The sequence below is a fragment of the Spirabiliibacterium falconis genome, assembly GCF_014885015.1.
Classification (GTDB): Bacteria; Pseudomonadota; Gammaproteobacteria; order Enterobacterales; family Pasteurellaceae; genus Spirabiliibacterium; species Spirabiliibacterium falconis.
This window is the reverse complement of sequence record NZ_JABMIJ010000011.1, coordinates 57,672-115,342: the sequence shown is the minus strand read 5'-3', so window position 1 is coordinate 115,342 and position 57,671 is coordinate 57,672. Positions and strand designations below refer to the sequence as shown.

General features: G+C 43.5%; 58 protein-coding genes and 1 other RNA gene (2 of these 59 cut by a window edge). 27 read left to right on the top strand and 32 right to left on the bottom strand.

Annotation, left to right across the window (positions count from 1 at the left end; translation table 11 throughout):
- The 3 genes from gorA to phoR form a co-directional block, all read left to right on the top strand.
- Positions 1–202, top strand: partial view of a glutathione-disulfide reductase gene (gene gorA, locus HPC40_RS07185; RefSeq protein ID WP_208118814.1) — the 3' end only. 1,151 nt of this gene lie to the left of the window's left edge; 202 of the gene's 1,353 nt are visible here — the last part of the coding sequence; its start codon lies beyond the left edge, outside the window; its stop codon occupies positions 200–202.
- A gap of 195 nt (positions 203–397) precedes the next feature.
- A complete protein-coding gene (gene phoB / locus HPC40_RS07180) occupies positions 398–1,045 on the top strand; it encodes a phosphate regulon transcriptional regulator PhoB (RefSeq protein ID WP_235972355.1) in 648 nt (215 codons plus the stop codon).
- A complete protein-coding gene (gene phoR, locus HPC40_RS07175) occupies positions 1,045–2,313 on the top strand; it encodes a phosphate regulon sensor histidine kinase PhoR (RefSeq protein ID WP_208118812.1) in 1,269 nt (422 codons plus the stop codon). Before phoB ends, phoR begins: the two co-directional genes overlap by 1 nt.
- Before the next feature lie 7 nt (positions 2,314–2,320).
- On the opposite strand, the gene hemB is transcribed toward phoR, so the two are convergent.
- From hemB to HPC40_RS07135, 8 genes are all read right to left on the bottom strand, one after another.
- Positions 2,321–3,340 (bottom strand): porphobilinogen synthase, encoded by a 1,020-nt coding sequence (gene hemB, locus HPC40_RS07170; RefSeq protein ID WP_235972349.1) that lies wholly within the window; start codon positions 3,338–3,340, stop codon positions 2,321–2,323.
- A 57-nt stretch (positions 3,341–3,397) separates the two neighbouring features.
- A complete protein-coding gene (tatC, locus tag HPC40_RS07165; protein WP_208118811.1) occupies positions 3,398–4,126 on the bottom strand; it encodes a twin-arginine translocase subunit TatC in 729 nt (242 codons plus the stop codon).
- Between the two features lie 5 nt (positions 4,127–4,131).
- Positions 4,132–4,647 carry a Sec-independent protein translocase protein TatB gene (tatB, locus tag HPC40_RS07160; protein WP_208118810.1) on the bottom strand — a complete coding sequence of 172 codons (516 nt, stop codon included), beginning with the start codon at positions 4,645–4,647 and terminating at the stop codon, positions 4,132–4,134.
- A gap of 3 nt (positions 4,648–4,650) precedes the next feature.
- On the bottom strand, positions 4,651–4,884 hold the full coding sequence (tatA, locus tag HPC40_RS07155; protein ID WP_208118809.1) for a Sec-independent protein translocase subunit TatA: 234 nt from the start codon (positions 4,882–4,884) through the stop codon (positions 4,651–4,653).
- Positions 4,885–4,991: 107 nt separating this feature from the next.
- Positions 4,992–6,626, bottom strand: a complete 1,635-nt coding sequence (gene ubiB, locus HPC40_RS07150) for a ubiquinone biosynthesis regulatory protein kinase UbiB (protein ID WP_208118808.1) — start codon at positions 6,624–6,626, stop codon at positions 4,992–4,994.
- Positions 6,626–7,270: a ubiquinone biosynthesis accessory factor UbiJ gene (locus HPC40_RS07145; protein ID WP_208118807.1), complete on the bottom strand. Its 645-nt coding sequence runs from the start codon at positions 7,268–7,270 to the stop codon at positions 6,626–6,628. The genes ubiB and HPC40_RS07145 overlap by 1 nt, the downstream gene beginning before the upstream one ends.
- Positions 7,271–7,281: 11 nt before the next feature.
- The gene (gene ubiE / locus HPC40_RS07140) at positions 7,282–8,055 is read right to left on the bottom strand and encodes a bifunctional demethylmenaquinone methyltransferase/2-methoxy-6-polyprenyl-1,4-benzoquinol methylase UbiE (protein WP_208118806.1); all 774 of its coding nucleotides are present in this window, start codon (positions 8,053–8,055) and stop codon (positions 7,282–7,284) included.
- 39 nt (positions 8,056–8,094) lie between these two features.
- Positions 8,095–9,546 (bottom strand): aminoacyl-histidine dipeptidase, encoded by a 1,452-nt coding sequence (locus HPC40_RS07135; RefSeq protein ID WP_208118805.1) that lies wholly within the window; start codon positions 9,544–9,546, stop codon positions 8,095–8,097.
- Positions 9,547–9,722: 176 nt separating this feature from the next.
- Between HPC40_RS07135 and gpt the strand changes: the two genes are divergently transcribed.
- Positions 9,723–10,181, top strand: a complete 459-nt coding sequence (gene gpt / locus HPC40_RS07130) for a xanthine phosphoribosyltransferase (protein ID WP_208118804.1) — start codon at positions 9,723–9,725, stop codon at positions 10,179–10,181.
- A gap of 66 nt (positions 10,182–10,247) precedes the next feature.
- On the opposite strand, the gene kdgT is transcribed toward gpt, so the two are convergent.
- From kdgT to HPC40_RS07115, 3 genes are read right to left on the bottom strand one after another with little or no spacing between them, the layout of a single operon-like run.
- Positions 10,248–11,207: a 2-keto-3-deoxygluconate transporter gene (gene kdgT / locus HPC40_RS07125; RefSeq protein WP_208118803.1), complete on the bottom strand. Its 960-nt coding sequence runs from the start codon at positions 11,205–11,207 to the stop codon at positions 10,248–10,250.
- Positions 11,208–11,228: 21 nt separating this feature from the next.
- Positions 11,229–12,071 carry a 5-dehydro-4-deoxy-D-glucuronate isomerase gene (gene kduI, locus HPC40_RS07120; protein WP_208118802.1) on the bottom strand — a complete coding sequence of 281 codons (843 nt, stop codon included), beginning with the start codon at positions 12,069–12,071 and terminating at the stop codon, positions 11,229–11,231.
- 31 nt (positions 12,072–12,102) lie between these two features.
- Entirely contained in the window at positions 12,103–13,098 is a 996-nt protein-coding gene (locus HPC40_RS07115; RefSeq protein WP_208118801.1) for a LacI family DNA-binding transcriptional regulator, read from the bottom strand.
- 184 nt (positions 13,099–13,282) lie between these two features.
- Between HPC40_RS07115 and rarD the strand changes: the two genes are divergently transcribed.
- Complete coding sequence (gene rarD, locus HPC40_RS07110; RefSeq protein WP_208118800.1) at positions 13,283–14,206, top strand: EamA family transporter RarD; 924 nt, start codon at positions 13,283–13,285, stop codon at positions 14,204–14,206.
- A gap of 28 nt (positions 14,207–14,234) precedes the next feature.
- Here rarD and icd read toward each other — a convergent pair whose 3' ends face one another.
- A complete protein-coding gene (icd, locus tag HPC40_RS07105) occupies positions 14,235–15,473 on the bottom strand; it encodes an NADP-dependent isocitrate dehydrogenase (RefSeq protein ID WP_208118799.1) in 1,239 nt (412 codons plus the stop codon).
- Positions 15,474–15,595: 122 nt separating this feature from the next.
- On the opposite strand from icd, the gene HPC40_RS07100 reads away from it, so the two are divergent.
- Positions 15,596–16,264, top strand: a complete 669-nt coding sequence (locus HPC40_RS07100) for a pseudouridine synthase (RefSeq protein ID WP_208118798.1) — start codon at positions 15,596–15,598, stop codon at positions 16,262–16,264.
- A 321-nt stretch (positions 16,265–16,585) separates the two neighbouring features.
- Here HPC40_RS07100 and cysK read toward each other — a convergent pair whose 3' ends face one another.
- On the bottom strand, positions 16,586–17,524 hold the full coding sequence (cysK, locus tag HPC40_RS07095; RefSeq protein WP_208118797.1) for a cysteine synthase A: 939 nt from the start codon (positions 17,522–17,524) through the stop codon (positions 16,586–16,588).
- Positions 17,525–17,722: 198 nt separating this feature from the next.
- Here cysK and hutW point away from each other — a divergent pair, with 198 nt between their 5' ends.
- Together hutW and HPC40_RS07085 are read left to right on the top strand one after the other, a co-directional pair.
- Entirely contained in the window at positions 17,723–19,537 is a 1,815-nt protein-coding gene (hutW, locus tag HPC40_RS07090) for a heme anaerobic degradation radical SAM methyltransferase ChuW/HutW (RefSeq protein WP_208118796.1), read from the top strand.
- A 1-nt stretch (position 19,538) separates the two neighbouring features.
- A complete protein-coding gene (locus HPC40_RS07085) occupies positions 19,539–20,159 on the top strand; it encodes an NAD(P)-dependent oxidoreductase (RefSeq protein ID WP_208118795.1) in 621 nt (206 codons plus the stop codon).
- Positions 20,160–20,173: 14 nt separating this feature from the next.
- Here the strand turns inward: HPC40_RS07085 and cysZ are convergent, their stop codons facing one another.
- A complete protein-coding gene (cysZ, locus tag HPC40_RS07080; RefSeq protein ID WP_208118794.1) occupies positions 20,174–20,974 on the bottom strand; it encodes a sulfate transporter CysZ in 801 nt (266 codons plus the stop codon).
- Between the two features lie 210 nt (positions 20,975–21,184).
- On the opposite strand from cysZ, the gene zipA reads away from it, so the two are divergent.
- Both zipA and ligA read left to right on the top strand, forming a co-directional pair.
- The gene (zipA, locus tag HPC40_RS07075) at positions 21,185–22,171 is read left to right on the top strand and encodes a cell division protein ZipA (RefSeq protein ID WP_208118793.1); all 987 of its coding nucleotides are present in this window, start codon (positions 21,185–21,187) and stop codon (positions 22,169–22,171) included.
- A gap of 45 nt (positions 22,172–22,216) precedes the next feature.
- Complete coding sequence (ligA, locus tag HPC40_RS07070; RefSeq protein ID WP_208118792.1) at positions 22,217–24,226, top strand: NAD-dependent DNA ligase LigA; 2,010 nt, start codon at positions 22,217–22,219, stop codon at positions 24,224–24,226.
- Here the strand turns inward: ligA and HPC40_RS07065 are convergent.
- From HPC40_RS07065 to HPC40_RS07055, 3 genes are all read right to left on the bottom strand, one after another.
- Complete coding sequence (locus tag HPC40_RS07065; protein ID WP_208118791.1) at positions 24,223–24,792, bottom strand: 5-formyltetrahydrofolate cyclo-ligase; 570 nt, start codon at positions 24,790–24,792, stop codon at positions 24,223–24,225. The two genes, ligA and HPC40_RS07065, sit on opposite strands and share 4 nt — an antisense overlap.
- A 15-nt stretch (positions 24,793–24,807) precedes the next feature.
- Positions 24,808–24,989, bottom strand: a non-coding RNA gene (ssrS, locus tag HPC40_RS07060) — 6S RNA.
- A gap of 99 nt (positions 24,990–25,088) precedes the next feature.
- Positions 25,089–25,379 carry a cell division protein ZapA gene (locus HPC40_RS07055; RefSeq protein WP_208118790.1) on the bottom strand — a complete coding sequence of 97 codons (291 nt, stop codon included), beginning with the start codon at positions 25,377–25,379 and terminating at the stop codon, positions 25,089–25,091.
- A gap of 129 nt (positions 25,380–25,508) precedes the next feature.
- On the opposite strand from HPC40_RS07055, the gene HPC40_RS07050 reads away from it, so the two are divergent.
- The 9 genes from HPC40_RS07050 to rplS all read left to right on the top strand — a co-directional run bounded on the left by HPC40_RS07050 (position 25,509) and on the right by rplS (position 33,335).
- On the top strand, positions 25,509–26,057 hold the full coding sequence (locus HPC40_RS07050; protein ID WP_208118789.1) for a UPF0149 family protein: 549 nt from the start codon (positions 25,509–25,511) through the stop codon (positions 26,055–26,057).
- Positions 26,058–26,066: 9 nt separating this feature from the next.
- Positions 26,067–27,407, top strand: a complete 1,341-nt coding sequence (gene pepP / locus HPC40_RS07045; protein ID WP_208118788.1) for a Xaa-Pro aminopeptidase — start codon at positions 26,067–26,069, stop codon at positions 27,405–27,407.
- Positions 27,404–28,606, top strand: a complete 1,203-nt coding sequence (gene ubiH, locus HPC40_RS07040; RefSeq protein ID WP_208118787.1) for a 2-octaprenyl-6-methoxyphenyl hydroxylase — start codon at positions 27,404–27,406, stop codon at positions 28,604–28,606. The genes pepP and ubiH overlap by 4 nt, the downstream gene beginning before the upstream one ends.
- Positions 28,603–29,829 (top strand): FAD-dependent monooxygenase, encoded by a 1,227-nt coding sequence (locus tag HPC40_RS07035; protein WP_208118786.1) that lies wholly within the window; start codon positions 28,603–28,605, stop codon positions 29,827–29,829. The genes ubiH and HPC40_RS07035 overlap by 4 nt, the downstream gene beginning before the upstream one ends.
- Positions 29,830–29,884: 55 nt before the next feature.
- Positions 29,885–31,246 carry a sodium-dependent transporter gene (locus HPC40_RS07030; RefSeq protein ID WP_208118785.1) on the top strand — a complete coding sequence of 454 codons (1,362 nt, stop codon included), beginning with the start codon at positions 29,885–29,887 and terminating at the stop codon, positions 31,244–31,246.
- A 165-nt stretch (positions 31,247–31,411) separates the two neighbouring features.
- Positions 31,412–31,660, top strand: a complete 249-nt coding sequence (gene rpsP, locus HPC40_RS07025; protein WP_208118784.1) for a 30S ribosomal protein S16 — start codon at positions 31,412–31,414, stop codon at positions 31,658–31,660.
- A 17-nt stretch (positions 31,661–31,677) separates the two neighbouring features.
- A complete protein-coding gene (gene rimM, locus HPC40_RS07020) occupies positions 31,678–32,202 on the top strand; it encodes a ribosome maturation factor RimM (RefSeq protein WP_208118783.1) in 525 nt (174 codons plus the stop codon).
- A 16-nt stretch (positions 32,203–32,218) separates the two neighbouring features.
- On the top strand, positions 32,219–32,953 hold the full coding sequence (trmD, locus tag HPC40_RS07015; protein ID WP_208118782.1) for a tRNA (guanosine(37)-N1)-methyltransferase TrmD: 735 nt from the start codon (positions 32,219–32,221) through the stop codon (positions 32,951–32,953).
- Between the two features lie 34 nt (positions 32,954–32,987).
- Positions 32,988–33,335, top strand: a complete 348-nt coding sequence (gene rplS, locus HPC40_RS07010; RefSeq protein WP_208118781.1) for a 50S ribosomal protein L19 — start codon at positions 32,988–32,990, stop codon at positions 33,333–33,335.
- Positions 33,336–33,410: 75 nt separating this feature from the next.
- On the opposite strand, the gene HPC40_RS07005 is transcribed toward rplS, so the two are convergent.
- Together HPC40_RS07005 and HPC40_RS07000 are read right to left on the bottom strand one after the other, a co-directional pair.
- Entirely contained in the window at positions 33,411–33,941 is a 531-nt protein-coding gene (locus HPC40_RS07005) for an HNH endonuclease (RefSeq protein WP_208118780.1), read from the bottom strand.
- A gap of 211 nt (positions 33,942–34,152) precedes the next feature.
- Complete coding sequence (locus HPC40_RS07000; protein WP_208118779.1) at positions 34,153–34,821, bottom strand: TfoX/Sxy family DNA transformation protein; 669 nt, start codon at positions 34,819–34,821, stop codon at positions 34,153–34,155.
- Positions 34,822–35,091: 270 nt separating this feature from the next.
- Between HPC40_RS07000 and HPC40_RS06995 the strand changes: the two genes are divergently transcribed.
- Positions 35,092–35,574, top strand: coding sequence for a SprT family zinc-dependent metalloprotease (locus HPC40_RS06995; RefSeq protein ID WP_235972348.1), 483 nt, complete (start codon positions 35,092–35,094; stop codon positions 35,572–35,574).
- Here the strand turns inward: HPC40_RS06995 and xerC are convergent, their stop codons facing one another.
- From xerC to dapF, 3 genes are read right to left on the bottom strand one after another with little or no spacing between them, the layout of a single operon-like run.
- Positions 35,575–36,471: a tyrosine recombinase XerC gene (gene xerC, locus HPC40_RS06990; protein ID WP_208118777.1), complete on the bottom strand. Its 897-nt coding sequence runs from the start codon at positions 36,469–36,471 to the stop codon at positions 35,575–35,577.
- Positions 36,468–37,160, bottom strand: a complete 693-nt coding sequence (locus HPC40_RS06985; protein WP_208118776.1) for a DUF484 family protein — start codon at positions 37,158–37,160, stop codon at positions 36,468–36,470. Before HPC40_RS06985 ends, xerC begins: the two co-directional genes overlap by 4 nt.
- Before the next feature lie 7 nt (positions 37,161–37,167).
- Entirely contained in the window at positions 37,168–37,992 is an 825-nt protein-coding gene (gene dapF / locus HPC40_RS06980) for a diaminopimelate epimerase (RefSeq protein ID WP_208118775.1), read from the bottom strand.
- A gap of 132 nt (positions 37,993–38,124) precedes the next feature.
- On the opposite strand from dapF, the gene HPC40_RS06975 reads away from it, so the two are divergent.
- Positions 38,125–38,703 carry a thymidine kinase gene (locus tag HPC40_RS06975; RefSeq protein WP_208118774.1) on the top strand — a complete coding sequence of 193 codons (579 nt, stop codon included), beginning with the start codon at positions 38,125–38,127 and terminating at the stop codon, positions 38,701–38,703.
- A 136-nt stretch (positions 38,704–38,839) separates the two neighbouring features.
- Here the strand turns inward: HPC40_RS06975 and pfkA are convergent, their stop codons facing one another.
- The 5 genes from pfkA to ung form a co-directional block, all read right to left on the bottom strand.
- Positions 38,840–39,805 (bottom strand): 6-phosphofructokinase, encoded by a 966-nt coding sequence (gene pfkA / locus HPC40_RS06970; protein WP_208118773.1) that lies wholly within the window; start codon positions 39,803–39,805, stop codon positions 38,840–38,842.
- A gap of 169 nt (positions 39,806–39,974) precedes the next feature.
- The gene (locus HPC40_RS06965; protein ID WP_208118772.1) at positions 39,975–40,865 is read right to left on the bottom strand and encodes a cation diffusion facilitator family transporter; all 891 of its coding nucleotides are present in this window, start codon (positions 40,863–40,865) and stop codon (positions 39,975–39,977) included.
- A 17-nt stretch (positions 40,866–40,882) separates the two neighbouring features.
- The gene (locus tag HPC40_RS06960; protein ID WP_208118771.1) at positions 40,883–41,461 is read right to left on the bottom strand and encodes a hypothetical protein; all 579 of its coding nucleotides are present in this window, start codon (positions 41,459–41,461) and stop codon (positions 40,883–40,885) included.
- Positions 41,462–41,463: 2 nt separating this feature from the next.
- The gene (yaaA, locus tag HPC40_RS06955; RefSeq protein ID WP_208118770.1) at positions 41,464–42,237 is read right to left on the bottom strand and encodes a peroxide stress protein YaaA; all 774 of its coding nucleotides are present in this window, start codon (positions 42,235–42,237) and stop codon (positions 41,464–41,466) included.
- 53 nt (positions 42,238–42,290) lie between these two features.
- Positions 42,291–42,968, bottom strand: coding sequence for a uracil-DNA glycosylase (gene ung, locus HPC40_RS06950; protein WP_208118769.1), 678 nt, complete (start codon positions 42,966–42,968; stop codon positions 42,291–42,293).
- 304 nt (positions 42,969–43,272) lie between these two features.
- Here ung and grcA point away from each other — a divergent pair, with 304 nt between their 5' ends.
- The 5 genes from grcA (at position 43,273) to tadA (ending at position 49,361) form a co-directional block, all read left to right on the top strand.
- A complete protein-coding gene (grcA, locus tag HPC40_RS06945; protein WP_208118768.1) occupies positions 43,273–43,656 on the top strand; it encodes an autonomous glycyl radical cofactor GrcA in 384 nt (127 codons plus the stop codon).
- Between the two features lie 249 nt (positions 43,657–43,905).
- A complete protein-coding gene (gene pnp / locus HPC40_RS06940) occupies positions 43,906–46,044 on the top strand; it encodes a polyribonucleotide nucleotidyltransferase (RefSeq protein ID WP_208118767.1) in 2,139 nt (712 codons plus the stop codon).
- 17 nt (positions 46,045–46,061) lie between these two features.
- Positions 46,062–47,003, top strand: coding sequence for a lipoprotein NlpI (gene nlpI, locus HPC40_RS06935; RefSeq protein WP_235972347.1), 942 nt, complete (start codon positions 46,062–46,064; stop codon positions 47,001–47,003).
- A gap of 76 nt (positions 47,004–47,079) precedes the next feature.
- Positions 47,080–48,864: a DEAD/DEAH box helicase gene (locus tag HPC40_RS06930; RefSeq protein ID WP_208118766.1), complete on the top strand. Its 1,785-nt coding sequence runs from the start codon at positions 47,080–47,082 to the stop codon at positions 48,862–48,864.
- Between the two features lie 8 nt (positions 48,865–48,872).
- Positions 48,873–49,361, top strand: a complete 489-nt coding sequence (tadA, locus tag HPC40_RS06925) for a tRNA adenosine(34) deaminase TadA (RefSeq protein ID WP_328805310.1) — start codon at positions 48,873–48,875, stop codon at positions 49,359–49,361.
- Between the two features lie 11 nt (positions 49,362–49,372).
- Here the strand turns inward: tadA and treC are convergent, their stop codons facing one another.
- The 5 genes from treC to rsuA form a co-directional block, all read right to left on the bottom strand.
- Complete coding sequence (treC, locus tag HPC40_RS06920) at positions 49,373–51,034, bottom strand: alpha,alpha-phosphotrehalase (RefSeq protein ID WP_208118765.1); 1,662 nt, start codon at positions 51,032–51,034, stop codon at positions 49,373–49,375.
- A gap of 19 nt (positions 51,035–51,053) precedes the next feature.
- On the bottom strand, positions 51,054–52,472 hold the full coding sequence (gene treB / locus HPC40_RS06915) for a PTS trehalose transporter subunit IIBC (RefSeq protein WP_208118764.1): 1,419 nt from the start codon (positions 52,470–52,472) through the stop codon (positions 51,054–51,056).
- A 116-nt stretch (positions 52,473–52,588) separates the two neighbouring features.
- On the bottom strand, positions 52,589–53,536 hold the full coding sequence (treR, locus tag HPC40_RS06910) for a trehalose operon repressor TreR (protein ID WP_208118763.1): 948 nt from the start codon (positions 53,534–53,536) through the stop codon (positions 52,589–52,591).
- The gene (locus HPC40_RS06905) at positions 53,533–54,747 is read right to left on the bottom strand and encodes a Bcr/CflA family multidrug efflux MFS transporter (RefSeq protein ID WP_208118762.1); all 1,215 of its coding nucleotides are present in this window, start codon (positions 54,745–54,747) and stop codon (positions 53,533–53,535) included. The genes treR and HPC40_RS06905 overlap by 4 nt, the downstream gene beginning before the upstream one ends.
- Positions 54,748–54,759: 12 nt before the next feature.
- A complete protein-coding gene (rsuA, locus tag HPC40_RS06900; protein ID WP_208118761.1) occupies positions 54,760–55,458 on the bottom strand; it encodes a 16S rRNA pseudouridine(516) synthase RsuA in 699 nt (232 codons plus the stop codon).
- A gap of 186 nt (positions 55,459–55,644) precedes the next feature.
- Here rsuA and HPC40_RS06895 point away from each other — a divergent pair, with 186 nt between their 5' ends.
- Positions 55,645–57,671: the 5' portion of an NADP-dependent malic enzyme gene (locus HPC40_RS06895; RefSeq protein ID WP_208118760.1), read on the top strand. 244 nt of this gene lie beyond the right edge of the window; only the first 2,027 of its 2,271 coding nucleotides appear in the window; the start codon lies at positions 55,645–55,647; its stop codon lies off the right edge, out of view.

Genomic DNA, 57,671 nt, shown 5'->3' with positions numbered 1-57,671 from the left:
ACACCGCCAGCCTTGCCGTATGAAATTAGTGTGCGCAGGTCCTGATGAAAAAATAGTGGGCTTACATGGCATTGGTTTTGGTGTTGATGAAATGATTCAGGGCTTTGCTGTTGCAATCAAAATGGGAGCGACGAAAGCAGACTTTGATAATACCGTCGCTATCCACCCAACAGGCTCTGAAGAGTTTGTCACAATGCGTTAACTTCATCGCTAAAAAAGCAAAGTGCGGTCTGACCGCACTTTTTTATTCTCATTTCCATACCGCTATCACAGATTTGTCATTGTGCTCTTGAGTGTGCTGTACACTTTTTATATAGTAACTGCAAACAAATGCGTGAAAGGAGGCTGTGTGGCAACTCACATACTCATCGTCGAAGACGAGCTTGCCATTCGTGAGATGATAGCATTAGTGCTGTCTCAGCAGGGTTACCATGTGAGCCAAGCGCGTGACTATCAACACGCACAACAACGATTAGTCGATAACCCTGATTTAATTTTGCTCGATTGGATGCTACCAGGACGTTCTGGCTTGCAATTTCTGCAATATCTCAAGCAACATATTGATTATGCTTCGATTCCAGTGATTATGCTAACAGCCAAAATTGATGAAGCAGATTGCATCGCAGGGCTAAATACGGGAGCAGATGATTATATCACGAAGCCCTTTTCCCCAAAAACGTTGCTCGCACGCTTAAATGCCGTGTTGCGCCGTGCTGGTATTACCCAACATCAGCCACAACTTAACATTGATGGACTGACTGTTAACATTGATAGCCATCGCATTCATTACCAACAGCATGAAATTCATTTAAGTACGACAGAATTTAAATTACTTTGCTATTTTATGACGCATCCCGAAAAGGTGCACAGTCGCGAAAAATTGCTCGATCGGGTATGGGGCAACGATATTTATGTGGAAGATCGCACTGTCGATGTCTATGTTCGCCGCTTACGCAAAAATCTTGAACCCTATGGTTTTCACCGTTACATTCAGACGGTGCGTAGTGCAGGTTACCGCTTTTCTAAACCGTGTGAGAATCTGTAATGTTAATTAATTTCAGCATTGAGCTACTACTAACTGCGGTGTTAGCCTTCATTTTTCAATACTTTGCAGGTCACTTTTGGATATGGTTCACGTGCTTCTTGATGCTCGTCTTATTGTTCCACCACTATAACGAAAACAATTTACTCAAATGGCTGCATAAAGCGGACCTTAATAAAAAGCATTATATGGGTATTTGGGATACGCTATCGCAAACCATTGCCTATCAAAAAAGGCGCACTCGCAAAGAACGTATCAAAACGCTACGAATACTCTCTCGTTTAAACAAACACATCAAATTTTTACCTGATGGTGTCATCATTTGCCAACATAACGGCACCATTTTATGGTGCAATATCGCCGCGCAAGAACTGTTTGGCTTTTATTGGCATAAAAAAGTACACAAAAATATTTTTAATGTCATTTTTTACCCTGAATTCAAAGCCTATGTCGAAAATACACAGCATAGTGCACCGTTGATATTAATGCCAAACAATGAGCAGTACATTGAAATATCCAAAGGCGACTATGACGAAGCATTAACCATTTTTATCGCGCGAGACATTACCCAGATGATTAAACTTCTCCATGCTCGCCAACTTTTTCTTGCTAACTTCAATCATGAATTACGTACCCCACTGACCGTGCTACAAGGCTATTTAGAACTACTACAAGATAATAATATTGCGCCAGAGGTACATCAGCGCACGATTGACATTATGCGTCAACAAGTGGCTCGTATGGAAAGTTTGCTCAATCAGCTCACTTTACTAGTTAAAATTGAGACATCGGCGAATCATGAACATCAAAGTGCGGTCAATGTGAGTGAGATTGTACGGCAAGTGCAAAAAGAAGCCCAAGTATTATCTCAAAATACATTAGCTATTAGCACGGTTCTAGATGACGATCTGTGGATAAAAGGCAACCATGTTGAAATAACAAATTTAATCAGCAATTTAATTTTTAATGCAGTAAAACATGCCCACGCTACCCAGCTGAATATCAAATGGCAACGTAGCGAAAAGGGAGCCTATTTTGCCGTGCAAGATAACGGCATTGGTATTGCCAAACATCACATTCCGCACTTAACAGAGCGATTTTATCGCATAGATGAGGGACGCACCGCACAAGGTAGCGGCATTGGACTGGCTATTGCCAAGCATGTATTAATTCATCTCAATAGCCAGTTACATATTGAAAGTGCGGTTGGTGAAGGAAGCCTCTTTTCCTTTACTGTGGATGATGAATTTCTTCTCCCGCCACCACACTAAAGTCAACCTAATCGCGTTCTAAGCGCAACCACTGCGCCACTTTTTTCGCATAGTAGGTTAAAATACCGTCCGCCCCAGCACGTTTGAAGCACAGTAACGACTCCAAAATGCTCTCTTTTTCTGCCAACCAGCCATTATCAATGGCGGCTTGTAACATGGCATACTCCCCTGAGACTTGATAAGCAAAGGTTGGCACCCCAAATTGCTGCTTCACACGATATACTAAATCTAAATATGGCAAGCCTGGTTTCACCATGACCATATCTGCACCCTCTTGCAAGTCTAGCGCCACTTCACGCAGACCTTCGTCGCTGTTGGCAGGATCAAGCTGATATGTCTTTTTATTACCACCTTTAAGATTGCTACTCGAGCCTACCGCATCTCGAAATGGGCCATAAAAACACGACGCATATTTTGCTGAATACGCCATAATTTGCGTATGCACAAAACGATGTTGCTCAAGTGCGATCCGAATTTCGCCAATACGACCATCCATCATATCGCTAGGAGCGACAATATCTGCCCCCGCTTCTGCATGAGAGAGGGCTTGTTTCACCAAAATCTCGGTGGTGATGTCATTAAGCACATAGCCCTCATCATCAATAATGCCATCTTGCCCATGCGTAGTGAAAGGATCGAGTGCAACATCCGTCAACACACCTAAACTCGGACATTGTGCTTTTAATGCACGCACCGCACGTTGCACCAACCCTTGCGGATTATAAGCCTCTTCCGCCAATAAGGATTTTTTATCTTGTTCAATTACAGGGAAAAGTGCAATCACTGGCACACCAAGATCAACAAGCTCTTGTGCTTCCATGACCAGTTGATCAAGTGTTAAACGCTCTACACCTGGCATTGACGGCACCGCCTGACGCTGATTTTCGCCTTCCATAATAAATACGGGATAAATCAAATCATTAACCGAAAGCTGATGTTCAGCCACTAACCGACGACTAAAATCGTGTCGACGCAAACGACGCATTCTCCCCTGTGGAAACGGTGCAAAAGGCATTTGAATATTCATACTGAGTCCTTAAATAATAAAGACGCCCCGTGGCGCCTTGTAAAACAAAAAGTGCGGTCAGTCTTCTCTTGGTTGATAAAACCGTGAGCAATAAACCCCCACTTCAAATAACAAAAACATCGGCAACGCCAATAACGTTTGCGAAAAAATATCAGGCGGTGTCAACAACATACCAATCACAAAGGCGGCAACTAAAATATAGGGGCGTTTTTTCCGCAAATCCTCTGCCGTGGTTATGCCAGTCCAGCACAGTAAAATAATCGCCACAGGCACTTCAAAACAGATCCCAAACGCAAGAAAAATCGTCAATACAAAATCCAGATAACTACTAATATCAGTCGCAATGGTGACACCTTCAGGTGCCGTGTGGGTCATAAAACCAAATACCAGCGGGAACACCACGTAGTACGCAAATGCCACGCCCACATAAAAGAGTAGCGTGCTGGAAAATAAAAGCGGATAGACTAAGCGTTTTTCATGCTGATACAATGCAGGGGCAACAAACGCCCAAATTTGGTAAAGAATAAAAGGAACGGACAGAAAGACAGAGACAATCGCCGTTAATTTGAGTGGCGTAAAAAACGGTGCAGCGACCCCTGTTGCAATCATGCTCGCCCCTTGAGGCATTTGATTGACCAACGGCAATGCAACCAAGCGGTAAATGTCATTTGAGAAAAAGACTAAACAAGCAAAAACAATTAACACGCATACAATGGCACGCAATAAACGATTGCGTAACTCAACCAAATGGCTAATCAATGGCTGTGAATCTTCAACAGATGACATAATCACTACTCTTTAGATGGGGCTGACAACGCATTTTTTTCAGGAACACTGCCTTCTTCAGCCTCTGGGGGAATATCGCTACCGTAATATTGCCATGGTACATCAGGCTCATCAACGATAGTTGTGTGTTCACTTTCTGCTTCAATGGCTTCAGCAAGATCATCGGCGTGCTCATCTTCCACACTTTTAACTCGCTCATTAATCGCATTGTTAATTGAGTTTTGTTCCTGTTGTAACTGCTGTTGCATCGTTTGTGCAGACTGTTTTAAATCCTCAATATTTTTTGCTAAATCAGGAGACAACTCACTTAGGTTAAGCTGCTCTGCTTTTTTGATACTTTCTTGCAATTCGTGCAATTTTAACTCTTGGCTAAGTTCATTTTGCACATTAGCCGCTAAACCTCGAACAGTACGAATCCAACTTACCACGGTGCGAATAGCCACTGGCAAGCGTTGCGGCCCAAGCACAACCAAGCCGACAACAAAAATCAGTAAAAGCTCTGAAAAGCCAATATCAAACACAAATTACGCCTGTTCGTTATCTTTTTGTTTTGCTGTTTCGGCACTGGTTTTCGCTGGATTATTTTCAAGGCTAGAATTAAATTCAGCATCTTTTTTATCGTCATCTTTCATTGCTTTTTTAAAGCCTTTGACTGACTCGCCTAAATCAGATCCTAAATTTTTCAATTTTTTTGTACCAAATAACAACACAATGATCAGAACAATAATGGCGAGTTGCCAAATACTAATACCACCCATAAAAACCTCTTATTTGAGTTAATACTATGCCGTGACATAGTTCATAAAAACTTGCTAGGTTTATAACCTATCACGCCTTGTTAGTCAATTGACAATCAGCTCAAATGCTATTTTTTAAATAATCCATAGCCCCAGATCAAAAATGCCAGCACAATCAAGACCGCACTTAGGCTTTTTGGTAAATACGTATACTGCCACAGTGTGCTGATAAATACCACGCTTCCCACGCCGAGATAAAAAGTGCGGTTTTTCTGTGCTCGACGATTTTTAACAAGGTTAGCGTTTAAGTGTGCGAGCTGTTGACTAATCTCTTTTTGTTGCAACAAGGCATGATATAATGTTTCTGGAAATTCGGCAAAATGTTCACGAAAATACGGCATTTTATCTTGAATATTGCGATAAATGGATTTTATACCCACTTGTTCATCAAGCCAATTTTGCAAAAATGGTTTCGCCGTTTGCCATAAATCAAGTTGTGGATAAATTTGCCGCCCTAATCCTTCAATATACAGTAACGTTTTTTGTAATAACACAAGCTGAGGTTGTACTTCCATATTAAAACGTCGAGCAGTATTAAATAAATTCAATAACACATGCCCAAACGAAATTTCACTGAGCGGTTTGGCAAATATCGGATCACATACCGTACGAATCGCTTGCTCAAACTCTTGCACATTCGTATCAGCTGGCACCCAGCCTGAATCAACGTGCAGTTCAGCCACGCGATGATAATCACGATTAAAAAAGGCTAAAAAGTTCTCAGCTAAATAACGTTTATCTTCCCGATTCAACGAGCCGACAATGCCACAATCAATCCCTATATATTGGGGATTATCCACATGCTCAGGATTCACAAAAATATTGCCAGGGTGCATATCCGCATGGAAAAAGCTGTCACGAAATACTTGCGTAAAAAATACCTGCACGCCACGCTCTGCCAGCAGCTTCATATTGGTGCCACGCGCATGCAATGTATCAATATCTGAGACAGGAATGCCGTAAATACGCTCCATCACGATGACATTTTTATAGCAAAAATCACTATACATCTTCGGGATATAAAGCATTGGGCTGTTTTCAAAATTACGACGCAGCTGCATCGCATTAGCCATTTCACGGCGCAAATCCAACTCATCAAACAGTGTTTTTTCATACTCTTGCACCACTTCCACTGGACGCAAGCGACGCCCTTCACTTGATAAACGTGGAATCCAGCTTGCTAAGCGATACATTAACTTCACATCAGAACGGATAGATTTTTCAATATTCGGACGAATCACTTTTAATACAACATCTTCTCCTGCAAATGGCGTGTTGTCATTAAAACGCGCCGTGTGCACTTGTGCAATCGACGCCGAAGCAAGTGCGGTTTCATCGAAATCACAAAACCACGTTTCAAGTGCGCCCCCTAAGGATCGCTCAATTTCCGCTCGTGCTAATACGCCTGAAAACGGCTCTACTTGATCTTGTAACAATGCCAATTCATTTGCAATATCGGGCGGAAATAGATCGCGACGCGTTGACAGCATCTGCCCTAATTTGATCCACACCGGTCCTAGTTCTTGCAACGCAAGACGCAAACGAACGCCATACGGCAACGCAGGATGCCGATTTTTAATCCAAAAAAGGCTTTTCCGCGCCCAACGAATCGGTCGAGTATAACGATTTTCTGGCAGATGCTGATCCAGCCCATAGCGCAACAACACACTAATAATATGGTAAAAACGAGAGTGCCCCCACATTAGTGTTGCTCCTTGATTTGTTGGTAAAGGGTATCAATTTTTTCTGACAAACGCTGCTCGTCTTTCGACAATTCATGTACATCATGACGAAAACTATTGACTGCATTTGCGGGCATTGCCACTTGCCATTCTTCTGTTAATCTTTCCCCCCAATGGCGTTTTGTAACCGCACTTTGCTCTTTGACGTGCGCCACAACTTGCCTGAATAAATATGTCGCTTTATGCGTTAACACATCGCCAAAATAAGGCGATAATAACTCGGCTGGATCCCGTTCGATGGCATCTAAAAGTGCGGTAAACTCTTGCAAAATTTGTAAATCGCCATGTAGCACAATGCGTTTATCATTAATCAGTTGGCTGATTTGTGCTTTTTTCGGAGGCGGTATAAGCACAGTTGGGCGGGTAATTAGATGACAATCCACCTCACCGCTGTAATGGTGCAATACATCAATAGCCGTATGCGAGAAGATAAAATAATGTTGAAGCTGAGGCGCGTCAAATTCAAGCAGTAGAACTTTTCCTGCAAGACGTTGCAACTGCAATTTCGCATTGGGGCTGCGTTTAATTATTTGATTTAACAATGTTTCAAGCACGGCATTGCCCATTTGTGGTAACATTAACTGTGTTATCAGTGAAACTGCCATTTTCCACCTCACTAAAACTTAAAGCCCCGATGCAATGCTACAATGCCAGCCGTAAGATTAAAATACTCAACCTGTTCAAAACCTGCTTGGGACATCATGAATTTCAATGTATTTTGATCAGGGTGCATCCGAATTGACTCAGCAAGGTAGCGATAACTTTCACCATCATTGACCACCACTTCACCTATTTTCGGCAAAATATTAAATGAGTAAAAATTATACAATTTACTCAGTGGATCAACTATCGGCTTTGAAAACTCTAGCACTAATAGTCGGCCACCAGGCTTCAACACGCGAAACATGGATTCCAATGCTTTCTGCTTATCGGTAACATTGCGTAGTCCAAAACTGATAATGATGCAGTCAAATGTATTATCTGCAAACGGCAAACATTCTGCGTTGGCTTGCACATATTGAACATTTCCGACAACGCCAAGATTACGCAATTTTTCACGTCCAACTTTGAGCATAGAATCATTAATGTCTGCCAGCACAACCTGCCCTTGTGTGCCCACAATACGCGAAAATTTAGCCGTAAAATCCCCTGTGCCACCGGCTAAATCAAGCACATTTTGCCCTTTACGCACACCAGAGCAATCAATGGTAAATCGTTTCCATACACGATGAATGCCAAAAGAAAGCAGATCATTCATCAAATCATATTTATCAGCGACCGAATGAAATACATTCGCTACCAACGCTTGTTTCTCTTCTTTCGCCACCGTTTTAAAGCCAAAATGCGTAGTGTTTTCACTCTCTTGTGGCAAATTATGTTGTTCGTTCATCGTTCTCACCCAGTAAAAGTGCGGTCAACCACACTTTGCCTATTTTGTTGGAATATTCGCCAGAAGTGCCTGCAATAAACGCCAGTAGGTTTGTACCGCTGGGATATGGACTTTTTCGTCTGGCGAGTGGGCATTGCGAATGGTTGGTCCAATCGATACCATATCCATATTAGGATATGGTTTTTTCATCAAGCCACACTCCAGTCCTGCGTGAATCACTTTCACTTTCGGCTCATGCCCTAAAATTTGCGCATAATGTGCGATGGTCACTGGCAAAATCGGGGAGTTTTCATCTGGTTCCCAACCTGGATAATCGTGGCTAAATTCAATCTGCGCGTTTGCGAGCGTTGTTAATGACTCTAACGTTGAACAAACTGCCTGCTTGCCACTTTCATTCAGTGAGCGCACTAAAATCGTGATATGCAATTGTGATTTTTCTACCACCAACACCCCAACACTAAGTGATGTTTCTACAACATCATCAATCACATCGCTATAACGCATCACGCCATTCGGTAAAGCGTTAAGCAAGTTAATGATCGTATCGGTTTGTGCGAGTGTGAACGTGGTAGCTGGACGCTCAATATCTTGCAAAAAGAGAGATAAATTCGGCTCTGCATGGGCAAGTTCCCCTTTCAGTAACGCTTCTAATGCACTGATGTGTTGACTCAAGACACTATCATCCCCATCAAATACCAACACCGCACTGGCTTCACGAGGAATGGCATTACGTACTGAGCCACCTGTAATATCCGCCAGTTGGAAGTCAAAGTGCGGTTGCAATTCAGCCAACGTGCGCGCCAATTGTTTGATCGCATTCGCACGCCCTGTGTGAATATCACCACCTGAGTGCCCGCCACGCAAGCCTTTTAATACCAACAGTTTTGCTTGTTTAAATGGATTTTCCACCGCACTAAGTGCTAGGCGAATATCCGCATCAACGCCACCAGCACAGCCAACGTAAACTTCGCCATCTTCTTCTGTATCAGTATTGATGAGAATATCACTTTCCAACCAATTTGGTTGCAAGCCGTTGGCTCCAACCATACCAGACTCTTCGGTCATCGTTAATAGCACTTCTAAGTCGGGATGTGGAATATCATCACTGGCTAACACCGCCAACGTAGATGCCAATCCGATGCCATTATCCGCCCCTAGCGTTGTGCCTTGCGCCGTTACCCACTCACCATCAATGATCGGTTTGATGCTATCCGTCAAAAAATCATGCTGAGTGCCGTTATTTTTCTGCGGCACCATATCCAAGTGCGCCTGTAGTGCCACTTTTTTGCGGTTTTCCATGCCTGGGGTTGCGGGTTTACGCATCAGGATATTGCCGACCTTATCGCGTTCCACCCAAATATTGTTTGATGTTGCCCAATTCACAATAAACTCGGCTAATTTTTCCTCGTGTAAAGACGGGTGTGGAATGTCACAAACTTGTTGAAACCATTGCCATAAACGCGTTGGTTGAAGGTCGGTTATGTTTTGCATCATATGCTCCTTAATTTCTGTTGAGTGTTTGCAACGCAAAATTTTTACGCAATTTGCGGAAATAATAGATTAATCATAGCACAAATTTTAATTTCAGGTTATCCTAACGCATTTTTAAAATTTAGAATGATTAAACAATCATCGCTGATTTCTTCTTTCAACACAAAAGGTCGATTATGAGTGAAAAATATGTGGTAACTTGGGATATGTTCCAAATGCATGCACGCAAATTGGCAGAACGCCTATTGCCTGCTTCACAATGGAAAGGTATTATTGCCGTTAGTCGTGGCGGCTTATTTCCTGCGGCTGTGCTCGCTCGAGAACTAGGCATTCGCCATGTTGAAACAGCGTGTATCGCAAGCTATGAACACGATCAACAAAGTGAAATTAAAGTATTACACGCAGCGCAAGGTGATGGCGACGGCTTTATTGTTGTCGATGATTTAGTTGATACAGGTAACACCGCACGAGCGTTGCGTGATATGTATCCTAAAGCACGCTTTGTTACAGTTTTCGCAAAACCTGCAGGGGCGGATTTAGTGGATGATTATGTTATTGACATTCCTCAAAACACATGGATTGAACAGCCTTGGGACATGGGCATAACCTTCGTCCCACCGCTTGCGAGGAAATAAACTGGCTAAAAAACCGCACTTTTAAAGTGCGGTTTTTTCAATGCGATCATCTTGTGTAGTTGTCGTTTATGCGTTGGCGTGATTGCCAAAACGTTTACACCAGAATGCCGTGATAATCGGCACAACAATTGAGGTCACTACCACAGAGGTCGCGACAAGTGCGGTTGCTGCTGGAGCGACGGGTGCAAATGCGGGCACCATTCCTGCAATAATCACCGGGTTAGCAACGGCGGCACCTGCGGTACTCGATGCTGCAAGCCCAGCGCCACCATTACCACCGGCAATAAATTTATCAGCTAAAATCAACGGGATACCCGTTACCACGATGACCAATAATCCTAGGAATACCCCCAACAATCCTGTATCTAGCACTACGCCAAGATTGATCGTATTACCTAGTGCATAGCCAAAGAACGGGATCATCAGCATTGTGCCTTGACTGAAGAACGCTTTACATTCTTTATCTAAATTACCAAGGGCAAAGCCAATGAGAAATGGCAAGATTGCACCAACAAATAAGTGCGGTTCAAATTGTGCAACGCCAGTTGTGCCAAGAATCATCATCGTAACAAGAGGCCCTGACTCCACCGACATTAATACAAATGCACCTGCTTCTTCTTTTGAGCCATATTGTGCCATCAATGACGCATAAAGCCCGCCGTTGGTCATATCCATTGCGGTTACAATCGCTAAGGTTGAAAGCCCTGCAAAGAAGCCCGTTTCAATCACGCCTCCAGGAATAAATTTCACACACAGCATACCAACGAGCCATGCAACCGCAACTTTCGTGACCAATAATGTTCCTGATTTTCGAATTACCGTTCCTGTGGCTCGCAAATCAATGCTCGCCCCCATACAGAAAAACCAAACCGATAAAATTGGCACTGTGCCGTGAATCAATCCATTGGTAAATGAACCAAAATACGCCCCCGCATCTGGCGCAAATGTATTGGTTAATGCCCCTAGCAGCAGCGGAATTAACATTAAACCACCTGGGAAGCGTTGCACAGTTTGCATTATTTTCATTGTAATATCCTTAAACTTGTCTTAACGTAATTCAGTAATTTTTAAATTATCCATATCATCGAAAGCTTTATTTTCACCACCCATTGCCCAAATAAAGCTGTAATTAGATGTCCCTGCACCGCAATGAATACTCCAAGACGGGCTAATAACCGCTTCCTCATTTTGCATCACGAGATGGCGAGTTTCTGTTGGTTGCCCCATAATATGAAACACGGCATTATTTTGAGGTACTTCAAAATAGAAATAAATTTCCATCCGACGCTCATGAGTATGGCACGGCATTGAGTTCCATACACTGCCTGGTTTTAACTGCGTTAAGCCCATTGATAATTGACAGGTTTCTAATACATCAGGGTGAATAAATTGATTAATCACACGATCATTAGCTGTTTCCATCGCGCCCATTGGTCGTTTATTGGCATTCGCCATTGGAATAAAGGTGGTTTTACACGGTTTATGCGCAGGCGCAGAGACCATATAAAATTTTGCTGGGTTATCTGCGTGTTTACTTTTGAATGTGACAGTTTTAGTTCCCATCGTAATATACAAACAATCGGTATAAGCCATCTCAAACGTTTGATCATCGGCGGTGATAATTCCCTCACCACCAACGTTAAAAATGCCAATTTCACGACGCTCCAAAAAGTAGTGTGTGCCAAAGGTGTGCCAAATATCTAGCCCTTTTTCTAAAGAAACCGTTTCATTTACTGGCATACATCCCACCGTAACCATGCGATCGACGTGGCTATATACGGTAGTTAATTCATCAGCACGGAACAGATTCTGTACCAAAAACTCGTTACGCACTTCTTCTGTGGTATAACGCTTGAAATCATTGGGGTTAACACTATAACGCGTATCCATAATTTTCTCCTATAACGTGAAAGATGTGGTATTAAATCGAACCACGTTTAATTAATTGACAACTTAAATACTGCTCTACTGGGGCATCTGCTTTCCCTTGAATGCGTTGAATTAGGCATTGAGCACTGGCTTTTCCCATTTCATAGGTGGGTTGCTCTAACACCGTCATCCCTGCACCCGCTAACTCCATCCATGCCCAATTATCAACGCCGCATAATCCAATATCTTCAGGGGCATTAAGATGGTGTTTTTTCATTAACGCACATAACGCCTGTAACACTAATCCATTTGCAGCAAAAAAGGCGATTTTTTGCTGTTGATGTGTCGCCAACATCGCTAAAAATTCCGCTTCTAAATGCTGCGATTGTGTAAATTCTATGATGACCGCACTTTGTTGATAATCAGCTTGCAGCGTGCAAAATGTATCGCATAAAATACGACGCGTTTGGTTCGTGCCAACCGTCATCGTCACGAAAATGATATGTTCATAACCTTGCGCATAAACATAAGCCAACATATCTTGCATGCCTTTAAATGTATCAGATGTTACAATATCGCAATGCACATCAAATAACGGGCGGTCGGCAAGCACAACAGGCAGCAAAGTGCGGTTAACTTGTGCTAAATAATCCACATTTTCACCTGTGGCATTCACAATCAATCCCTCAACCGATTTTGCAATCATCGAATCCATATACATGCGTTCTTTTTCTGGTGAATCACCTGTACTGGCAAGAATGGCGGTGTATCCGTGCCGCTCGCATTCATCGGCAATGCCGCTGTATAAAATAGATGAAAAAGGACTTTTAATATCCGATACCAATACCCCAATCAAACGGCTTTTTTGTAAACGTAAATTTCTCGCCATTTGGTTTGGGCGGTAGCCTAATGCGGCTATCACAGTTGCAATCGTCTGTTTAGTCTGCTCAGACATACTGTCATATTTGCCGTTAAGATAGCGTGAAATTGTCGTTTTAGAACAGCCTGCTTGCTGAGCAATATCGGCTATCGTTACCTTTTTCATCATCTCACCCATTACAACATGAAATCGATTTACGAAATCGATTAACTTGCACAAATCATACCCGTCAAAAATATAAAACACAATTTCTTTATTGATGAAAAATTGATTTAAAACAAAAAATAGTCTTATTGATCACAATTGGATATAATTTTGTCTTTCCTTCAAAAATCATTCGCTAAGAATAACCATGACCAATACACAAAAAGGCACATTAGCGGCATTATTTTCCAATATTCTGTTTGGCGTACTGTACCTTTATGGCTACATTATGGCACCACTCTCTGGTATTGAAACCTTTGCTTGGCGTATGGTGAGTATGGCATTAACGTTATGGCTGGTACTGTTTTTATCTCGACGTTGGTATCAGCTCTTTCGGTTTATCTATGCCACTGGTAAAAACTGGAAAAAGTGGATACTTATTTTGCTGCCAACTCCCATTATTGCCAGTCAATTTGGGCTATTTATGTGGGCACCGATTAATGGGTATGGCGTTGATGTGGCGATGGGCTATTTCCTTTTGCCTATTTCAATTGTATTGTGTGGTCGCCTTTTTCTTAAAGAGAAAGTCACACGTTTGCAATGGCTCGCGGTAACACTTGCTGGCTTGGGCGTAGCACACGAATTATGGCAAACACATACGTTTTCTTGGGTGACTATATGGATTTTTGGCACGTACCCTATTTATTACCTGCTACGGCGTTCCCTTAGCGTACCAACGTTAATTGGTTTATTCATTGATCTCACCCTCATACTGCCTTTTGCTTTACTTTATTTATGGCATCTGCCAACTGGCTTCGATATTCTTGCCACATGGAATCGCTATTGGTTACTGATCCCACTCTTAGGCATTATCAGTGCAGTTGCCATGCAGTTAAATTTATATGCCAGTGTTGCCTTACCCGTCACATTATTTGGTATGTTTAGTTACCTAGAACCCACCTTATTATTCATACTCGCGGTTGTTGTGTTACACGCACCTCTAACCGCACAATCTCTGATTACCTATGGCTTGATCTGGGGTGGATTACTAACCACCATGCTAGACGGCTGGATAAAAGTGCGGTCAAGGAGAAAAAACAACCATACACTACAACGAAAAAAGTGCGGTTAGACCGCACTTTTCTCACTAATCGACAATATCACATATTCTGAATAATATCCTCTGCGAATTCAGAAGTGGAGCGCAAAGTTGCGCCTTCCATCGCATTAGCAAAATCGGCTGTCACGGTTTTATTGGCGATGGTTTTAGAGACCGCTTTCACGATCAAATCCGCCGCGTCCACCCAGCCTAAATGGCGCAACATCATTTCACCACTTAAAATTAATGAGCCTGGATTACCAATATTTTTCCCTGCAATATTAGGCGCAGTGCCGTGTGTTGCCTCAAAAATAGCACACTCACTGCCGATATTAGCTCCTGGCGCAATACCAATCCCTCCAACCTGTGCCGCAAGCGCATCTGAAATATAATCCCCATTAAGATTTAATGTAGCAATAACATCATACTCCGTTGGGTGCAATAAGATTTCTTGCAAGAATGCATCTGCAATAGAATCTTTAATCACAATCTCACGTCCTGTTTTCGGATTTTTCAATGTCATCCAAGGACCATTATCAATGAGCGTAGCCCCCATCTCTTTCGCTACTTGATAGCCCCATTCTTTAAACGCCCCCTCCGTGAATTTCATAATGTTGCCTTTATGCACTAATGTAAGCGACTTGCGATCGTTATCAATAGCGTATTGCAATGCAGCTTTCACTAAGCGTTGCGTACCTTCTTTGGATACAGGCTTCACCCCGATACCGCACTCTTGTGGGAAACGAATTTTTTGCACGCCCATCTGTTGCTGTAAAAAGTCAATCACCTTTTGTGCTTCATCGGAACCCGCAACCCATTCAATCCCTGCATAAATATCTTCTGAGTTTTCACGGAAAATAACCATATCAACCAATTCAGGGTGTTTAACAGGGCTTGGCGTACCTTCATAATAACGAATTGGACGCTGACAATTATACAAATCAAGCCCCTGGCGCATCGCAACATTGAGTGAGCGAATACCACCGCCAACGGGTGTCATTAATGGGCCTTTAATCGCCACATGATATTTGCGAATGGCATCAATGGTTTCATCTGGCAACCAAACATCTCCTCCAAAGCGAGCATTCGCTTTGCCACCAGCGTAAATTTCGAGCCACTGAATTTGGCGTTCTCCGCCATAGGCTTTTTGCACTGCCGCATCAAGCACTTTCTGCATCGCAGGCGTAACATCCACCCCAATGCCGTCCCCTTCAATAAAAGGAATAATCGGATTATTCGGCACTCGCAAACTGCCATCTTGCTGAAGTTCAATGGCTTGACCTTGTACACTGTTTGGCATAAAAACTCCTTCACTTTCTCATCATCGCTAGCTGATGCTAGTCTTCCTTACCTAATCATAGTATAGTTTTTTTTACTCAATTTCTCTTCGCGAGATCACATTTTAACGATTTTTTAACCTTTATGACAAAAAATAACGCAACATATCGCACGAAATCGCACAATAAACGTGCGATGCGGAAAAGACCCACCCCGAATTTTGCCAATACACAGGTTATTTTATTCAATAAACCGTTTAATGTAGTATGTCAATTTAGCCCAGATGCTCGCTATGCCTGCTTAAAAGATTTTATTCCCATTGCGAATATCTATGCTGCAGGGCGATTAGATCGTGACAGTGAAGGACTACTTTTATTGACAAATAACGGCGCATTGCAACACCGTTTAACCACACCTGCATTTAAAATGCCCAAAACCTATTGGGTGCAAGTGGAGGGTGAAATCAACGAAACCGCACTTTATGCTTTACGCCAAGGCGTTATGCTTAACGATGGCAAAACTCTACCTGCTCAAGCTCGCTTAATTGATGAACCCCACATTTGGACACGGACACCGCCAATTCGTGAGCGCAAAAATTGCCCAACCAGTTGGCTTGAACTTACCATTACTGAAGGGCGAAATCGCCAAGTACGCCGTATGACCGCCCATGTCGGCTTCCCAACACTGCGCCTTATCCGCAGCCAAATCGCAGGATTGATGTTAGGTACGCTCGCATCAGGTGAATACCGCTCATTAACCGTACAGGAAAAAACCGCACTTTTTACACGTTTAAAGTTTAACGCTCCTCCCTAAAAAAAGACAAAGTGCGGTTAAAAATAAAATTTTGTTATTTCAATGAGATAACATTTATTGTTAAAAAATTTAAATAAATTTTAAAATTAATGTAATAAAAAACGTGATCTAAATCACATTTTTATGTATAATGTCCTCAACAAAATAAGAGAGGTACATTATGGCTAAGAAAACAAAAACAATTTTCGCACAAATTGCGTCATTAGCAGTCGCTTTTACTCTAACATTAGGCGTGACAGCAATTAGCGTAACACAATACATTAACTAATATTGAGATGTATAAAAAAACCCGCCACAAGCGGGTTTTTCTGTTTCTGAAGATTAAATACCGTCAAAAAGTGCGGTGCTGAGATAACGCTCAGAGGCTGACGGTAACACGGCAACAATCACTTTATCAGCAAATTCAGGTAATTTTGCCAACCGATCGGCGGCGGCAACGGCTGCACCTGATGAGATCCCTACCAAAATTCCTTCTTTTGCCATTAATTTGCGCGCGGTCTCAAGTGCGGTTTCGCTATCGACTTGCTCAACACGATCAATCAATGATAAATCAAGATTTTTTGGAATAAAGCCTGCACCAATGCCTTGAATTTTATGTGGACCAGGTTTTACCTCTTCGCCATTTAACGTTTGTGTTATCACTGGCGATTCCTTTGGTTCAACGGCAACAGAGAGAATGGCTTTACCAAAGTCTTGCTTGATTGCACGACTCACGCCTGTTATTGTGCCCCCTGTGCCAACACCTGCGACCAATACATCAATTTTGCCCTCACTGTCTTCCCAGATTTCAGGTCCCGTTGTTTGCTGATGAATCGCAGGATTGGCTGGATTTTCAAACTGTTTGAGCTGCACAAAGCGAGGATCAGAATTCGCAATATCTTGTGCTTTTTCAATCGCACCTTTCATCCCTTTTGCCGCTTCAGTCAGCACTAAGTTCACCCCCAACCCTTTCAATAAGCGTTTACGTTCTTCGCTCATGCTTTCTGGCATAGTTAAAGTAATAGGATAACCGCGTGCAGCGGCTACATACGCAAGTGCAATGCCCGTATTCCCACTCGTTGCATCCACAATCTCTTTGCCTTGCGTTAAAATGCCGTCTTTTTCCGCTTGCCAAACCATATTTGCACCAATGCGGCATTTCACACTAAAACTGGGATTGCGTGATTCAACTTTCACCAGTAGATTGCCATTGTGTCCAAAGTGCTTTAAACGCACTAATGGGGTATGCCCTATCGTTTGCGAGTTGTCATCATAAATCATAGAAACCTCCTTTATCTTATGTAAGCTCGAGCATACACTGCGGCAAGTCTTTCTACAACTCCGCGTGGTTATATCTTATAACGATTAGTTATGATAAAAAAAACAGTAATGAAAATTATTATTATTTTGATCTGTATCAAGCTATTACATAACTAGATTTGCTATAAAATGTCTCTTCTCTATTAATAACAATAATCTATGATTAATACACTTAACTGGAACAAACAACAAGCTCTCCCACATGCTTTTCCCGAACGCCAAGCATTAATGCCTATTTGGGGCGGCGAGTCAGTGCCACCATCACAGTGGCAAACCTTGTGGCGACAGAATATTGTCGATGCCGTCAATGGCGATGCGTTGGCATACTTGCATATTCCTTTTTGTGCTAGTCATTGCATTTTCTGCGGTTTTTATCGTAATCGCTGGCATGATGATCAAAGTGCGGTTTATACTGATCGTGTCATTGCGCAACTCCAATATGAAGCAGCACTTCGCACAGATACTGGAAAAATACGCGCCGTTTATTTTGGCGGCGGCACCCCCAGTGCATTGTTAACCAAAGACTTAGTCCGCTTAATTCGAGCCTGTTATGACTATCTTCCACTGAGTGAGGATTGTGAGTTTACAATCGAAGGGCGAATTAGCCATTTTGAAGTTGACAAAGCGAAAGCCTGTATTGATGCGGGGGCAAACCGCATTTCTATTGGTGTTCAGACCTTTAATTCCGCGTTACGCAAGCGTTTAGGCAGAAAGCACAGCGGAGAAGACGCACAAGCATATCTGGCTGCCTTAAGTCAATTAAATGCAGTGATCGTTGCCGATCTCATTTTTGGGCTACCTAACCAAACTGATGAGGTGTGGGCTCGCGATATTGCCATTGCAGCGCAATTACCCATTGCTGGCTTGGATATTTACGCATTTAATAATTACCAGCAACTGCCGATTAATCGCTTAATTGAACACGGCACTCTACCCAATCCTGCCAGTTTTGCCCAACAAAGTGTGCAGTATGCGTATGCCGTGGAGACCTTATGTCAGCAACATTGGCTGCAAGTGAGTAACAATCACTTTGCTTATCCTAATCGTGGCGAGAAAAATCGTTATAACACCCTAGTCAAGTCGAATATACCTTGCTTAGCCTTTGGTTCTGGTGCTGGTGGCAATCTGGGGCACTATCGTTACCAAATACACAGCGATTTAAATATGTATTTAACCAGCCCGATTGAAAGCGCACCACTATCATACTTTAGCCGCCACAACCAACATAAAACCCTGTTGGGCAACGTGCAATACAGCCTAGAACTCGGCTTTTTAGATGTGCATCTCTTTGCAGATAACATCAAAGCACAAGCCCTGTTATCAGACTGGCAGCAGCAAGGATTACTAGAATGCAATGACAACACAATTACACTTAATACCAGTGGACGTTACTGGTCGCCAACCTTAATTCGCAAATTAATGCTCACATTACCCAATAGAGATAAGGACAATCCTATGAAACAACCTTTAAATCAAACACAACAAACCGCACTTTGCCAATCACTCAAAGACAACCCAGGGCAAATTCTCGAAATGCTGGCAGGAATGAACCAATGTAGCCTTGAAGCAGTCATTGAATGCCTACCGCCAGAGATGGTGCTAAAAACAGGCGGTGAACGCTTTGTGGATATTATGCAAGCCATTGCAAATTGGAATGAAGAGGTTACATTTATTGTGCATACGCCCGATACCATCGCCGAAGTTACAGGCAAATTGCCAATGGGAAAAGTTGCGCGAGGATTTTATAACTTTGATCAACGTGCTCACGGGGCATTACATGGACATCTACGTTATGAAAACTGTGCAGCAATTTACCTGCTTGACCGCCCTTTTATGGGTAAACGCACCGTCGCATTAACCTTTATTAATCATCAAGGTGAAGCTATGTTTAAAATTTTTGCTGGGCGCGATGAAGCAGGTCAACTGAAAGCGCAGCAAATTGAAGCTATGCGCCAACTGATACAAGGTGCGTAAAATGATCGTTGTATTTGGTGCAAATGGAAAATTAGGACGTGAAATTTGTATTCACTTATCGGATCATGCCCTCACAGCCGCAGTGCGACGCCCCGTTACAGACGATATTTTTACTCGCCATAATATCCCCACTGTTTGTGCCGATGTCTTAGCGTTAGCACAATGTGAGCAATTAATTGCAACACTCCAACCTGAGATTGTTATCTCAACTGTGGGCGGAAAAAATAGCCAAGGCATTCGCAGTGATGATATTGGCAATATTAATATCATTAAAGCTGTCGAAAAATATGCCCCTACTGCCAAAATGGTCTTGGTAACCAGTTTAGGATGTGGCGATCAATGGCTGATGATGAGCCCAATGTTTCAGCGTGCGTTGGGTGAAGCCATTCAAGCAAAAACCACAGCGGAACACTATTTACAAAACAGTGCGTTGGATTGGTTAATTGTACGCCCCAGTGGATTAACAGATGGGGAAGATGAGGCTATCCAACTTCTCACCCATCTACCAGAAAAACACAGTGTTTATGTTAGCCGAAAAAGTGTTGCGCGCGGCATTGGCATGCTTTTAGCACAAGGTAAAACGAAAGGCATTTATTCCATTCTGAGTGCCACAAACGCCTAGAGCGTGCAGCAAGCTCACGGCTGAACAGTCCTGCCCGCGTGTGTTTGTACCGCACTTTGTGTTTTATTATCGTCCAATAACTGTGGGCGATAGTGATCGACCCAAAGTGCGGTCGCACCACATACCGCAACAGGAATAATGATGAAATTTAAAAACGGCACAAATGTGCAAAGTGATACCAAGCCTCCAAATGTAACTGTCAGCGCACGCTTTTCCGCTAATTGATAACGCATTTTCATAAAGCTAATTTTGTGGTTATCAAAAGGATAATCACAATATTGGATAGCCGCCATCCACGCCCCATACAGAAAAAATAACGGCGGCACAACAGTTTGCCCAACACCAGGGACAAAACTGAGCACAAATAACCCCAAAAATTTGGGAAAGGAATAAACAAATTTCTGCCATTCACGTTTTACAATGCGTGGTGTATCTTTCACCAAATCCAACATCCCTGCATCATTGAGCGTTTCCCCCGTGAGCATCAGCTCTACTTTTTCTGCTAAAATGCCGTTAAACGGTGCGGCAATAAAGCCTGCTAGCAGATTAAAAATAAAGAAATAAATCACCAAAAGGGTCACCACCGCCAAGGCATAAATAACATAACTCAGCCAATCTAACCAGGTCGGCACAAAACTTATCGCCCACTGCGCAAAATCCCCAACCTGCCCCATCATTAGCCAAAAAACGGCAACTAGCAACACGATATTAATCACAATAGGCATCACCACAAAACGGCGTAGCCCCTTTTGCGTAATCAATCGCCAACCTTGTAAAAAATACGCTAATCCTTGTTTGTATTCTGATGTAAACATAACAATCTCAATAAATGCAAATGGGCTAACTATAAGGCAGCACTTTGAAGAATGCAAATTTTGCACAATGTGTCCACAATTGTGCCAAGTGCATAGTCCAAGCATAAAAAATATGATAAGCTAACAACTATCTTTGCTTGTAAGATGAGTGCAAAGTGCGGTCGTCTGTGGCGTCAAATCCTTGATTAATGTACATAAAATAGGTGCAAAATGGATTTACATATTATTTTAATCATTTTTATCGTATTGATTGTGGCTGTGTTATTGATTCATGGGATATGGTCCAGCCAGCGAGAAAAATCACAATTGTTTAAATCAGCGAAAACCTTCACCCATGATTCGCGCGTGCAAAATAACGATATTTTAGATCTCAACACGCCATCACAAGCACCTTCCCCTTCGCCACAACGTACCGCCGATGTGCAAAGTGCGGTGGAAGAACAAACAAGCCCATTGACACATACCGCACAAGCGGTGGAAAAAATCCGCATTACGTTGCCAGATCAAGACCAAACACGACATGAACCTGCGGAGAATGTTAAACCAACGCTATCGCGCTCAAGTTTATTAAATAAAAGTATTGCGGAAATCGAACAGCAGGCCGACAGTGAATATGGTATCACTATCACATCGCCTGAAGATCGTGCTGCACTCGCTGAACGTGCTGCACAGTTACCTAAAATTAATGATTTACAAGGGCAATCTAGCCCGCCTTCTATTCAAGAGACTCCCCATATTCCGACAGAAACACGTGTTGAACCAACACCTGAGAAAAAAGAAGAGCCGAAAAAAGCGGCACCAAGCGACACCATTATTTTTTATATTGTGCCGAAACATACTGGCGTATTTAAAGGCGTTGACATTGTTCAATCGTTGGAAAGTTTAGGTTTTAGCTATGGTGAGGGGAATCTATTCCATCGTCATTTCCAGCTGCAAGATACCACTAGTCCCATTATCTTTAGTGCAGCTAATATGTATCAACCAGGCATATTTGATCTTGCCAACATCAACGATTTCACATCGCAAGGTTTAATTGTGTTTATGACATTACCAACCCATGGCAACAATTTAGCCAATTTCCGCTTGTTACTGCACAGTGTCAAAACGCTCTCCGATGATTTACACGGTGATGTGCTTGATGTGCATCGAATGCCGTTTAACGAACAATCTAAAGCGGACTATCTCGCCTTGTTGTAATAACCGAGACCGCACTTTTAAAGTGCGGTTTTTCATGGAAGACTTATGAGCATTGAATCCCAACTTGCCAACCTGCGCGCCACATTGCGCCAATATGAATATGAATACCATGTCTTAGATGCACCCAGCGTGCCTGACAGCGAATACGACAAATTACTGAATCAACTCAAAGCATTAGAAGCACAACATCCTACGCTGATCACGCCTGACTCGCCAACACAACGCGTTGGAGCCAAACCTTTATCGGGTTTTCAGCAAGTGGTGCACGAACTGCCGATGCTCTCTCTTGATAACGCCTTTTCTGATGAAGATGTATTCGCCTTTATCAATCGCGTGCAAGAGCGTCTTGGCGTGAACCGCACTTTAACATTTTGCTGTGAACCCAAGCTTGATGGCTTAGCCGTCAGTATTTTATATGAGCAAGGCAAATTGGTGCAGGCCGCCACCCGTGGCGACGGCACCACAGGAGAAGACATCACCGCCAATATACGTACTATTCGCAGCATTCCATTGCAATTATTAGGCTCAGCGATTCCCCCAAGATTAGAAGTGCGGGGAGAAGTTTTCATGCCACATAAAGGCTTTGAACAATTAAACGAACAGGCTCTGCAACATGGGCAAAAACCATTTGCCAATCCACGCAATGCCGCTGCGGGATCATTGCGTCAGCTTGACCCCAAAATCACTCGCCAACGCCACTTGCATTTTAACGCATATAGCATTGGCATTTCAGATGGTGTGGCGTTGCCAAATACCCATTATGAACGTTTGCAGTGGCTGAAAACATTTGGCATCCCTATTAATCATGAAATTCGTGTATGTACTGGCAGCGATGCAGTATTCGCGTTTTATCGCGATATTGGCGAAAAACGTCAGCATTTAGGCTATGACATCGACGGCACGGTGTTAAAAATTAACGATATTGCCTTGCAAGAACAACTGGGCTTTGTAGCACGTGCGCCTCGCTGGGCGATCGCCTATAAATTCCCCGCACAAGAGCAATTAACGATTCTCAATGATGTTGAATTCCAAGTCGGGCGCACAGGCGCAATCACACCTGTTGCCAAATTAGAACCCGTATTTGTGGCGGGCGTAACCGTGAGTAATGCCACGCTACATAACGGTGATGAAATCGCTCGTCTTGGGCTTGCCATTGGGGATACCGTGATTGTGCGTCGTGCTGGAGATGTTATTCCACAAATCACAGGGATAGTGCCTGAAAAACGCCCTGCAAATGCACGCCCAATTGTTTTTCCAACCCATTGTCCTGTCTGTAACTCGGCGATTGTTCGCATTGAAGGCGAAGCCGTTGCACGTTGCACAGGCGGGCTATTTTGCGATGCACAACGCAAAGAAGCACTCAAACACTTTGTGTCACGCAAAGCGATGGATATTGACGGTGTAGGGGTAAAATTGATAGAACAGTTAATGGCAAAAGAACTTATTCATACGCCAGCCGATCTCTTTCGACTAGAGAAAACAACCTTAATGCGCCTTGAACGTATGGGGGAAAAATCCGCCCAAAATGCACTTGATAGTCTAGAAAGAGCGAAATCCACTACCCTGCCTCGTTTCATTTTTGCCCTTGGTATTCGTGATGTTGGCGAGGCAACCGCACTTAATCTTGCGAATCATTTCAAAACGTTAGAAGCTATTCGCACCGCCAATGAAGAGCAACTCAAAGCTGTACCCGATATTGGCGAGGTGGTTGCAAAACGGATTGTTTTATTCTGGCAGGAAGCGCATAACGTTGCCGTTGTCGATGATCTTCTCGCGCAAGGCATTCATTGGGCAGCCATCACTGAACAAACCGTGGAAGATAATCCCTTTAATGGCAAAAGTGCGGTCTTAACTGGCACACTCAGTCAACTGACACGCGATCAAGCTAAAGCCTTGCTACAACAGCGTGGTGCGAAAGTCAGTGGCAGTATTTCCGCCAAAACCGATTTTCTGATCGCAGGTGAAAAGGCGGGTTCAAAACTGGCTAAAGCTGAAAGTTTAGGGGTAAAAATCTTAAGCGAAGCTGAATTTCTGGCTCTCGTAGAACAGACCTAAATCACAATCATCGACGCCAGTGGAACATCCCATACTTCCACTGGTAAGCGTTCCACGCGTTGGCAACGATGCGCCAGCCCGACGGGTAAAAAGCCTTTTTCCTGCCAATTATGCAAAGTGCGGTCATAAAAACCGCCCCCCATCCCGAGACGGTTGCCTTCATCATCAAATGCCACTAATGGCGTAAACAAAATATCAATCTGCTGCAATGGCACCAGTGCACTAACATCCAACTGAGGCTCTAAAATGCCAAAACGATTAGGCACAAGCTGACTATGACGTTCGAGCTTGAAAAACTGCAAATGCCCTTTGCAAAAAGCATGCAAACGTGGCAAGCATACTGTGTAATGACGTTTAAGCAGCGCATCAATTAAAAGTGCGGTTGCCACTTCCCCGTCAAAATCAAGATAAAGCGCAATCGTGTTCGCGTTATGTTGCTGAATAAATGTAAGAGCTTGTTCACATAGTGCTTGCTCAGCTTGAGATTGCTCAACAGCGGAAAGTGAAAGGCGGCGTTGCCGCATAAGACGACGCAACTGCTGGCGTTGCTGTTTAGTGGTGTTCATTGACATATCATCATAAAAAAACCCGAGATGCCGTTGTGAATGTTCGGTCCTTGAACCCATCGGTTCAAGGGAGTCGGTCGTACCACTTTTAGGCTTCTCAGTAAACTGAGCATGCTCACCAGTGATGAGAGACAGACTCAAAGGTTTGTAAGTATCGGCTCAGGGACTTAATCCACTGACGCACACCTCAGGTGTTGTTTAATATAGTAACGAAGTTAGTCTAAATGTCTAGTATTACGCAATCGTTATGCAACGACTTGCTTATTTTCAACACAAAACTTGTCCAGTTTCTGATCTTAATCAAGTTTTGTCAGTGCCTGATTTAAATTTGCATCAAACTGCTCAAGTTTAGAAAAAATCACCTGTTGCTCGGCATTTTTCTGTTTTTCTTGCTCAAGCTCAAAACTTAAATTAAGAGCCACGATAGACAACACCCGATCAAGTTGTAAAATGCCGCTGCGTTCTTTAAATTCTGTCACACGCGTTTCTAAATGTTGTGCCGCTTCTTTGAGTGCAGCTTGCTTATCTTGCGGGCAGTTTAATCGTAAAACCTGACCAAAAATATGTAACTCAATATTTTCAGACATAGACGCTCCGTCGCTTGCTCAATGTTAAGTGCGTTTATTATGCCATAGACTCACAGATTTTAGGCAAATTTTTTTGGCTGTCTGGGCGTTGAGTGCTAAACTAACCACATCATTTTAGGAGCCTACATTATGTTAACGGATCAAGAATATCTTTACCTTGAACAACAATTTAATAGTAATCAAATTGCCTTAACGCCCTCAGAACTGCACGGATTTATCACAGGTATGATCTGCGGTAGAGTGCCAGAAGACCGTTGGCAAAGTTTACTTAATGATATGTATAACGATGGGCACGCCCTACCCACTCAACTGATGCGAACAATTACTGATATTCGCACACGCATTCAACAACAGTTAAAACAAAACGATGCGATGGATTTCCCGCTCTGGCTCGATCCGCGTGGCATTTTTCCGCATGCGCAATCCGCACTTTATTGGTCATCAACCTTTATGCTTGGTTTTGCACTTGGGCAATCTGAGTTTGAAACACATGGCGATCAAGTACAAGCTGCCATGCAAGATTTAAGCAGAATTGCCGCCACGCAATGTGTGCCCAATGAAGATGACCCACAAGAAGTGCAAACGATTATGGCAGACACCATAAAATATATGCAAGAAATCGTTGCATTTTTATACCATTTTTATCACAGTGACATCCCTTCTCGCACGATACACTAAGGCATTATTATGGATTTACGTTATCAAGCCGCCATTTCGGTAGACGAATTTCAGCATCGCCGCCAGATACTTGGCAAAAAATTGCAGGAAAACAGTGCGTTACTGGTGTTTAGTAATCAAGAGCAACGCCGCAATAGCACCAATATGTATCCTTTCCGCCAAGACAGTTATTTTTGGTATCTCACCGGCTTTAATGAGCCAGATAGTGCGCTGTTAATTCAGCATAAAGCAGGGAATGTTACCTCAACGTTATTTTTACGCCCCTCAGATCCGTTAATGGAAACCTGGAATGGGCGGCGTTTGGGCGTAAACAACGCACCCGACACATTACTGCTTGATGCGGCATTTTCTATTGATGACATAGCAACACAGCTTCCAAAACGTCTTTCAGGTGCAACCGCACTTTATCATGCCCCAGGCTTACAGCTATGGGGGGATGAGATTGAAAAGACCGCACTTTTCACAATGCGTGCACAAGCACGCCAAGGAATTCACGCCCCAAATACCTTAATTGACTGGCGTCCACTGCTGGATGAAATGCGCTTATTCAAGTCGCCAACAGAAATTGCCCTTATGCAACAAGCGGCGCAAATCACCGCACTTGGGCATCTTCGTGCCATGCAAGCCTGCCGCGCCAACCGCTTTGAATACGAGCTTGAACACGAGTTGCTACACGAATTCGCACGCTTTGGTGCACGTTTTCCGTCTTATAACAGCATTGTTGCCAGCGGTGAAAATGCCTGTATTTTGCACTACACCGAAAATGAAAGCCAACTGCGAGATGGCGATTTGGTCATGATTGACGCTGGTGCTGAATTTGCGATGTATGCGGGCGATATTAGCCGCACATTTCCTGTAAATGGTCGCTTTAGCCCTGAGCAACGTGCAATCTACGATATTGTGTTGCGCGCAGAAAAACGTGCTATTGAACTGTATGTGCCCGGCAACAGCATCAAACAAGCCAATTTGGAGGTGTTACGCATTATGCTTTCAGGCTTAATTGAGCTTGGCATTATTACAGGCGAGGTCGAACAATTGATCGCAGAAAAAGCCTATCTGCCGTTTTATATGCACGGGCTTGGGCATTGGCTTGGGCTTGATGTACACGATGTGGGTGATTACGGCACCGAACGAGACCGCACTTTTGAGCCTAATATGGTGCTAACCGTCGAACCTGGGCTATATTTAAGCGAAAAACTGGATATTCCTGAAAAATATAAAGGCATCGGGGTGCGTATTGAAGATAATATTTTGATCACGGAAACGGGCAACAAGATTTTAACCGCCGCCGTGCCAAAAGAGCCTGATGACATTGAACGCATCATGCAATCAAACGGTGAATGCCAATGAATCCAACACGACGATATGATGTTATTATCATCGGCGGGGCAATGAGTGGTGCAACGCTGGCACTCATGTTAGCCCAATGTGGGTTGCATGTTGCAGTAGCGGAAAAACACCTTCACCACGCACACCGCACTTATGGATTTGATGCACGTTGCATTGCGCTTTCTCACGGCTCCATGCAGTTACTCAACACCATTGGTGAACCGCCGCATTCATTATGGCAGGCCCTGCGTACACACACCACGCCAATTCAGCACATTCATATCTCGGATCGCGGACATTCAGGCATTGTCAACTTGCAGGCAAAACAGCTCAATCTCAGCGCACTCGGTGCTGTGGTCGCACTGGAGCAGATCGGCTCGGTATTAATGCAATTTATTCAACAAAATAGCAATATTGATTACATCGCGCCCGCAACCATTAGTGCCATTGACTACATGCCCAAAGGGGTAAATGTCGCGTTAGACGGCGATCTACAATTGCATACTCAACTGCTTGTCGCCGCTGACGGCACGCACTCTTATACGGCTCGCAGTGCAGGTATTGCGCTTGAAACGCTGACTGACTATCACCAAAGTGCGGTTATCGCAAATGTAAAGACAGAACTGCCACACCACAATTATGCCTATGAACGCTTCACTGCCAATGGTCCTGTGGCATTATTGCCTATGGCGGAGAACATTATGTCGCTCGTGTGGTGTGAACGCCCTGAACGTACACAACAGCTTATGGAATGTTGCGAACCCGATTTTTTACGCCAATTACAACACGCATTTGGCTGGCGGCTTGGCAAATTCAAACACGTTAGCCAACGCCATTGTTACCCATTAACATTACAAAAAGCACAACAGGTTAGTGCACAACGCTTAGTATTAGTGGGCAATGCGGCCCAAACCTTACACCCTATTGCGGGGCAAGGCTTTAATCTTGGTTTGCGTGACATTGCGCAATTGGCAAAAACATTGCAACGTGCCAAAACGCAAGGGCGTGATATCGGCGAAAGTGCGGTATTAGCCGAGTATACGCAAGCACGCAGTGCAGATAAAACACGCATAATGACCCTGACTGACGGATTACTTTCTATCTTTGCCAATGACCTTCCGCCATTTGCGATCATGCGAAATTTAGGGCTGGGCTGGCTGGCCTGCAACCGCACTTTGCGCCACACATTCATTAAACCAACATTGGGGTGGACATCATGAATAATGTCGATGTTATTATTGTAGGCGGTGGCATGGTCGGGCTGGCTTTAGCCGCAGCATTGAAACAAAGTGCGGTTAACATCGCCATTATTGAGCCGAATCCGCCCCAACATAATCATGATGAAATCAGCTTCCGCGTGAGTGCCTTAAACCTTGCGAGCCAAAAAATGTTACATCATTTTGGCGTATGGCAGGCGATTCGGCAACATCGTAGTTGCGCTTACACGCATATGGCCGTATGGGAAAAAGACAGCTTTGCGAAAATTCAGTTTGATTGTGCTGATCATGGGCTTGATCAACTCGGGCACATTGTTGAAAACGACATTATTCGCCATCACCTATGGCAAACCGTGCATTCACAAGCGAACGTCAACCTATTCACCCAGCCGATAAAACGGCTTCATTTGAGCGAGCAAGGCGCAGTTGCTACCCTTGAGAATGACGATATTTTACTGGCCAAATTGGTAGTCGGTGCTGATGGCGCAAACTCATGGGTGCGTCGCCAATGCGATATTCCGCTCACCTTTTCGGATTATCACCACAGTGCGTTGGTGTGCAATATTAAAACTGAACTGCCACACGAGCAGTGCGCACGCCAGCTCTTTAGTCACGACAGTATTTTAGCACTACTGCCTTTGCATGAACCGCACTTGTGCTCTATCGTATGGTCGCAACCACCAGAGCTTGCCGAACAACGTCTGGCACTTAGTGACAGTGAATTCAATAAAGCATTGACGGCGGCCAGTGATACCTGTTTGGGCTTGTGTAATGTTATCAGCGATCGCCGAACTATCCCACTTACCGCCCGCTTTGCGCGCAGTTTTGCCCAACAACGGGTGGCCCTGATTGGCGATGCCGCCCACACAATTCACCCGTTAGCAGGGCTTGGTGTCAACCTTGGCTTTATGGACGCACTCGCTTTGGCTGAGGAAATTGAGGCAAATATGCACGCACAGCGTGATATCGGTCAGCACGAAAATTTACGGCATTTCGAACGTTGGCGCAAGGCGGAAGCCACCCAATTATTATTAGCAATGCAGGGCTTTAAATCGTTATTTAATGGCAATCATCCTATCAAGCAACTGTTGCGAGGCGTGGGAATGAATATCACAGATCGCGTGCCTGTCGTGAAGCAACAGTTAATGCAGCACGCACTCGGGCTCGCGGGTGATTTGCCTAAAACTGTCCGTGAGATGCCTGTGGATGCCCTGATTTTTGAATAAACCGCACATTGGTTTTTCATTTACCGTAAAGTAATTTTTAGTTTGAGATAACACAATGACTGAACAACAACGACAAACATGGTCAAGTAAATTAACCTACATTTTAACCGTCGCTGGGGCAACAGTGGGATTTGGCGCAACGTGGCGTTTCCCTTATTTAGTTGGGCAAAATGGGGGCGGTGCGTATGTCTTTCTTTTTTGTATTGCCATGATTGTGATTGGCATTCCGATGATTTTAGTCGAAAATGTAATTGGTCGCCGCATTCGTGTGAATGCCGTAGACGCATTTTCAGGCAGCAGTAATGGTAAATCCATACCGCACTTTTGGCGTCTCGTCGGCTTAATGGGCATGGCGGGTGCATTTTGCATTATGGCATATTATATGGTGTTAGGGGGATGGGTCATCAATTACATCATCAGCCTTTTTGATGGCAGCCTTGATCTGTCCACCCCCCTCAATGGCACACAAACCAGTGCATTTTTTGAAACCAGTATTATGCAAAGCCCTTGGGCAATCACCCTTTACACGTTTTTATTTGTATTGATTAATTACGTTATTTTAGTCAAAGGGGTTATTGACGGGATTGAAAAATCGGTCAAATACTTAATGCCGCTGCTCTTCATCTTTCTACTTTGTATGGTCGTACGCAACATCACGCTGCCTGGTGCGTGGGAGGGCATTCGCTTTTATCTTGAACCTGATTTTTCCAAAATCACCCCTAAATTATTCGTCTTTGTGCTAGGGCAAGTCTTTTTTGCCTTAAGCCTCGGTTTTGGGGTTATCATCACCCTTTCAAGCTATTTAGATAAAGGTGAAAACCTCGTGCAAACCGCGATAATCACTGGCATTGTGAATACCATTATCGCTGTATTAGCAGGTTTTATGATTTTCCCATCACTCTTTACATTTGGCGTTGCACCAAATTCTGGTCCAACGTTAGTTTTCCAAAGTCTGCCGATTGTGTTTTCCAATATGTGGGCAAGCACTTTTTTTGCTATCATTTTTTTCTCATTATTATTGATCGCGGCACTCACCACCTCACTCACCATTTATGAAGTGATGATCACCGCCTTGCAAGAAAAAACCAAAATCAACCGTCGTTTGGCCATTTTATTTGTGCTTGGTGGCGTGTTTATTGCGGGCAATATCCCATCAATTTTAAGCTACGGCCCGTGGGAGAACGTGCGTATTTTCGGCAATAATATTTTTGATGCTTTCGATTATTTAAGCGGCAACATTCTCTTTATGCTGACCGCACTTGGCTGTGCACTCTTTGTCGGCTTTGTTATTGGTAACGAAGCAAAAGCTGAGCTACGCTTAGGCAACAATTCTCGCTTTGCAACATTATGGTTTAATTATGTCAAATTTATCGTGCCACTGGTGATTTTGCTGATTTTTATCAGTAATTTGCTGTAATAAAATAAAAGTGCGGTCTAACCGCACTTTTCCCCTTTAAAACTTGCTTTTTTGCCCAAAAAGAGTAAAATCTGACAGCTTTTCGTATCTTTATCTGTGCGAAAGGTGTGTTGCCCTTACCTTCGAATTAAGGGTTTTATTTTTACTATCAACTTAGAGGACGCTATGGTAACCATTCGTTTATCTCGTGGCGGAGCAAAAAAACGCCCATTTTATCAAGTAGTTGTAGCGGATAGCCGCTGCCCACGTGACGGTCGTTTTATCGAGCGCGTTGGATTTTTCAATCCATTAGCAGCCGGTAAAGCAGAACGTTTGCGTATCGATCTTGAGCGCATCAACGCGTGGCAAGAAAAAGGTGCAACTGTGTCAGAACGTGTTGCAACCTTGATTAAAGAAGCTCAACAAGCAGCTTAATCGAATAGAGCGTGGCAATGAATAAGCAAAACATCACCACCGTAGGCAAACTTGGTTCGACTTACGGCATCCGTGGATGGCTGCGCCTTTATTCGTCCACCGAACACATTGAAAGCATTTTTGATTACCAACCTTGGCATTTGTTAATCCAAGGGACATGGCAGCCCACAGAGCTGGAAAGCTGGCGCTATCATAAAAACGATCTGATTGTGAAACTCAAAGATATTGACGATCGTGAAACGGCACAACGTTTGACAAACGCACAAATTGGTGTTGATGCAGATAACTTCCCGCCATTGGAGGAAGGTTACTACTGGCACGATTTGATCGGCTGTCAAATGGTCAACCTGCAAGGCTATCAGCTAGGCTGTGTGACCGCGATGATGGAAACAGGTTCCAATGATGTTTTTGTGGTGAAAGCCAACATAAACGATGCTTTCGACAAACAAGAGCGGTTAATCCCGTATCTTGAAGAAACAGTAGTTAAAAGAGTCGATCTCACCACCAAAACGATTGAGGTGGATTGGGACGCTGGTTTCTAACCTCAGGCTGTGAGCGATGTGGATCGGAATTATTACGTTATTTCCCGAGATGTTTCACGCAATCACAGACTATGGCGTAACAGGCCGAGCGGTTAAACATAATTTGCTTGAGGTGCAGTGTTGGAATCCGCGGGATTTCACCTTTGACAAACATTCCACCGTGGACGATCGCCCCTACGGCGGTGGCCCTGGAATGTTGATGATGGTGCAACCCCTACGTGATGCCATTCATGCAGCCAAACAAGCCGCTGGTGAGGGGGTGAAAGTGATTTACCTCTCACCACAGGGGCGCAAACTCGACCAACGCGGCGTTGAGCAGCTGTCACAAAATCAGAAAATGATTTTGGTGTGCGGGCGCTACGAAGGCATTGATGAACGCGTGATTGACGCGGAAATCGATGAGGAGTGGTCGATTGGGGACTATGTCCTCACAGGTGGCGAACTGCCTGCAATGACATTAATTGATGCCGTTGCTCGGTTCGTGCCTGGAGTGCTAGGCAAACAAGCCTCGCGGGAGGAAGACTCTTTCGCTCAAGGCTTGCTAGATTGCCCACACTACACCCGCCCTGAAGTGCTAGATGGTGTAGCTGTACCTGAAGTATTATTATCGGGAAACCATGCGGAAATTCGCAAATGGCGATTAAAACAGTCATTGCACCGCACTTTAACCCGTCGCCCTGAGCTATTAGAAGGCCTAGCTCTGACTGACGAACAAAGCGTGCTGCTCGAGCAAATCAAGCAGCAAAAGTAAGATTCAGTTACATCTAGGAATAAAGGTATTTATTATGAGTAACATTATTAAACAACTTGAAGAAGAACAATTGAAAAAAGACGTGCCTAGCTTCCGTCCTGGTGACACTTTGGAAGTGAAGGTATGGGTAGTTGAAGGTAGTAAAAGACGTTTGCAAGCGTTCGAAGGCGTGGTTATCGCAGTTCGCAACCGCGGCTTGCATTCAGCGTTTACCCTACGCAAAATCTCTAACGGTGTGGGCGTTGAGCGTACATTCCAAACACACTCCCCTGTTATTGATAGCATCAGCGTGAAACGTAAAGGTGCGGTTCGTCAAGCCAAACTTTACTACTTACGTGAACGTAGCGGTAAATCAGCCCGTATTAAAGAGCGCTTAAACTAATAACCGCACTTTATACACTAATAAAGGCTTGGGAAACCAAGCCTTTTTATTAAATAGAATCTTCTATAATCTAAGCTAATTGTATTTCTTACGTCCAGCTTTAATTTTAGGTTGGTCGGGTTTTTCTGTAATAATGTTAACTTTCCGTATTTTTAGTCCTCGTTCTTTTCTCCAAATAATATACTCTTCCAATGTTTTGTTAGTTTTCTCATAGTTACATTTATGGCAAGCTAAGGATAAATTAGTCAAATTATGGCTACCTCCTCTTGATATAGGGGTCAAATGCTCTATTTGACCTTTCCCATTCAGAGGGACACCACAAAAACGACATTTATCTCCCAATAATTTTCTAAGAATAATAATATCTTGATAGTCATAACCCCCATCTGCACTATTAGATAAAACTTGCCTCCTTAATCTTTTTTCTAACACTATATCTGGATTGCTCCTTTCATAATTAGAGACATGTTTTGCCATACATTTTCTACATTGATTTCTATAACCTATTTTAATACTGCCATCAGATCTTACATTTTTATACTGCCCAAAATTATCTCGATTTTCTTCCTTATATTCACCACAATCCTTACATATTTTTATACCCATATTCTATCTCCTGCCTAATAAACTACTTGACATCGATTTTAAAAAATCGCTTAATTTTACAGCACAGCACAGCACAAGTACTTTGCAACTTTTTTATTTAACGCATAAAAAACACCTTATATTGCTATAAGGTGTTTTGATCTAAAATGCTAAAAATAGCAATCGGTTAAAATGCTAGTCTTTCATTTTTAATGAAAAGACACGCCGTTAACTAGTACGGTTTCTTAAATTTTTCTGCTCTCAAGCCATATTTTTCTAAAACACGGTTGAGTTCTTCAAATGCTTCTTTTTGCTGTTCTTCACTCAGCCAAAGAGTTGGGATGCTCAATAAAGCAGCATAAAGATTCCAAAAAAATTGTAAATTCACCAAAATCCCCGCTTGCCTCAATAAGGCATAGGCCTTCGCTGCACCTAATCGCTGTAAAGAGGCAACATTATTAATCCCAATTTTTGCCAATGGACGTTCGTGCTTAAAACTGAGATTGATAAGATCTTTAATTCGAGTCTTTTCTTTTAACGCAATTCGCTGTTTTTGCTGTTTTAATTGTGCAATTGACGCTTGAATAAGCTGCTTAAAAAGGGCGGCATTTTCCATAACACGCAATGGCAAACGGTAATAATCTTTTGATAACGCATAATTTGAGCTATCACTTGATGATAAGGCTCCAAGTGCGTTGAGCATCTCGGCTAGCTCTCCTTCTGCTCTAAGATGAAAAATTCCCGATTGTAAAATACCAAACATATATTCATCTTTGAAAAAGCCGTAGCCTGAAAATAGACTTTTAACAATTACACCATCAATAAGTGCGTCAATGTCTTTTTTCACTTGATCTAAGCGTTCATTAAGTAATTGTTGTTGCTGACTTAATGGATAAGGCATCAATACTCCTTTGTTTTCATTGATAAAAAATAAATTCGCCTCTATCTTAACCAAGATTTTTGTAAATTTAAAAAGGTGAATGTAAAAAATGTGAATCTCATTCCTAAAAAAATCAAAACAAGAGCAAAAATTTAATCAAAACAATACAATAAATTAACACAACAATGATTATTTTTTTATGTCTCCCATAGCCACCACAATATTGAAGCTATAAATATCAACATACAACCTTTACAATTAACGCTAAATATGTATCATGGCGAAATGAATATGCGCATTTTATCAATCCAGATCCAACGCCGCCTGCGGGCATGTCTGAATTTGGCAGAGGCTAAATTCAACCGCACTTTTACTATGCCAAGCGTCAGCTATAATGTACGCGGGCTGAAGGCTGGGGTTGCGTATCTCAATGAAAATGAAATCCGTCTTAACCGCACTTTGTTAGAACAAAATCCCGACGATTTTATCCGTGAGACTGTGCCACATGAGTTGGCGCACTTGATTGTGCATCAACACTATCGGCGGCGAGTTAAACCCCATGGTAAAGAGTGGCAGTTTGTGATGAAAGAGGTATTTGGCTTGCCACCCAATGTATGTCATGAGTATGACACTAGTGCCGTGCGTGGCAATACGGTGGCATATAAATGCGATTGCCAAACGCATCAGTTAAGTATGCGACAGCATAATCGTATCAAACAACAAAGTGCGGTTTACAGATGTCGGAAATGTAAAGCGGCACTACATCAACTTTAATTATTTTTTACGTTTTGCACGCGGATGAGCACTGTCATACACATCTGCAAGGTGCTGGAAGTCCAGGTGGGTATAAATTTGCGTGGTGGATAAATTGGCGTGACCTAAGAGTTCTTGTACTGCCCGTAAATCTGAGCTGGATTCAAGCATATGCGTTGCAAAAGAGTGTCGAAGTTTATGTGGGTTTAAATGCGCTTTGATGCCTTGGCGTTTTCCCCACCGTTCCATCCGTTGCTGAATCGCACGATGACTAATGCGCTTACCACGTTGGCTGACAAATAGCGCGTCATCTTCGGGGTTAAATAATGCACGTACACCTAACCAATTTTTAATTGCATTGGCTGCATAACGCCCATAAGGCAAAATACGCTCTTTATTCCCCTTTCCGATCACGCGCAACTCGCGAGCACGCCCTGCTACATCTTGCACATTAAGCTGTTGCAGCTCATTAAGTCGCAGACCAGCACTATACATCAGTTCCATCATGGCAATATCACGCAAATCAATTGGCTCTTGGCTGTCGCTCTCTAACAGTTGACTAATTTGCTCTGCATCCATGTTTTTCGGCAAATGTTTCGGCTGTTTTGGTGCAGATACATTGGCGGCTGGATTGGATTTAATCACGCCCTGCGCCAGTAAATAATTCATAAAGCCACGCAGACTGGATAGGCGCAACGCTAAACTTTTCGCATTCAAGCCCGCTTGATGACTTTTCGCCAGAATAAACCGCACGACACTAGAATCCACCTGTTGCCATTGTTGGATGTCATAATCGGCTAACAAGGCAATAATGTGTTCAAGTTGGCGGGTGTAATTTTCCAGTGTGTGCTCACTCAAGCCACGCTCAATACGCAAAAAATCCAGATAACCTTTTAGCGGGGTACGCAAATCTGTCATGAGATACGCTCTATCAACCAATAATTGAGTTGACGCTCCACCACATCAGCCAGTTGCTGTAAAAAAGTCGTATCTTGTGAGCGATGAAAATGGCGTTCATCACGCGCTGAAAAAACTAACACTGCGGTATAGGGGTGCTTTGATTTACGCTTACCGAGCAAACAAAATGCGACCGATCCGAGAGGAAAGTCCGTCGGGAGGAACATCAATGTTTTTTCGCGATGGGTAAGTTTACCAAGATAATGGCGTTTTAGTCCAAAACGTTCTAAGCGAATAATATCAAATGCACTGCGGTCAAGCCAGTTTTCACTTGGAATACTGTCTGTTTCTACCCAACTATCGCGAAATATTAATACCGTACCTTTCAACAGCCCAAGTGCGGTCGTCCACTTTTGCAGAGCTGTCATACCTTGCGTGAAGGTTTTACTTTTGCTCAATTGCTCTTGCAGTGGCAATAAACTGAAAAACATTCGCTCGTTGTGTTCGGCAATATTACGCATCGTATCCAGTTCATATTGCTGCTTAGCAAGCTGATCTCGCTGACGTTGTAATTTAGCCTCTACCAACGATAGAACCCCTTTTTCATGATGATGAATATGTAGCTCATCTAACAATTCTTGATGGGTTTGAAAAAATTCTGGATGGGCTTGCAAATACGCCACAACCGCACTTTCATTTATGTCATTCATACCTTGCTCACAATCGAATATAACCGTCATACACATGTACTGCGTCACCACGCATATAAAGAGGTTGCCCTTCGCCACGCCATTCAATCCACAATGTTCCGCCAGGTAATTGCACCTCAACACGCGCATCTAAATTGCCTTGCATAATGCCAACTGCAACGGCGGCACATGCACCGCTACCACAGGCTTGCGTCTCCCCTGCCCCTCGCTCAAATACGCGCAATTTGACCGCACTTCGGCTAATAATTTGCATAAAACCAATATTGGCACGCTCAGGAAAACGCTCATGTCGCTCCAAGAGTGCGCCCAGCCGCTCAACAGGTGCCGTGTCAACATTCTCAACCGTCAACACACAGTGTGGATTGCCCATTGATACGACACCGCAAAGTGCGGTTTCAAATTCCGTGCGTAAAATATAATTTTTCTCAAATTTGTTAGCGATAAATGGGATTTTAGACGGCTCCCAAATGGGTTGCCCCATATTCACTTGAATGTGTTGATCATCGCCAATTTTGAGTGTCATTTTGCCTTTTTGGGTGCTGACACTGATCTCCTTTTTATGGGTTAAACCTTTCAATTGCACAAAACGTGCAAAACAGCGAGCTCCATTGCCACACTGTGCCACCTCACTACCATCGGCATTAAAAATGCGGTAGTGAAAATCCACGTCGGGATCGTATGGAGGCTCAACTAACAGTAGTTGATCAAACCCCACACCACGGTGGCGATCGGCGAGCTGGCGAATGATATTTTCGGTTAAATAGACATTTTGCGTAACGCCATCTAACACCATAAAATCATTGCCCAGTCCGTGCATTTTTGAAAACTGCATTATCAATCCTTAAATAAACGCTCATTATTGCATTATAGAGTTAAGCGCAGCGCTTGTCTAAAGCAATCAAGCAATTGGCGAAAACATTCTGCTATGGTAGCATTATCACACTCATCACCACAAAAGAACACTATGGCAAAACTCTATTTTTACTACTCATCAATGAATGCAGGCAAATCGACAACGTTGCTACAATCCTCTTATAATTATCGTGAACGCAACATGCACACCCTTATCTATACTGCCGCCATTGATGACCGTTTTGGGCAGGCAAAAGTCACTTCACGCATTGGCATTAGCGAGCAAGCCCACACATTTTCTGCACAAACCGATCTATTTGCCCATATTAAGCTGCAACATCAACATCAGCCATTAAACTGCATTTTGGTCGATGAAGCCCAATTTTTGACCAAATCACAAGTTTACCAGCTCAGCGATGTGGTCGATAAACTCAACATTCCTGTGCTATGCTATGGACTGCGCACCGATTTCCAAGGCGAATTATTTGAAGGTAGCCAATACTTGCTGGCATGGGCGGATCAATTAGAAGAGCTGAAAACCATCTGCTTTTGCGGGCGCAAAGCGAATTTTGTGCTGCGAATGAACGCACAGGGCGGAGTGGTCAAAGCAGGCGCACAAATTGAAATTGGTGGCAATGATCGCTATCTTTCCGTGTGTCGCCGCCATTTCAAAGACGCGATGGAGAATTAAAAACCGCACTTTTAGGCAAAGTGCGGTTAGATGATAAGGCATTTTACCACGACGCACCAAATAAGGTGCAATTTATGAGGAATTCAAGCGTAACACCCCGCAACCAAGCTTGTGCGGTGGAAAATGCAAGATAAACTTAGTACAATTTACGCGAGGTTTCAAACCAATCGGCTTTAAACGGTCGACGCATATTTTTAATCGCATCAATGATGTCGTGGTGTACCAGTTTTTCATTTTGAATGCCGACACAACGCCCGCCAAAACCTTGCTTGAGCAATTCCACCGCATAAACGCCCATTCGTGAGGCTAAGATACGGTCAAAAGCACATGGCGACCCCCCACGCTGAATATGCCCTAAAATGGTCGCTCGAGCTTCAAGTTTCACACGCTCTTCAATTTCTTGTGCCAATTCAGTGACATCACAGATATGTTCCGTGATCGCAATAATGGCATGACGTTTACCACGTTCAAAGCCATATTCCACTTTCTTAATCAAGGCTTCACGCTCAAATGGTCGCTCTGGCACCACGATAAACTCGCAGCCCCCAGCAATTGCTGCGGCTAAGGTCAAATCCCCACAATAACGCCCCATAATCTCAATGATCGACACCCGCTGGTGTGAACTTGAGGTATCACGCAAGCGGTCAATTGCATCCAGTACGATCTCAAGTGCGGTCTGAAAACCGATCGTATAGTCTGTTCCTGCAACATCATTGTCAATCGTTCCTGGGATACCAATGCACGGGAAATTATGCTCTTCCGTCAATAATTTCGCCCCCATATAGGAACCATCACCCCCGATCACGACCAGCGCATCAATGCCATGTTCACGCAAAATATCAACACATTTCGCCCGCACTTCTGGCTTTTTAAAATCAGGGAAACGAGCAGACCCTAAAAATGTACCGCCACGCCCAATAATATCCGACACTGAATGACGCTCTAATTTTTTAATTTTATTTTGTGAAAGCCCCAAATAGCCGTCATAAATGCCATAAACTTCCATCCCTTCATACAGTGCTGAACGCACCACGCCACGAATTGCGGCGTTCATTCCAGGCGCATCTCCTCCACTGGTTAATACAGCAATTTTCTTTACCATTGTCTATACCCTATATTTTATAAAAATTGAAATTGATTTTGTGCAAGATTACACGATCATCGCTTTTCGCTCTAGCAAAAATTACGTTTTCATCACATTTTTTGATTTAGCCCAATTCTCTTTTGTCTTCGCAATTAGCGTGCCTTGCAACCGCACTTTGGCTATCGCTTTAGGCTTGCATTTCCTGTTGCACTAAGCTCGTCGGCTCCTGATGAATAATAATATCCGATAAGGGAAACGCCTCTAATAAACGCTGTTCCAATGCGTCTGTAATTTGGTGGGCTCGCCATAATGGCAGGTGATCATCTAATTCTAGATGTAATTGAATAAAACGCACTGCGCCCGAACGACGTGTTCGAACATCGTGAATGCCAATAATATCTGACTGCGCTTGGGCTATCTGCCAGATGCGTGCCACCTCCTCATCGGGCAATGCGCGGTCAAGCAGTAATTGCACAGCTTCAAATAACATTTTGCCTGCATTGATGAAAATATACAGTGCAATGAGTAGGGCAAATAAACCATCTGCATACACCACGCCTTGCCCTGATAATATTAATGACATAAGCACTGCAACATTCATTAATAAATCCGTTTGATAATGTAATTTATCCGCCTTAATTGCGGGGCTTTGGGTCTGGGCAATCACATAACGTTGGTAATACACTAACGCCAATGTCATTAAAATCGAGACGATCGTGACCACTGTTCCAAGCCATACTGACTCAATGGGGTGGGGATTAATTAAGCGTTCAATGCCTTGTAACACCAAAAAAATCGCTGAGCCTGAAATAAATGCGCCTTGCATTAAACTTGCCAGTGATTCCGCTTTGCCGTGCCCAAAGGAGTGATTATCATCCGCTGGCATCAGCGAAAAACGCAAAATCAGCATACTGGTAAACGACGCCACCAGATCCAATAATGAATCGGCAATAGAGGCAAGCATACTGACTGAGCCAGTTACCCACCACGCAGCACCTTTAATCACAATTAACAAAAGTGCGGTCAGCACAGCAAAAATTGACGCTCGCCGAACCAAAACACCGTATTGCTCAGACATACTCGTCCCTTAGCCCCTTAACTACACCGCCACTGCCACGGCTGCCGTTTAAGTTGCTGCATAATGTGATGTGCGTATGGTGCAATAGTTTGTTGCACAACTGTGGCATCGCTCACAGTACGATTTGGATTGAGTGCATAACTGTATTGCACTTCTAGAAAACCGCACTTTGCTATATTGCGCCCTTTTGTTACCTCAACGCCCCATGTGCGAAATTGCTGACTTGGGCGGTAAATCACGGTGGAATACAAACTCTCATCCGCAAGGTGTAAATCTGCCTGCGTGTGGCTGCGCTGATAACTACGTTGACGCAATGCCAAACGTTGTTGCAAGCTCATGTTGCGACGATTTTGATCAAAAAAGAGTGTTACTTTTTCCTTCAATACGCCTTTAGTGGTGGGACGATAGACATACTTTTGCATTTCAATTAAGTCAACCGTTTTGCCACGCACAAATGTTTTGTTAGCAAACGTCAGCTGTGATGGCGGTAAAAAATGCAAACGCGCTGAATTGGCATTCCCTTGCTGTTTATCGATACTTGACGTGGTACTACACGCACTTAAGAAAAATGCGGTCAACAAGAAAAAATAACGCATAATTACTCCTGATTACGGGTAAAAACCCACTCATCGGCATGAGAGCGAGACGCATCAAAACCGTAACCACCGAAATCAAATGCTTTCAACTCATCTGGTTGCGTAATGCGATGTTGAATAAGATAACGACACATCATGCCGCGTGCTTTTTTGGCGTAAAAACTGATCACTTTATATGTGCCGTTTTTGTAATCCAAAAATACGGGCTTGATAATACGCGCGTTGAGTTTTTCAGGACGTACGACTTTATAGTACTCATCAGAGGCAAGATTAATCAGCACATCATCGCCTTGTTTTTTAAGTGCCTTTTCTAGCTCTTTAGTGACAATATCGCCCCAAAATTCATACAAATTCTCACCGCGTGAGGTGGCTAATTTCGTTCCCATCTCTAGGCGGTATGGTTGCATTAAATCAAGCGGTCTTAACACGCCATAAAGCCCTGAAAGCATTCTCAAGTGGCATTGCGCAAAAGCAATCTCATCAAGCGTTAAGCTCTCCGCTTCCAATCCTGTATAAACATCGCCTTTAAATGCAAAAAGTGCGGCTCGTGCATTATCTTGGGTATGTAATTTGTGCCATTCGCTAAAACGGGCGGCGTTCAATCCCGCTAATTTATCACTGATTTTCATGAGTGAACCAATCTCAGCGGGAGTCAATTTACGGCATACATCAATCAACTTAGCACTTTCATTTAATAGTGTCGGCTGAGTGACATCCAGTTTAGGTGTCGCCGATGTGTAATCCAATGTTTTTGCCGGTGAAATAATGGCTAACATAAATTCTCCTTATTCTTAAGCGCACTGAGTATAACAAAAGTGCGGTCATTGCTCTATTCATTCACCACATGCGGTAAGTGCCAATCAATGGGGGCAATACCATGCTCACTTAAATAGTGATTTGCTTTGGAAAAATGCCCACACCCTAAAAAACCGCGATGAGCCGATAACGGCGAAGGGTGTGGCGCACTTAACACGAGATGGCGATGTCGATCAATAAAACGACCTTTTTTTTGTGCATGCGCCCCCCAGAGTAGGAAAACCACATGTTCACGTTCGGCATCAATTTTTTCAATAACGCGATCGGTAAAGGTTTCCCAACCAAAATCGGCGTGTGAATGCGCAAGCCCTTGTTGTACGGTCAACACCGTATTTAATAACAACACGCCTTGCTCAGCCCACGCTTTAAGATAGCCATGCTCTGGAATCTGAAACCCTTCAATATCAGTTGCAAGCTCTTTATAAATGTTCACCAATGACGGTGGTGGTGCAATGGACGGTTTCACCGAAAATGCCAATCCGTGGGCTTGTCCTGCACCATGATACGGATCTTGCCCTAGAATAACCACTTTCACAGCCTCAAATTCAGTAAAACGAAAAGCATTAAAAATCTCCGTATGCGGTGGATAAATCACTTTCCCCTGCTGTTTTTGTGCATTGACTTTACGCATAATATCCTGAAAATACGGTTGCATTTTTTCATTGCCCAGCATATCTGCCCACGTTTTCATGGTAAATCCTTCATTATTATTTTCACTATGACGCATTATATAGAAAAGTGCGGTCAAAATACCACGCAATAATCTCTTTTTCTACTTAATTTGTTATATATTTGTTAAAAATAAATTTAATTAAAGTTAATTTTAGTTATTGATTTACCTTGCTTTTTTGATACACATCAATTTCACAGCATAACATCGAAAATAATAACTTGATCTCGGCAAATTTAATTTAAATTTATTTGAAAAATTCAAAGGATTTGATAAAATCTTCACCAGTTAAATTTCATCCCAAACAATTAAATTGGAGTTTATTATGATTAAAGGTATTCAAATTACTCAAGCAGCGAACGATGAGCTGTTGAATTCTTTCTGGTTATTAGACAGTGATAAAGGTGAAGCACGTTGTTTGTGTGCAAAAGGCGGTTTTGAAGAAGATCAAATCGTTGCTGTTAGTGAACTTGGTCAAATCGAATATCGTGAATTGCCAGTTAACGTTGCCCCAACTGTAAAAGTGGAAGGTGGTCAACACTTAAACGTTAACGTACTTCGTCGTGAAACATTAGAAGATGCGGTAAAACACCCTGAAAAATACCCACAATTAACAATCCGTGTTTCTGGTTACGCTGTACGTTTCAACTCGTTAACCCCAGAACAGCAACGCGACGTTATTGCACGTACTTTCACTGAAAGCCTATAATTTTAAATTGCTCTAACTGAGCTTTTTAAACCTAACCGCACTTTTCAAAAGTGCGGTTTTTCGTTTATATGCTCTGCCAAACCGCACTTTAATAAAATAATTCGCAATTACGCTCGCAAGCTGTATAATAATACTGCTTTGCCTTAAATATGCGTGCGGCTATCAAAAGCGATTTCTTACCAGATGGCTTTTGCTAGTCGCAATTAATCAGGCAAACATTTTTGATTAACATTTAAATGAGGATTTATTGTGACTCCTATCGTAAAACAATTTCAATACGGTAAACATACCGTAACGTTAGAAACAGGCGCAATGGCGCGTCAAGCCACCGCTGCTGTCATGGCAAGTATGGACGACACCAGTGTTTTTGTTACTGTTGTAGCCAAAAAAGATGTACGTGAAGGACAAGATTTCTTTCCTTTAACCGTAAACTACCAAGAGCGTACTTACGCCGCTGGACGTATCCCTGGTGGTTTTTTCAAACGTGAAGGTCGCCCATCTGAAGGCGAAACGTTAATTGCACGTTTAATTGATCGTCCAATTCGCCCACTCTTCCCTGAAGGCTTTTTTAACGAAATTCAAATTATTGCCACCGTAGTGTCAGTCAACCCACAAGTGAGTCCTGACATTGTTGCGATGATCGGAGCAAGTGCCGCACTTTCGTTGTCAGGCGTTCCATTTAATGGGCCAATTGGAGCCGCTCGCGTGGGCTTTATCAATGAGCAATTTGTGCTTAATCCAACCCAAGAAGAATTGAAACAAAGTCGCCTAGACCTTGTAGTGGCAGGCACAGATAAAGCAGTCTTAATGGTGGAATCTGAAGCGGATATTTTAAGTGAAGAACAAATGCTTGCTGCCGTCGTATTTGGACATGAGCAACAACAAGTTGTGGTTGAAAATATTAAAGCATTCACACAAGAAGCAGGCAAACCTCGCTGGGAATGGCAAGCTCCTGCACAAAATGAAGCACTGATTGCACGTATCAAAGAATTGGCGGAAAACCGCTTGGGCGAAGCCTATCGTATCACTGAAAAACAAGCACGTTATGAATCGGTCGAGCGCATCAAAGCAGATACGATAGCTGCCATTTTAGAGGGCAATGAAGATGATACCATTACTGAAAATAAGATTGGCGATATCATTCACGAGCTCGAAAGCCAAATTGTACGTAGTCGTATTTTAGCGGGTGAACCTCGCATCGACGGTCGCAGTGTCGATACCGTGCGTGCACTTGATATTTGTACGGGCGTATTGCCACGTACACACGGCTCTGCGGTGTTCACGCGTGGTGAAACGCAAGCATTGGCAGTTGCCACATTAGGTACAGAGCGTGATGCCCAAATTATTGATGACATCACAGGCGAGCGTACCGATCATTTCCTTTTCCACTATAATTTCCCGCCTTATTCTGTCGGCGAAACAGGTATGATTGGCTCACCAAAACGCCGCGAGATCGGGCACGGTCGCTTAGCCAAACGTGGTGTAGCCGCCGTAATGCCAAGTATTAGTGAATTCCCATATACTGTACGTGTAGTGTCTGAAATTACAGAATCTAATGGTTCATCATCAATGGCATCAGTTTGTAGTGCATCTCTTGCATTGATGGATGCAGGCGTGCCAATTAAATCCGCCGTCGCTGGGATTGCAATGGGATTAGTTAAATCAGACGATCAATTTGTGGTGCTTTCTGATATTTTAGGCGATGAAGATCATCTTGGCGATATGGATTTCAAAGTCGCTGGGACTAAAGAGGGTGTAACCGCACTTCAAATGGATATTAAAATTGAAGGTATCACCGCAGAAATTATGCAAATTGCACTCAATCAAGCGAAAGGGGCACGTTTGCATATTTTAGACACTATGCAACAAGCTATTTCTGCCCCACGCAATGAAATCTCTGATTTCGCACCTCGCATTCACACCTTAAAAATTGATCCGAAGAAAATCAAAGATGTGATTGGTAAAGGTGGTGCCACTATCCGTGCTTTAACAGAAGAAACTGGCACTTCAATCGACATTGCTGACGACGGTACTGTTAAAATTGCCGCCACCGATAACAATGCCGCTAAAGAAGTGATGAACCGCATTGAAGAAATCGTAGCTGATGTAGAAGTGGGCGGAATTTATAACGGTAAAGTAACGCGTATTGCCGATTTTGGTGCATTTGTCGCCATTGTTGGTAATAAAGAAGGCTTGGTACATATTTCACAAATCGCTGAAGAGCGTGTGGAAAAAGTGACCGATTATTTAACCGTTGGTCAAGAAGTACCGGTTAAGGTTGTTGAAATCGATCGTCAAGGTCGTATTCGCTTAACTATGCGTGATCTTGATGGCAACCAAAAAGCGCAACCATCTTCAGATGAAGCTCAAGAGCCTGTGGCGGAGTAATCCAACCGCACTTTGAGATGATAAGCGTTAACACATTGCAAAATACGTTTCATTTAGGCAAGCAGGCTTTTGCCCTTGCCTTTATGTTCCTATTATTTGGCTGTGTTAACCCTTCAACGCCATTGCCAACGCTTAAAAATTCACCATTGGCAGAGCAACCTCCAAGTCTGCATTTTGATCAAGAAGTGATGATTGCACGCCTTGGGCAAATGCTTTACTTAAGCCCACGCATCAGTAAAACGGAGCGAGCTAATATCCATTTTGAGCGTGGCGTGTTGTATGATAGTTTAGGGCTATGGGGATTGGCTCGTTATGACTTTGCGCAAGCACTCGTGTTGCACCCTAAAATGCCTGCGATTTACAATTATTTAGGGCTTTATCTCTTGCTGGATGGGGATTATGATAGTGCGGTCGATGCGTTTAATTCCGTATTGCATCTTGATAAACATTACGATTATGCCTATTTAAATCGTGGCTTAACGTTTTATTATGCTGGACGGTTTGCACTCGCACAACGCGATTTTCTCGCATTTTATCAAGCCGATCCCAGTGATCCGTACCGCACTTTATGGCTGTATTTAAACGAATTGCACTATATGCCTGAGCAAGCTCAGGCGAATTTAGCGCAACGTGCCCCCAAATTATCTGCTGCTTTTTGGGGAACACATTTAGTACAATATTATTTAGGTTCAATAAGTTATGAGCAACTTATGGTAGACATGGCGCAATTTGCTCAACCTTATTCTCCGCAATACGCAGAAATGCTGACGGAAACCTATTTTTATCTCGCAAAACAACAACTCAATTTGGGGAAAGTGCCGCAAGCTCGTGCGTTATTTCAGCTCGCTATTGCAAACCAAGTGTTTAACTTCGTTGAGTATCGTTTTGCAGTGTTTGAACTCGCTCGCTTACATTCAGCAGCGAAAACAGACACACGCGTTGTCAACGATAGACACTAGTTTAACTCTTGATTATCACGACAAATATGAACCACGAGCTTTATGATAAAGCTCACTTTCTTTTATTGAGTAAAAAATGACAGAACATGTAACCACTTTTAATGACTTAGGCTTACCAAATGCACTACTCCGTGCAGTATCTGAAATGGGATTTACCAGCCCATCACCAATCCAAAAAGCCTGTATTCCACTTTTATTAGCAGGGCAAGATGTCCTCGGCATGGCACAAACAGGGAGCGGCAAAACTGCTGCATTTTCTCTGCCGCTATTGGCACAGCTCGATCCAAATCAACATAGCCCACAAATTTTAGTAATGGCTCCTACTCGCGAGCTTGCCATTCAAGTCGCAGATGCTTGCGAACAATTTTGCAAATACCTTGAGGGCATTCGTTGTGTAACGCTTTATGGCGGTCAACGTTACGACATTCAACTGCGAGCCTTACGTCAAGGCGCACAAGTTGTGGTGGGTACACCTGGGCGTATTTTGGATCATATCCGTCGTGGAACCTTGGATTTAAGTGGTCTGCGTTTTATGGTGCTTGATGAAGCAGACGAAATGCTACGCATGGGCTTTATTGATGATGTGGAAGAGGTGATGAGCAAACTGCCAGAGCAGCATCAGACCGCACTTTTCTCGGCCACTATGCCTGCACCAATTCGTCACATTACCCACCGTTTTATGCGCAACCCTCAAGAAGTGAAGATCCAATCTAGCCCGCAGAATTTACCTGACATCACACAGGTGTGTTGGTATGTGCATGGCGTGCGAAAAAATGAAGCACTGCTACGCTTTTTGGAGGTAGAACACTTTGATGCTGCGATCATTTTCACCCGCACCAAAACAGCAACATTAGATATTGCCGCCTTATTAGAACGCCATGGGTATAGCTGTGCTGCACTCAATGGGGATATGACCCAACAATTGCGTGAACAAGCACTTGATCGCCTACGCAACGGCTCGCTAAATATTTTAATCGCAACCGACGTAGCAGCCCGTGGTCTTGATGTTGATCGCATTAGTCTCGTGGTAAACTATGACATCCCTCTTGATGCCGAGTCCTATGTGCACCGCATTGGACGCACTGGGCGTGCTGGGCGTGCTGGGCGTGCCCTGCTATTTGTTGAACCTCGCGAACGCCGTTTACTGCGTAATATTGAACAGTTAACCAAAAAACGTATTGACGAAGTGCAGCTACCAAATCATATTCAGCTTGAGCAGTGTCGCCGTGAAAAATTCAAACAAACAATTTTAACGCAGCTTGAACATGCCAGCCTTGAGCAATACCGCACTTTGCTATTAGAGCTGTTCCCTGATATTGACTCTGTTGATCTTGCCAGTGCCATGATGATGCAACTGCAAGGCAAGCAAAAACTGATCCTGCCACCTGATGTGCCTATGGAAAAACGCCGTGAACGTTCTGAAAATCCACGTTCAGCAGAGCGTGGTGGCAGACGTGATCGTACAGAACGTCGTGCTCGCGAGCGTGGTAATGACATTCCAATGGATCGCTATCGCATAGAAGTCGGACGTGGCGACGGCGTAGAAGTGAAACATATTGTCGGGGCTATTGCCAATGAGGGCGATATTGATAGCCGTTATATCGGGCATATCAAACTGTATGACAGCCATTCCACCGTAGAGTTGCCACAAAATATGCCGCAGGATTTATTACGCTTGTTCAACAAAACACGTGTGATGAATAAACCTATGCAAATGTCATTTGTTGAAGCCGTTAAAGGAGAGGGGTACAACGAACGCACACGTGGCAAAGGGGGTAAATTCAGCACAAAAGGGCGTGATAATAACTGCAGTGATAAACCCCAATTCCAGAAAAAACGCCGCGAACGTCGTGGTAAATAGAGTTCGGCGTGAAAAGTGATCATTTCTGGATAGAACACGCTTTGCGCTTAGCGGATCTTGCTGAGCAGCAAGGTGAAGTCCCCGTAGGGGCGGTGTTAATTGATGCGAAAGGCAATATTTTAGGTGAAGGCTATAATAGTGTTATTCGTCTAAATGATCCCAGTGCACACGCGGAGATCCAAGCCATTCGCCAAGCAGGTGAACGAATGCGTAATTATCGCCTGCTTGATACAACGCTGTATGTTACTCTTGAGCCTTGTGCAATGTGTGCTGGTGCTATTGTACATAGCCGCATTAAACGCCTCGTATTTGGCGCAAATGATCCCAAAACAGGGGCTGTAGGCTCACGTTTTCATTACTTTAATGACTTCATTATGAATCATCTTGTTGAAGTACGATCAGGCGTGTTAGCGGAACAATGTAGCGGAAAACTTTCTCATTTCTTCCAACGTCGCCGTATGGAAATTAAGGCACAAAAAAAAGCAAAGTGCGGTTAAACCGCACTTTTTTATTTATTCGCAAGCAAGTATATCGCTTGGTACGGCAATAGCCGTAATTGTGATTCTACTGCAAATGTACTTTCATTATTTAATAACACCTGCCAATCTCTACCCTGACATTCACTTGGGCAGTCGAACTCTTGCACGTTATCACTTAAGTTTGCCACCACCCATAATGTTTGTGTTGAATCGTTGCGCAGATACGTCCAAATAAAACGATGCTGTGGCAATACATCGTGATAATCGCCTTGCGTAAATAAGGCATGCGTCTTACGCAAACGAATCAGCGTTTGATAGCAGTAAAATACCGAATGCGGATCCTCTAGTGCATTTTGCGCATTAATTTCAGGATAATTATCACATACCGCAATCCAAGGCTGCCCTGTTGTAAAACCCGCATGAGGTGTCGCATTCCATTGCATTGGCGTGCGGCTATTATCACGTGATTTTTGCCCTAAAATCGCCATAACATGTTCGTGACTATGCCCCATCTGACGTAATTCATGATACATCGTTAAACTTTCCACATCCTTATACTGCGAAAGTGCGGTAAAGCCTGGGTTAGTCATGCCTAACTCTTCGCCTTGATAAATATAAGGTGTTCCTTGCATACCATGTAATACCATAGCCAACATTTTGGCTGCGGTTTCTCGTTTTTCGCCTTCTTGTGCGAAACGAGAGACAATACGAGGTTGATCATGGTTACACCAAAATAGAGCGTTCCACGCCTTATTGTGCATACCTTGTTGCCAGTGATTGAAAATCGCTTTTAATTCAACAAAATCAGGTTCAGCCAATGTCCATTTTTCACCATTCGGATAATCCACCTTTAAGTGATGAAAATTGAACGTCATTGATAATTCTTTGCCATCGAGGCTTGCATATTGCTGACAATGTGCCAAGCTGGTTGAAGACATTTCTCCCACCGTCATCAATCCACGTGGCTGGAACACCTCACGACTTAGCTCTTGCATATATTCGTGAATGCGTGGTCCATCTGTATAGAAACGTCGCCCGTCGCCTTGATCATCATCTGGAAACGACTGCACTTTTGAAACCAAATTCACCACATCTAAGCGCAAGCCATCCACCCCTTTATCCGCCCAAAAATGGCATACTTGTTGCAGACTCGACCGCACTTTAGGATTTTCCCAGTTTAAATCCGCCTGCTCTGGTGCGAACAAATGCAAATAATGTTTGCCGACCTGTTCGCACCATTTCCACGCATTTCCGCCAAATTTTGAACGCCAATTATTAGGTGCTTGAGCAGCATGATCGCCTCGCCAGATATAAAAATCGCGAAAATCGTCCTGCCCAGCAATAGCATTTTTAAACCATTGATGTTCTGTTGAGGTATGATTAAATACCATATCCATAATGATGCGAATCTGGCGTGCATGCGCCTGCTCGACTAATCTCTCAAAATCAGCCATCGTGCCGTATTCAGGATTAATCGCACAGTAATCTGCAACATCATAGCCATTATCCACTTGTGGTGATGGGTAAATCGGCGTTATCCAAATGGCATCAACACCTAATGTTTGTAAATAATCCAAACGTTGAATAATGCCATTAATATCGCCCTGCCCACTACCTGTGGTATCTTGAAAACTTTTCGGGTAGATTTGATAAATAACGCCATTTTTCCACCACTGGGTTGTTGTTTGCATATCGCCCCTCACCGCACTTTTATTTTTCTAAAGAACCATTCGCTGATTTGCGTTTGTAAACGATAATCGTCAATACCAATGGCACCACTACGGCAACAATCATCGCAAGCGCAAACACGCCCCAATAGTGTGGTTGAATAGATAAGATACCTGGCAAGCCGCCCACACCAATTCCGTTTGCCATAACGCCAAATACGCCGCACACTAACGCTGCACATGCAGATCCAATCATCGCACACAGCATAGGAAAACGATATTTTAAGTTAATTCCATACATTGCAGGCTCTGTCACACCTAAATACGCCGAAATGGTAGCTGGGACTGAAATTTCACGTTCATTGGTCTTTTTACTGATAATCACAATTGCTAACACCGCAGAAGCTTGTGCAATATTCGACAACGCAATGAGTGGCCACACTGGTGTTCCGCCCATGTTTTGGATCATTTGCATATCAATTGCCAGCGTTGTTTGATGAATACCGGTAATGACCAGTGGTGCATATAAAAAACCAAAAATAGCCGAGCCTATTGGGGCGAAACTCCCCGTCATAGCTGCTTTCACCGCCACTGCAACGCCATTACCAATTTCACGACCAATTGGGCCAATCAACGCATGTGCTAAAAAGACTGCAATAATCAGGGTGGTGACAGGTACGATAACAAGGTTTAAATAATCAGGTATGATACGTTTTAAACCACGCTCAATCCAAGCTAATGCCATCGCGGCTAAAATAGAGGGAATGACTTGCGCTTGATAACCAACTTTAGCAATACTAAACCAACCAAAATCCCATACCTCAGGCACTTGACTGCCTAATCCATATGAATTCATCAACTGTGGAGATACCAACGTTACCCCAAGCACAATCCCTAAAATCGGTGAACCGCCCATTTTTTTCACGGTTGACCAACAAATGCCCACTGGCAAATAGAAGAAAATAGCCTCGCCTAGCAACCAAAGAAAATCATAAATGGTTTTCCACATCGGATGAGATTGCACCAGCGTTTGCCCATCCGACATCGGAATATCCCCGATCACATTGCGAAAACCTAAGATTAAACCACCGCTAATCAACGCGGGTAACAACGGAATAAAAATCTCTGCAAAATGCGAAATCACTTTTTCATGCCACTTCATATTTTGCCGTGCTGCAACTTTCGCCGCCTCTTTATCCGCTGAACTTAATTGCGTTTGCTGCAATAATTCTTGATAATACTCACCCACTTCAGGCCCAATCACGACCTGAAATTGTCCTGCATTGGTAAAACAGCCTTTTACCATTGGCAAATTTTCTAATGCGTTTGTGTCCGCTTTTTTTGTATCATTTAACACAAAACGTAACCGTGTAATGCAATGGGTAACCGTTGCAATATTTTCTTTGCCACCCACAAACTCAATCAGGCGTGTAACCTGTTTGGGATCTATTTTTTTAGCCATAACGTATCCTCAATCTTGTTTAGATCATGGGCGATATTGTAACGATACATTTTATAAACACAATGGGAACGTTCCCATATTGTGATAAAGATCAACTTTTGCTATTAACGTTGAGGCTATTGCTGATGAAATTCGGGCGAAATACAGTGTTGAATGCAGGCATTTTTGCCATCTAATAACGCAAATAACTGTGTTACCGCTTGCTGCCCTGCACGATAAAATCCAAATTCGACGCTTAATGTATTGGGAAAAAGGAATTTTAACAATGGATTATTACCAATACCGCACACCACAACCGCACTTTTGCCCTGTTCAGCAAGGTATTTGTTGACCCCTAAGGCAAGCGTATCGCTAGCGCAGACAATCGCACTTGTCTTATCAGATAAGACCGTTTGAATATTTTTATATCCACTATAATAATCCAATTTACCTAACGCAAAGTGCGGTATTAATTGATGTTGCTGACAAAAATCTTGGTAGGCTTGAAAACGCAATCGCCCCGTCGTATTATCGGTCAAATCCACACCAATGTAAGCAATATGACGATGCTGCTGGCGATAAAGATAAGCTAGCAACTGTGTAACCGCGGCATAATCATCATAAACCACGTGCGACAGTGCGGGGTAGCTTTGTGCCATCGCCACTAATTTATGTTTAAAAGGCAATAAAATCGCCTCATCTAATCCACTAAAAGCAAATACAATAATGCCATCAACCTGTCGCTGAGCAAAAAATCGCAAATGTTCTTGTACTAAGTGCGGTTCAAAACGGCTTTCAACAATAAAATGCTCACAATCATGGCACTGTAATGCACTAAGCATACCGCGTAATGCCCGATTTTCGGAAGGCGAATCAAGGCGTGTCACAATAATACCTACCGCTCGAGGCTCAACGCCACGCATCGCTCGTGCACTGCGTGATGGGGTAAAATGGTGTTCATTGACCACCGCCATCACTTTTGCTTTGGTTTTTTCGCTCACATTCGGGGCATTATTAAGGACTCGGGAAACAGTCGATTTCCCAACACCAGTAAGTTTTGCTATATCTTTGATCGTAAGTTTCATCGCATTTTGACTTTATAACTTAACAAAAAATGGCTTAATGCCGCACCAAGCACACAACAGAAAATCGCGATCATCATTGGACGTCCACTGCTTACTGGCACCAATGCGATCAATATCCCCGCCAGTGATCCCATGCCAAAACGAATCGTGCCTGCCAACGAATTTGCTGTGCCCGCCACGTGTGGGAAGCGATCGAGAATCGCAGCCATCGCATTTGAGCTTATCATTGAAATCATCCCAATATAGCAAGCAATACCGATTGCCATCGCCCAAAAACCGAGATCAAAAAGTGCGGTCAACAGTAACCAACAACCTGCCATAAATTGTAAGGTTAGTCCAAAACGCAGCATATTTTCAGCACCAAAACGCCCCACAACGCGAGAATTAATCATCGTAAATGTGATTAGCACCAGCATATTTAAAATGAAAAAATAGCCAAAATGCTCAGGCGCAACGCCATAAATATTGATATAAACAATGGAACCTGAGGTTAAAAAGCAAAACATTCCCGCAAAGGAAAATCCCGCACACAACACATAGCCCACCACGGCACGCTCACGCACGAGGCTGGCAAAATTACGCAACACAATACGCAAGTTCAAGGGTACGCGTTTTTCTTTAGGGTGCGACTCAGGAATTTTCCACGCCACTAAAAGGCAACTTAGAAGACCGGCAAACATTAACACATAAAAAATCGCGTGCCAGTGAAAAAATTTCGCGATATAGCCCCCCATAAATGGGGCAAGCAGTGGTGCAATCATCGAAATCAACATCACTAACGACATCATTTTGGCAAATTCATTTTTAGAAAACAGATCGCGCAACAAAGCACCTAACACCACCGCAGGTGCCGCACCAAAAAAGCCTTGTACAAAGCGTAACACTAGGAAATTGTGAATTTCACTGATATGCGTAAGCCAAAGTGCGGTCAAAGCGAATACAAATGTGCCAATGATAATAGCGGGTTTACGACCAATGCTATCAGCTAAAGGCCCCCAAATCAGTTGCCCAAGTGCGAAACCGATCGTAAACAACGCCAATGTATTTTGCACTTTTTCGGCGTTGACATGCAAATCACGGGCAATATCCAAAAACGCTGGTAGGTACATATCCACCGCCAGCGGCGTGAGCATTGCCATTGTGCCTAAAATGAGGATAAATATCGGGCTTCGTCCGATCTCAACCAACGATTGTGAGGTTCTATTATTCATATATTATCCTTATTATTCTTGAAAACGTTGCAATTCTTCAGGGGTCAGTGCTCGAAATTCGCCCTCTGCTAACCGTTCATCCAATTCCACGCCACCAATACGCCAACGATGTAAGCCGATAACTTTGTTACCAAGTGCGGCAAACATCCGTTTCACCTGATGGTAACGCCCCTCGCTAATGGTCAAATTCATAGTGTAATCATCAATGATTTCACACTCGGCGGGCTTGGTTGGCGTTTTTTCACCGCGTAGTTGAATACCGTTGGCGAATGCCTCGACATAATGCGCTTCAATCGGATCCGCCAATGAGACCAGATAAGTTTTAGCACAATCGTGTTTAGGGGATGTGATGCGGTGCGACCATTGACCATCATCGGTCAACAACACAAGGCCCGTTGTGTCCATATCCAAGCGTCCTGCACAATGCAAGGTGGTGCGCAAGGGGTGATCAAAAAATTGATAGATAGTTGGATAATCCGCCCCGTCGTGGGAGCAGACATAACCTGAAGGTTTATTCAGCATAATATACTGCCCTTGCGCAACCCAATGCAACTGTTTTTTTTCATAAGTGATACTGTCTTGCTCACTGATTTGTGCTGCACCTGATTTACATACCGCACCGTTAACCTCAACCGCCCCCGTGCGCAACACCTTAGTCACCTGCGAACGGCTCAAGCCTATTTGCTTGGATAAAAATTTGTCTAACCGCACTTTTCATTTCCTTTCATCTAAAAAACCTATTTTAACCTGTTCTTAATGAACATAAAGGACAAATTTTTTGTGTGCTAGTTCACAGAGTTACACCTCTAATCTTAAAAGTGCGGTGCAATGGCGTATAATTTTTGCATTCGCTATGTAATGTAGCATAGCACTATTTGCACAGTTAAGGAGTCTATAATGGATAAACAACTTCGCCAAGCGGCACTTGATTTTCACGAATTCCCAGTTCCGGGCAAAATTGAAGTTACCCCAACCAAATCTCTTGCCACCCAACGTGATTTGGCACTGGCGTACTCACCAGGCGTTGCCATTCCGTGTTTAGAAATTAAAGACGACCCGCTAGCTGCTTATAAATACACGGCTCGAGGCAACTTGGTCGGCGTTATTTCTAACGGCACCGCCGTGCTAGGATTAGGCAATATCGGTGCATTAGCGGGCAAACCCGTGATGGAAGGTAAAGGTGTTTTATTCAAAAAATTTGCTGGCGTTGATGTGTTTGATATTGAAATTGATGAACGTGATCCTGATAAGTTAGTCGACATTATTGCCTCACTCGAGCCAACCTTTGGTGGTATTAATTTAGAAGATATAAAAGCACCAGAGTGTTTCTACATTGAGAAAAAACTGCGTGAGAAAATGAATATTCCAGTGTTTCACGATGATCAACACGGCACCGCCATTATTTGTGCAGCCGCTGTGCTCAATGGCTTACGCGTTGTGAAAAAAGAGTTCGCCGATGTCAAATTGGTCGTATCTGGCGCAGGTGCCTCTGCCATCGCTTGTTTGAACCTGTTGCTCGCACTTGGTATGAAAAAAGAACACATCACCGTGTGTGACTCGAAAGGCGTTATCTACAAACAGCGACAAGATTACGATCGCATGGATGAGACCAAAAAATTCTACGCTATTGACGATAATGGTAACCGCACTTTAGCTGACGCTATGCCCAATGCGGATATTTTCTTAGGCTGTTCTGCTGCGGGAGCTCTCACGCAAGATATGGTAAAAACCATGGCGAAAAGCCCGATCATTTTAGCACTTGCCAATCCTGATCCTGAAATTTTGCCACCAGAAGCCAAAGCCGTACGTCCAGACGCCATTGTCTGCACGGGTCGCTCCGACTTCCCAAATCAGGTTAATAATGTGTTATGTTTTCCATTTATTTTCCGTGGTGCACTTGATGTAGGGGCTACTGCAATTAATGAAGAAATGAAACTTGCGGCAGTCAAAGCCATTGCAGAACTTGCCCATGCTGAGCAAAATGAAGTGGTTAGCAGTGCTTATGGTGATCAAGAACTTGCCTTCGGCCCAGATTACCTCATTCCAAAACCATTTGACCCACGCTTAATTATTAAAATCGCACCAGCGGTTGCAAAAGCTGCGATGGACTCAGGGGTGGCACAACGTCCAATTAATGATTTTGACCTGTATATCGAACGCCTGACTCAGTTTGTTTACAAAACAAACCTCTTTATGAAACCGATTTTTGCACAAGCGCGTTTGGCGAAAAAACGCATTCTCTTTGCTGATGGCGAAGAAAACCGCGTGCTGCATGCCGCGCAAGAAATTGCAACACTGGGCATTGCCACACCAATTCTCATTGGTCGCCCAAGTGTGATAGAACAACGTATTAAAAAATTAGGTTTGCACCTGACCCCTGGTGTTGACTATGAATTAGTCAACATAGAGCAAGATGAGCGTTATCAACAATGCTGGCAAAAATACTATTCTCTCACGAAACGCAAAGGCGTTACCCCAGCCTTAGCAAAATATGAAATTCGTAGTAATCCAACCGCCATTGCGGCAACCTTACTTACCCTCGGCGAAGCAGATGGTATGATTTGTGGTTTAGTTGGATCATACAATAAACACCTAAAAACATTGGTTGATATTATCGGCTTACAAGATGGAGTACAAACACCAGCGACTGTCAACAGCCTTGTTCTACCAATGGGGAATGTGTTTATTACTGATACCTTCGTTAACCAAAACCCTAGTGCGGAAGACCTCGCCGAAATTACCCTCATGGCGGCCGAAGAAGTGGCACGATTTGGCATTAAGCCACAAGTGGCTCTAATTTCCAACTCGAATTACGGCTCCAACAACAACCCAAGTGCGGTCAAAATGCGTGAAGTGTTACAATTAGTGAGAGACCGCGATCCTGAACTTATCATCGATGGCGAAATGCACGGTGACATTGCACT

Excerpts from the sequence above, each read along its gene's own strand:
- ubiH (WP_208118787.1), top strand. The coding sequence starts at position 27,404 with ATGAATCCAACACGACGATATGATGTTATTATCATCGGCGGGGCAATG.
- dapF (WP_208118775.1), bottom strand. The coding sequence starts at position 37,992 with ATGCAGTTTTCAAAAATGCACGGACTGGGCAATGATTTTATGGTGTTA.
- HPC40_RS07055 (WP_208118790.1), bottom strand. The coding sequence starts at position 25,379 with ATGTCTGAAAATATTGAGTTACATATTTTTGGTCAGGTTTTACGATTA.
- ubiB (WP_208118808.1), bottom strand. The coding sequence starts at position 6,626 with ATGTGGGGGCACTCTCGTTTTTACCATATTATTAGTGTGTTGTTGCGC.
- gpt (WP_208118804.1), top strand. The coding sequence starts at position 9,723 with ATGAGTGAAAAATATGTGGTAACTTGGGATATGTTCCAAATGCATGCA.
- icd (WP_208118799.1), bottom strand. The coding sequence starts at position 15,473 with ATGCCAAACAGTGTACAAGGTCAAGCCATTGAACTTCAGCAAGATGGC.
- tatC (WP_208118811.1), bottom strand. The coding sequence starts at position 4,126 with ATGTCATCTGTTGAAGATTCACAGCCATTGATTAGCCATTTGGTTGAG.
- rarD (WP_208118800.1), top strand. The coding sequence starts at position 13,283 with ATGACCAATACACAAAAAGGCACATTAGCGGCATTATTTTCCAATATT.
- hemB (WP_235972349.1), bottom strand. The coding sequence starts at position 3,340 with ATGAATATTCAAATGCCTTTTGCACCGTTTCCACAGGGGAGAATGCGT.
- treB (WP_208118764.1), bottom strand. The coding sequence starts at position 52,472 with ATGGCTAAAAAAATAGATCCCAAACAGGTTACACGCCTGATTGAGTTT.
- treC (WP_208118765.1), bottom strand. The coding sequence starts at position 51,034 with ATGCAAACAACAACCCAGTGGTGGAAAAATGGCGTTATTTATCAAATC.
- hutW (WP_208118796.1), top strand. The coding sequence starts at position 17,723 with ATGATTAATACACTTAACTGGAACAAACAACAAGCTCTCCCACATGCT.
- kdgT (WP_208118803.1), bottom strand. The coding sequence starts at position 11,207 with ATGAAAATAATGCAAACTGTGCAACGCTTCCCAGGTGGTTTAATGTTA.
- HPC40_RS07135 (WP_208118805.1), bottom strand. The coding sequence starts at position 9,546 with ATGCAAAACATAACCGACCTTCAACCAACGCGTTTATGGCAATGGTTT.
- rplS (WP_208118781.1), top strand. The coding sequence starts at position 32,988 with ATGAGTAACATTATTAAACAACTTGAAGAAGAACAATTGAAAAAAGAC.
- HPC40_RS07030 (WP_208118785.1), top strand. The coding sequence starts at position 29,885 with ATGACTGAACAACAACGACAAACATGGTCAAGTAAATTAACCTACATT.
- kduI (WP_208118802.1), bottom strand. The coding sequence starts at position 12,071 with ATGGATACGCGTTATAGTGTTAACCCCAATGATTTCAAGCGTTATACC.
- HPC40_RS06995 (WP_235972348.1), top strand. The coding sequence starts at position 35,092 with ATGCGCATTTTATCAATCCAGATCCAACGCCGCCTGCGGGCATGTCTG.
- HPC40_RS07050 (WP_208118789.1), top strand. The coding sequence starts at position 25,509 with ATGTTAACGGATCAAGAATATCTTTACCTTGAACAACAATTTAATAGT.
- HPC40_RS06975 (WP_208118774.1), top strand. The coding sequence starts at position 38,125 with ATGGCAAAACTCTATTTTTACTACTCATCAATGAATGCAGGCAAATCG.
- grcA (WP_208118768.1), top strand. The coding sequence starts at position 43,273 with ATGATTAAAGGTATTCAAATTACTCAAGCAGCGAACGATGAGCTGTTG.
- HPC40_RS06905 (WP_208118762.1), bottom strand. The coding sequence starts at position 54,747 with ATGAATAATAGAACCTCACAATCGTTGGTTGAGATCGGACGAAGCCCG.
- trmD (WP_208118782.1), top strand. The coding sequence starts at position 32,219 with ATGTGGATCGGAATTATTACGTTATTTCCCGAGATGTTTCACGCAATC.
- ung (WP_208118769.1), bottom strand. The coding sequence starts at position 42,968 with ATGAAAACGTGGGCAGATATGCTGGGCAATGAAAAAATGCAACCGTAT.
- phoR (WP_208118812.1), top strand. The coding sequence starts at position 1,045 with ATGTTAATTAATTTCAGCATTGAGCTACTACTAACTGCGGTGTTAGCC.
- yaaA (WP_208118770.1), bottom strand. The coding sequence starts at position 42,237 with ATGTTAGCCATTATTTCACCGGCAAAAACATTGGATTACACATCGGCG.
- pfkA (WP_208118773.1), bottom strand. The coding sequence starts at position 39,805 with ATGGTAAAGAAAATTGCTGTATTAACCAGTGGAGGAGATGCGCCTGGA.
- zipA (WP_208118793.1), top strand. The coding sequence starts at position 21,185 with ATGGATTTACATATTATTTTAATCATTTTTATCGTATTGATTGTGGCT.
- ubiE (WP_208118806.1), bottom strand. The coding sequence starts at position 8,055 with ATGAACGAACAACATAATTTGCCACAAGAGAGTGAAAACACTACGCAT.
- xerC (WP_208118777.1), bottom strand. The coding sequence starts at position 36,471 with ATGACAGATTTGCGTACCCCGCTAAAAGGTTATCTGGATTTTTTGCGT.
- HPC40_RS06930 (WP_208118766.1), top strand. The coding sequence starts at position 47,080 with ATGACAGAACATGTAACCACTTTTAATGACTTAGGCTTACCAAATGCA.
- ligA (WP_208118792.1), top strand. The coding sequence starts at position 22,217 with ATGAGCATTGAATCCCAACTTGCCAACCTGCGCGCCACATTGCGCCAA.
- rimM (WP_208118783.1), top strand. The coding sequence starts at position 31,678 with ATGAATAAGCAAAACATCACCACCGTAGGCAAACTTGGTTCGACTTAC.
- cysK (WP_208118797.1), bottom strand. The coding sequence starts at position 17,524 with ATGATTTATGATGACAACTCGCAAACGATAGGGCATACCCCATTAGTG.
- HPC40_RS06985 (WP_208118776.1), bottom strand. The coding sequence starts at position 37,160 with ATGAATGACATAAATGAAAGTGCGGTTGTGGCGTATTTGCAAGCCCAT.
- tatA (WP_208118809.1), bottom strand. The coding sequence starts at position 4,884 with ATGGGTGGTATTAGTATTTGGCAACTCGCCATTATTGTTCTGATCATT.
- rpsP (WP_208118784.1), top strand. The coding sequence starts at position 31,412 with ATGGTAACCATTCGTTTATCTCGTGGCGGAGCAAAAAAACGCCCATTT.
- HPC40_RS07035 (WP_208118786.1), top strand. The coding sequence starts at position 28,603 with ATGAATAATGTCGATGTTATTATTGTAGGCGGTGGCATGGTCGGGCTG.
- pepP (WP_208118788.1), top strand. The coding sequence starts at position 26,067 with ATGGATTTACGTTATCAAGCCGCCATTTCGGTAGACGAATTTCAGCAT.
- phoB (WP_235972355.1), top strand. The coding sequence starts at position 398 with ATGATAGCATTAGTGCTGTCTCAGCAGGGTTACCATGTGAGCCAAGCG.
- nlpI (WP_235972347.1), top strand. The coding sequence starts at position 46,062 with ATGATAAGCGTTAACACATTGCAAAATACGTTTCATTTAGGCAAGCAG.
- HPC40_RS06960 (WP_208118771.1), bottom strand. The coding sequence starts at position 41,461 with ATGCGTTATTTTTTCTTGTTGACCGCATTTTTCTTAAGTGCGTGTAGT.
- treR (WP_208118763.1), bottom strand. The coding sequence starts at position 53,536 with ATGAAACTTACGATCAAAGATATAGCAAAACTTACTGGTGTTGGGAAA.
- HPC40_RS07115 (WP_208118801.1), bottom strand. The coding sequence starts at position 13,098 with ATGATGAAAAAGGTAACGATAGCCGATATTGCTCAGCAAGCAGGCTGT.
- HPC40_RS07145 (WP_208118807.1), bottom strand. The coding sequence starts at position 7,270 with ATGGCAGTTTCACTGATAACACAGTTAATGTTACCACAAATGGGCAAT.
- HPC40_RS07005 (WP_208118780.1), bottom strand. The coding sequence starts at position 33,941 with ATGGGTATAAAAATATGTAAGGATTGTGGTGAATATAAGGAAGAAAAT.
- cysZ (WP_208118794.1), bottom strand. The coding sequence starts at position 20,974 with ATGTTTACATCAGAATACAAACAAGGATTAGCGTATTTTTTACAAGGT.
- HPC40_RS07000 (WP_208118779.1), bottom strand. The coding sequence starts at position 34,821 with ATGCCTTATCCATTAAGTCAGCAACAACAATTACTTAATGAACGCTTA.
- HPC40_RS07065 (WP_208118791.1), bottom strand. The coding sequence starts at position 24,792 with ATGAACACCACTAAACAGCAACGCCAGCAGTTGCGTCGTCTTATGCGG.
- HPC40_RS07085 (WP_208118795.1), top strand. The coding sequence starts at position 19,539 with ATGATCGTTGTATTTGGTGCAAATGGAAAATTAGGACGTGAAATTTGT.
- HPC40_RS07100 (WP_208118798.1), top strand. The coding sequence starts at position 15,596 with ATGACAAAAAATAACGCAACATATCGCACGAAATCGCACAATAAACGT.
- HPC40_RS06965 (WP_208118772.1), bottom strand. The coding sequence starts at position 40,865 with ATGTCTGAGCAATACGGTGTTTTGGTTCGGCGAGCGTCAATTTTTGCT.